Genomic DNA, 57,671 nt, shown 5'->3' with positions numbered 1-57,671 from the left:
GGGCTACCACAATCCCAAGCCTGTCATACACCCAAAGCGGATTTTTCTTAATAACCTTGAATGAATAATAAAGCGTAGTCAGGATGAGCGCAATCGTAGCTCCGTGGCTCGCTAATCCCGAAAATCCTGTAAATTCAAACTTCGGTTGGGTGCGTATAGGGAGGAATACTGCCCAAAAATCTTTCTTTACCAGCTCGGGTTCGTAAAAGTAAACATGCCCCAAACGAGCACCAAGTATCGTACCTACAATGGTTAATATAAACAGTGGCTCCAGATATTTAGCATCCACATTATCTATCTTAAACATTTTCTCCATTACCTTAAAACCAAGACCAAAGGCAAGAACGAACATCAAACTATAAAAATGAAGCATAAAACCGCCCAGCTGAATGCCTTTCACGGGGTTCCAAACAAAGAATGGAGTGTGAAGCACTACCTTTCCTCCTACGATTTCATCTTCTTTCTGCAATGGTTTGTAGAGGTATTTGTATCGATTGAGGTCATCGGTAGGGAGGAATTTCTTGTCCAGCGCCTGATAGCCCAATGAAGAGAATTTCGGATAGAGCATAGACGCATATTTATTCATATCTTCATTGAGAAAAATAAGGGTGCTCGCCTTTACATCCTTCTCACTGAACTCATCGAGTGTAGCGGGATTGGTCGTAGCAAATATCTTCACTGGAACATCTTTCCCATTGATGTTTAGCGTACCATTAGATAATCCATCGGGGTAATTTTCTGCCTTGATTCCTTGATTTATGAATGCAAAAAGGAGAATCAATATCTTTACTAAGTCTTTCATCTTGTTTAATTATAGAGAGGGTTGGGTTTAAAATTTTCTTTCAATAACATAGTCCAGCATCAGGAGGAGGGACTTCTTCGCATCGGAGTCTGGGAACTCATCGAGGATATTTTTCGCTTTCTGCTGGAAGTCTTTCATCACTCCGATGGCATAATCCAGCCCCCCAGATTTCTTTACAAAATCTATCAGTGCTTTCACTCGATTTTTATCGTTGTTATACCTTTTAATGGTGTTAAAATAGTACTTCCTGTCGCTCTCGCTGGCGTTTTTTAATGTATGGATGAGCGGCAGCGTCATCTTCTGTTCCTTAATATCTATCCCCACAGGCTTCCCAATGATATTTGAGCTCAAATAATCAAAAAGGTCATCCTTTATCTGAAAAGCCATACCTGTGTAAGTACCAAAATCCTGCATTTTCTTTGCTAAAACCTCATCGGCGCCGTTAGAAAGCACGCCTATTTCGCAGCAAGCGGCAATCAGAGTAGCGGTTTTCTGGCGAATGATTTCATAATAAACCTCTTCGGTAATGTCTAATTTCCTCGCTTTTTCTAACTGAAGAAGCTCTCCTTCGGACATTTCCCTGATGGTTCTAGAAATTACCGAAAGCAGGTCATAATCCTTATGGTCAGTAGAGAGAAGTACCGATTTGGAGAGCAGATAATCCCCTACCAGCACAGCGATTTTATTCTTCCAAAGGGCATTTATGGAGAAGAAGTTTCTCCTTTTAAAGCTCTCATCCACCACATCATCGTGTACAAGGGTAGCGGTGTGTATCAGCTCTATCATAGAGGCGCCGCGGTAGGTTTTGCTATTCACTTCTCCCAAGAGTTTTGCACAGAGGAAGATAAACATCGGGCGCATTTGCTTGCCCTTGGTGGTTACGATAAAGCGGGTTACTTTATCCAGCAGAGGTACGCTGCTCTTCATAGATTCATAGAACTTCTCCTCGAAGAGTTTCATTTCTATGGTTATCGGTCGCTTTATTTCTTCTATAATATTAGACACAAGTTTTAGATTTTGATGAATGGGGAATAAAACCCCACAAATATAATGTATTTATGAAAATCTGCTAATGGGATACTCGGGCTATACCGTCATAGAAAATATTCGGGTTTCGGGCTGGTTGCGCAACATTCTCAGGTCAAAAGCCATTGCTACATTTCGGGTAAATGCTCTGCCTTTTTCGGTTATTCTGATGCGGTTTCGGCTCAGCTCTACCAGCCCATCGCTCTGCATTTCTTGCAATCTTTCCATCGCATTGTCGAGCTCGGGGAGGTGGCTATCCTCATCCCAAGAGGTTTCTAATGTACACATCAGGTTCAGGATATGCTTCCGTATGATAAGGTCTTCTTCGGTGAGGATATGCCCTCGGAATACGGGGATGATCCCCTCCCCTACCTGCTCTTGATAGCTTTCTACCGATTTATCATTCTGAGCAAAAGCATACCACGAGTCTGATATTGCACTCATCCCCAAACCGATCATCAGCTGGGTTCTGCTCGATGAATAGCCCATAAAATTACGGTGTATCTTCCCCGTGAGCATTGATTGATAGAGGTCATCGCTCTCCAAAGAGAAGTGATCCATCCCCACTTCCTTATAGCCAAGCTGCTCGAGGAGTTTCTTCCCATTTTCGTAGAGTTTCCGTTTCTCTTCGCCGCTCGGTAGGTCATTTTCATCAAAGCCCCTCTGCCCTACTCCCTTTATCCAAGGTACATGGGCATACGAGTAGAATGCCAGCCTATCGGGTTTCAGCGCCATTGTTTGCCTTATCGTATCGTTCATAGACTCCCAAGTCTGGAAAGGCAGCCCAAAGACCAAATCGTGGGAAATACTCAGGTAGCCCACCTCCCGAGCCCATTCGGTAACCTTCTGAACATTAGCAAAGGGCTGTATCCTGTTGATGGCTTTCTGAACCTTCAAATCATAGTCCTGCACCCCGAAGCTGCACCGCCTAAATCCCAAATCATAGAGCGTTTGCAGGTGTTCTTTGGTGGTATTATTCGGGTGGCCTTCAAAGCTGAACTCTGGATTTCCGGCGATTTCCGACTGCTCAAAAATCCCCTCCAGTAATCTCCTCAGGTTTTCTGGCGAGAAGAAAGTCGGCGTCCCCCCTCCAAGGTGAAGCTCCTTGATTTTAGGTTTTTTGGTGAATAATTCAAGGTAAAGCGCCCATTCTCTAAGCACAGTGTCTATGTAGGGCTCCTCCACCGAATGCCTTTTCGTAATCCGTTTGTGGCAGGCGCAGAAAGTGCAGAGAACCTCGCAAAAAGGGAGGTGTATATAGAGGGAAATCCCCTCCGAGTCATTAGTTTCATTAAAGGAATGAACCACAGATTCCTTCCATTTCTCTGGCGAGAAGCCCCCCTCGTCCCAAAACGGAACCGTAGGATAAGAAGTATATCTGGGTCCAGGTATATTATACTTATCTATTAGCGAATTCATCCGGCAAAAGTACTAAAATTAAAACCTCCCACAGCGTAAGGCTGCTACTATAAAATAAAAATCTCATTACTTTTAATACTATGGAGGTTTTAAAAAAAATCTAAAACTCTGACTACTTTTAAATTTGATTGGAAAGTAATTTTCAAATTATCCACTATACTACGGCTGCTGCGAAGAAAAATCCCTCTCTGTCATTTCTACCTCTTGTAGCAGGGCTCCGTTCTCGTCTCGGTACTGGTATTTGAGGGTGGAGATATCGTAGGGCTTCATATCGGTGAGGATTTTTTTCAGTGCTGAGTTTTTAGACATATCTTCTTTTATGATGCTCTTTGCTTCGGGTCTTTTTACGGCTTGTTTTATCGAGTGGGGAACTATCGCGGTATAGATTAGGTCGTTCTGCACACCTACGGAAATCTGGGTAATCTTCACTCCTGAGGCGGAATCTACAATCGGGAGGTTGTTATTAAAGACTTCGAGCATCTGCTTCACCTCATTGTGTTTCTGGGTGGTTGGGTTGGTTCTCTCGTTTTGGATATTGGCTTTATTTATGAGTTCAGAGATAATGACTTTACCAGAATCATCTTTCACTTCAACCTTGAAATTAATGCCATCGTTTAGCATTTTGATATTTTGTTTATCAGACCAGATGATTTTCCCTACAAGGCTAAGGAGTGATTCTCTCATCACATCAGAATTGGCTTTATCGGCATTGATTTTAGATTGGAAGCGCATCAAAATCTCATTCTCGCCCACCCTCTTCACTTCTTGCAGGCTGAGTGTAGGGTCATTGAGCTTCTTTGCAGTAGCATTCATTATACTGATTGTAATATCTACCTCTGATTTCTTATCACTCTGACAGGAAATAAAAAGCAAGCCAGATAAAAACAAGAATACTAAAAAATTTCCTCTAAAAATTATCATTTCTTAATCATTAATGGGCAAATATACAGAGAGAAAATAAAAAATTCGCAACTTTTTTTGCTCATATCATAAAGAAATCTTTATCTTTGAAAGCAAAAAAAAGATGAAAAAAGTAGTATTTTCTGCATTAATTGCAATGGGAGCAGTAACACTTTCAAATGCTCAAATCAAGTTAGACAAAGTTATCAACACCGCTTCAAAAGGTGTAAAAGCTCTTAGCTTCTCCAACGAAGATGCAAAGAGACTTTCCAAAGAAGCAGTAGATTGGATGGATGAACACAACAAAGTAGCCAATGCAAAAAGCCCATACACCAAAAGGCTGAACAAACTCTTCGCAAAACACAAAAACGAGGACGGGCTTACGCTGAACTACAAAGTGTATTTGGTAACCGACATCAATGCTTTTGCGTGTGCAGACGGTAGCGTGAGGGTATTCTCTTCATTGATGGATATTATGACTGATGATGAACTATTGGCGATTATCGGGCACGAAATCGGGCATGTGAAGAATGAAGATACCAAAGATGCGATTAAGTCCGCTTATCTGAAAGCAGCAGCATTAGACGCTGCATCTATGGCATCCAGTACCGTACAGAAGCTCAACGATAGCCAGCTCGGTACTTTAGCAAGTGCAATGCTAGACTCTTCACACTCAAGAAAGCAGGAATCTCAAGCCGATGATTACAGCTACGAATTTATGAAGAAACACGGCTATAATGTAATGGGTGCCTATACCGCATTTAAGAAATTTGCATTACTCACCAAAGAAAAGCCTACTACATTCCAAAAAATGATGAGCTCCCACCCAGATAGTGAAAAAAGAGCCGAAGCAGTGAAGAAAAAAGCGAAAAAAGACGGACTTTGGAATGACCCAGGAGAGATTACCCTCCCTACAAAAAAGAAATAAACAACCCGCCAGAAGCTAACATCAGTTTCTGGCTGTTTTTTGTTCCACTCATTCAAAATCATTACATTTGTTCCCATTAAAAAATTAAGAATAATGGCTTATAACTTACTAAAAGGCAAAAAAGGAATTATCTTCGGAGCGCTAAACAACCAGTCTATCGCGTGGAAAGTAGCAGAAAAATGCTATGAAGAAGGAGCGGAGTTTATATTGTCTAATGCTCCAATAGCCCTGAGAATGGGAGAGCTGAACGAATTGGCAGAAAAGACAGGCGCAGAAGTCATAGGAGCCGATGCTACCTCAGTAGAAGACCTTGAAAAACTCTTTGATGCAGCTATTGCCAAGTTTGGAAAGATAGATTTCATCCTCCACTCCATCGGGATGTCTGTAAATGTGAGAAAAGGGAAAAAATACACAGAACTGAACTACGACTGGCTAGAAAAAGGCTGGGATGTATCTGCAGTTTCCTTCCACAAAGTGATGAAAGTAGCCTACGAGAAAGATTGTATGAATGAATGGGGCTCCATCCTCGCACTGACCTATATCGCAGCGCAGAGAACCTTCCCTGACTATAACGATATGGCGGATAATAAATCTTTTCTTGAAAGCATTGCGAGGAGTTTTGGATACTATTGGGGAGAGCGAAAGGTAAGGGTGAATACCATATCCCAATCCCCTACGATGACTACTGCCGGCAGTGGTATTAAGGGCTTTGGTGGCTTCTTCGGATATGCAGAAGATATGTCTCCACTCGGAAATGCAAGTGCAGAGGAGTGCGCCAACTACTGTATAGCGATGTTCTCTGACCTTACGAGGAAAGTAACGATGCAAAACCTCTTCCACGATGGTGGGTTTAGCAATACAGGCGTTTCTCAAAAGATTGTCGATAGATACAGCGAAAGAGAAGAATAATCTCAACCCTTTAATTCTAAAAAATACTTTATCCCAACTCAGTTTTGACCTCAAAAACTGAGTTTTTTAATGCGGAAATGAATAGAAATAATTATTTTCGCAAAATCTAAAAATAGAATTGATGAGTTCAGAGAAAGAAATGTCTTTTTGGGGGCATATAGGCGAGCTGAGGGGGCATCTCATCCGCAGTATTATAGCGATTGTTATCGGGGCAATCATCATAGGCTTTAATATAGAGTGGCTGATGGATAATGTATTCTTTGGCCCTACGAAGAATGACTTCCCTACCTTTCGTTTGATTAACTACCTCTCTCGCGAGCTTGTGGGGAGCGATAGCTTCCACCTGCCTGATGAATTCCGAGTACAGCAGAAGAAACTTTTCCAGCAATTTAATGTAATGATGGCGGTTTCTATCTTTGGTGGGATCGTAGCCGCATTCCCGTATATTGTCTGGGAAATATGGCGGTTTGTAAGCCCTGCTCTGCACCCAAACGAGAAGAAAAATTCTGCCTTTATGATTAATTTCATCTGGGTATTATTCATCATTGGAGTGCTTACGGGCTATTTTTTAATCCTCCCACTGGCGATTAATTTCGGATTGCTATTCAAAATCTCTGGCTCGATAGAGCAGCTGTTCGATTTATCTGATTATACTACCCTCTTCCTCCAAGTCGTACTCGGAATGGGTGTGCTTTTCCTCTTCCCTGTTATCGTTTATTTCCTTACCAACATCGGAATCCTCACCCCAATGTTCCTGCGAACTTACAGACGGCACGCCATCGTCCTCATAATGACGGTAGCGGCAATCGTAACCCCTGCTGATGTGCTAAGTATGCTGGCTGCGGCTTTCCCCCTGCTGATTCTCTATGAATTTAGCGTAATGCTATCGGCAAGAGTGTATAAACGGGTACAAAAACGAGGGTTAGGAGTCTAATTTTCCGCAATGATGAAGCGATGATTGTTGGATAAATCAGACAATAGATGAGCATTAAACCGATGAAAAAGCTCGAGGGTCTCCTGCCCGAGTTTTTGGTTTATTTCAAGAAAAATCAATCCCTCCTCACTGAGTATTTGAGTAGCATCTTGGGCAATTTTCCTGTAAAATACGAGCGGGTCTTCGGTAGGTGAGAAAAGAGCGAGCCGAGGCTCATAATTTTTAACCGAAGGAAGGATTTCTGCTGCCTCTTCTTTGGCGATATAGGGCGGATTGGAGATGATGACATCAAACTTTTCTGCAAAATCGGTAGAGAGGTAATCGGTTTGAATAAAATGGACTTCCACCTCGTTACTAAGGGCATTTTTTTGAGCAATCTGCAAGGCTTTTTCAGAAATATCAATAGAGAAAATCTCTGCATTTGGGAGGTTTTTCTTTAAACTAATGGGGATAATCCCACTTCCTGTGCCTATTTCCAATATCCTAAGGGGGCGACTGGCGAATTTTTCCTTTATCTTTTTTAAAGCGAGCTCTATGAGCTCTTCCGTTTCAGGACGAGGGATGAGGACGCCTTCTTCTACAAAGAATCTAAGCCCAAAGAAGTGGGTTTCACCTAAAACATACTGATATGGTCGGTGATTTTTGAGCTCATCAAGGTGGTTTTTGAGCTGAGAAGCTATTTCTTGCGGGAGCTCTTCATCGGAATGGAGGCGCTGCTCGTACCTCTGCCAATGCAATAGCTTTTCTACGAGAAGATACAGGATAAACGCGCTTTCGGTGGGAGTATAAAAAGGTAAAAGCTCGGTTTGATAACGATTTTTAAGGCTATTGAGCGTCATATTCTACCTTATAAAGACGAGTTTGGAATCGGTTGAGCGCTCATCATCTAAGAGATAGCCACCATCGTTAAAAGCCTTTACTTCCTCTAAGGTTTTTAGTTGGTTTTGGGCACAGAATCTTATCATCAGCCCTCTGGCGTGCTTGGTATAGACTACGATGGTTTTAGGTTTTCCTGAGCTCATTTCATAAAATTCAAAGTCTATCCATTTTCCTTTTAAATTCTTTCTGTTTAGTGCCTTGCTGTACTCTGCACTGGCTAAATTGAGGATAGCTTCGCCTTCTTCCAGCTCGGAATTGAAGTGATGGGTGAGCCTTTCGGACCAGAAATCATAGAGGTTTTTATAGCCTTCAAACTGGAAAGCCCTGCCCATTTCTAAGCGGTAGAGCATTATGCGGTCAGAGGGTCTTAGCAAGCCATAAAGCCCAGAGAGAATCCTGTAATTTTCCTGTAAATACTCCACCGCTTGTGGGGCGAGGCTATCTGCATCGAGGCCTTTATAGACTTCTCCCGTAAAGGTGTAGAGGGCAGAGCTGCTGTGCTCAGAATCTGGAGCTGGTGACCATTTTTGGTTTCTTTCCCAGTTTTCATCGGCGAGTTTTTGGGAGATTTCCATCAGTTCGGAAAGAAATTTAGGGCTTTTCTCCCTCAAATGAGATTGTATAAGCTCGGCTTCTTTTATGAAACTGGGCGTAGTAGGCGTAAGTATGCTCTGATGAGCGTTGAGCTTCATCAATTTGGCGGGTGAGGATATGATTTTCATTAAAAATAGTTTAAAAAATTAGAGAATTCCTTTTCCTTGTCGGATAATTTCGGGGTTTCCGGAAGTGAGATCGACAATTGTAGAGGCGATATTGCCGCCAAAGCCTGAGTCTATCACGATATCCACAAGATGGTCGTATTTCTCAGCGATGAGCTCGGGGTCTGTGGAGTATTCGAGCACCTCATCTTCATCCTTGATAGAAGTAGAGGCGATGGGATAGCCCATTTTCTCTACGATAAGCTGCGGTATGGGGTGGTCGGGCACCCTAATCCCAATAGTTTTCTTGCCTTTGTAGGCTAGGGGGAGGCTTTTATTCGCCTCCAAGATAAAGGTAAAGTTGCCCGGTATATGGCTTTTCAAAAACCTGAAAGTAGCGGTATCTATGGGTTTTGTGAACTCCGAAAGGTGGCTCAGATTATTGCAAATAATGGAAAAATGGGCTTTTTCGAGTTTTATTTTCTTGATTTGAGCCAATCTCTCCATCGCCTTGATATCAAAAATATTGCAGCCTAAGGCATAGACCGTATCCGATGGGTAAATGATGAGCTTGCCCTGCTGCAAAGCCTTTACGACCTCATCTATCAAGTGCTCCTGAGGGTTTTCTGGGTATATTTTAATGATTTTTGCCATAGTGCAAAGGTAATTAATCTGCTCAATTATTTTATTTTCCCTCCCGACCCGCTGGCGTGGGGAGCACACCGTAGCTGGTGAGGCCTTTTTTTCATTTTTCTTCCCAACAGCCCACTGGCGTGGGGAGCAATTATTTTTAAGTGCATCACCGGCTACGGTGCGTGGGGAGTACTTATTTCATTTTTGCTCCAAACGATAAGAAATAAGAAAACCCTCTTTTATTAAGAGGGCGAGAAAATCAGTTGATAAAATAAATCTAATTTTTAATTCTTATGCCTGCTTTTTTTTGCCTTTCGGCTCTTTTTTAGGGCTTTTTTGCAGTTATTTAGGTTAGACTTTTTAGGGTTAGAAGGGGATTGCGGGGCTATTCTATCATTGGAAGGGGAATGGTCATCAGACATCGTGGTGTAATAAATAGGCATTCCATTTGGGTCAAACCCCTGAAGCTCAAAATAGCTCCCATTCGCATTTCCAGAATAGGGAATCCCGAGCTCTTTTGCCTTTCTCTGGAGCTCCTCCTTGCTCATTTTATTCTTTTTTAGGTTTTCGGAAAGCTTTTTTAAAGCCGTAGTATCGGTTTTATTTTTCATATTGAGAATATCTTTTTCGGTTTGTGAAAATAAATAGGTAGTAAAGAGGCTTAGTGTGAGGATGAATATTCTACTTACTGTTTTCTTGCTTAGTGTTTTCATTTTTTTGATTTTGATAATATGCTGCGAAAATAATGCCAGTACTGGTAACAAAAAGGCTTACCAAAACCAGTAAGCCTTTCACATAAAATATTATGATATGAAAATTACACTCTATGCTTCTACAGAAAACTCTTTTTCTAACTCAATAGACTTAGGGAAAAGGATATTGTTTTCTATGTGGATGTGTCTGTGTAAGTCATCTTCAAACTCTTGGAGCATAGCAAATGCTACTCTGTAAGTATTGCAAGCATCGGCAGGTGGAGTATAATCATCAGTGATTTCAGCGATTTTTCTGAATCTTTCTCCCTCTACATTGTGCTCGTGCTTCATCATACTCACTGGGTTTTCTACTGAACCGAACTGAGGCTGCTTAAGAGGCTCACCTGTTTGCTTAGCTTTCACCATATTTTTAATGAATGGGAAAAGGATAAGCTCTTCTTTTTTAAGGTGAGCACCTAAATCCTGAGCAGATGCATCGAAGAGTTCTTTAATTTCAAATAGCTCTGGGTGTCTTCCTCCGTGTACTTTGCAAAGCTTATCGAGGAAAGCTTGGATAATAGGAGTTTTTTCCTCTACATACCTGTGGTGGATTCTCTCTACATAATCTGCCAAGAGATCCAGTGGCCAAGAGGAGAAGTCAATATCTCCACCATTTCCTTTTGGAAGCTCATCAATTGCTTTGTAGATAACGGCAGGGTCAATTTTCTTAGCAGTACAAGCTGCTTCAATTGTTCTACCGCCATTACAGCAAAAGTCAATTTTATGTCTCTTAAAAATTGCAGCTGTTCTGAAGTCTTCAGCTACAATATCTCCAATAAACGCATTTTGTAAGTCCATAATTTCACAAAAATTTAAATTAATATAATACTTTTTTATCCTTTATTTGATTAAAAAAATAGGCACTGCTCTATTTTTTACCTCGCAAAGGTATAATAAATTTAGCAATGCCCAAAACTGGTTTATTTTTTCAGGGAGAGAATGTACTGTACCATTAGTTTAGCATTCTCATCACTAAGACCGGCGTGTGGTGTCATTGGGATATCTCCCCAGCTACCGCTACCACCATCGATAATCTTTTTAGCCAGTTTATCAATATCTGCTTCGGTGTATTTATCTGCTACCTCTTGAAGAGATGGGCCTACTAGCTTAGCATCTACCTTATGGCAGCCCACACAGTCCATTCCCTCAAGGAGTTTCTGACCTTTTGCTTCTGGAGTATCTGCTGCACCTGAATCTCCAGCAGTAGAAGCAGTAGGCTCTTCAAGCATTACATTGGTTTCTGGCTCTGGCTGAGATGCCTCTTCTTTTTTAGAACAAGAAATCACAGCAATTGATAATACACAGATCGTTAAGAATAATCGTTTCATAATCTTTTTTAATTTTAAAGTTCCAAATTTAATTATTTTTTTGTTTGTTTTCGTACTTCTTTTACGGTGCCTTCTACATCAAGGCTTAGCCCTTCTTTCTGGAAAGCGAGGACACCATTTTTATCAAAAACGCTAATGATATTAGAGTGAGAGAAATCTATTGGAGAGATTTGTTTATACTTTACAGCAAGTACATTGGCAAGCTCTCGGGTTTCTTCAATGCTACTTCTGAGGAAGAGCCATTTCTCATTCTGAAATTTATTTCGTTTAAGATAGTCTTTCATTACTTCTGGAGTATCGTGCTCAGGGTCTATTGATACCAAAACATAGCGGATATCTTCTTGAGGTATATCGTCGGTTTCTCTTGCGATTTTTTCCATTTCTGCTGTAAGCTGAGGGCAAGCTGTTTTACAGGAGGTATAAATCATTACCATTACAACAACTTTACCTTTAAGGTCTGCGAGGTGGATTTTATCCGCATTTTGATTTTCCCATTCTGATGAGAGGTTATAGACGGAGCTTTGGGGCAGTGTTTCGGGTTTTGTCTGTTTGCAGGAAGACAGCCCGAGGACTAATATAAAAATAAAGAGGAATCTCATAATTAGTAATTATAATTCTATTTAACCTTAATCAATATCTTTTGCACATCTGAATCCGAGGTTGTTTATACAGTAATTTGCCTGTATACTCCCTCTCAGTGCAAAGCGCATAAAAGCAGCATAGTTTCTCAGGTCAGAAGAGGTAAGAGCCCCTGCCGCACAGTAGAGACCTTCGTTTTCTGATTTATCATTTCGGGATTCTCCAGTCATCATCACAGAGCTGAAGTCTTCTGTCCATTCCCATACTACGCCGTACATATCATACAGCCCATAATAATTAGGTCTGTTTTGTTTCACAGGCTTTTTGTACTTATACTTTTTCTGATAAGAATTAAGTATATAAGCCGTAAATTCTGGTTTTAATGAGGCATTAGCCGTATGCTCATCTGCAAGGGCAGCAAACTCCCATTCATCTACGGTAGGCAGGCGCTTTCCTACGCTTTTTGCATAGGCTACAGCGGCAAACCAAGAGACATTGGTTACGGGTGCATCTGGGCTCACACCTTCTGGAAATTCAAAATCAGATTTCCAGTTTTTAAGATAATTTTCATCTGCCTTCAGCCTTAATACATTATTTCTTGTCCATTGAGGATTAGCTTTTAGAAATTTCAGATACTCAGCATTTGTTACAGCGGTTTCATCCAGATAGAATGCTTTTACGCGCACTATATTTCCAGAATCTTTTCCGTAGAATGCCTGATAAGAGCCGCTATCTATCTTCACCATTTTCTTATTTGTACTAATGGCGTTGATGGAATCTCTTATTACAGAAATATCGACAGGCTGCTTCTTGTCTGAACAAGAAATAATGAATATTAAGACGGATATGAATAAATATCTTATCACTTAAATGGTGATTTAATTATCTCTTTTCTTGAATACCTTAGGGTTTTCTTCTCCTGTTACTACGATTTTCCCTAATGCACCTTTATTAAATGCTCTGAATATAGAGTGATCTACGATAACATAGCTTCCTGGTACGGTTGCTTTAAACTCTACTATTGCAGCGCCTCCGGCAGGGATTAGTGTAGTCTGTACATTTTCATTTACCTTGCTCGCGCCTTCCATATATACTCTATCGAAGATTTCGCCTATGATGTGGAAAGATGATACTAAGTTCGGACCGCCGTTTCCTACGAATATTCTCACGGTTTCTCCGGTTTTCACTTGTAGTTCTTTACCGTTGAGGAGTGAGCCTGTATTCCCGTTGAAGACCACATAATCTGGTTTTTCGGCAATTGCTTTATCCATATCAAAGTCTTGCAGGCCTTTCTCTCCGAATGCACCTTTGGTATAGAAGTCTCCTTGCATAATGTAGAATTCTTTATCCACTTTTGGGAGGCCTCCTTTAGGTTCTATGAGGATGAGCCCATACATACCATTTGCGATGTGCACACCTACTGGAGCCGTAGCGCAGTGATAAACATAAAGCCCAGGATTGGTCGCTTTAAAATTAAACACCGCTTCTTTCCCTGGTGGTACAAAGGTAGCCTCCGCTCCTCCTCCTGGCCCATTCACAGCGTGCAAGTCTATGTTGTGCGGAAAGTTTGAGTTCTCATTGTTTTTCAGGTGGAGCTCTATTTCATCTCCTACTCTTGCACGGATAAATGCTCCTGGCACTGTACCATTAAAAGTCCAGAAATTATACTGCGTACCATCTGCCAACTCGCCTATTTTCTCGATGGTTTCAAGTTTTACAATAAGTTTTTTAGCCTCTCTATCTCCTACTGGAGCTGGTACATTGGGCGGAGAGGTTACCTCTGCCTCCTCAAAGTTTCCTTTTGCTTCAATTTTCTGTCCTTCTTCGGAAGGGAAAGAAGTAGAATCACTCACTGTTTCCTGCTTGAAGGACTGCAATCCAAGTGCTACGCTTAGTAATGCTACCAAAAAAGTTTTTTGTTTCATAGTAACAATATATTATATAAATTTTACTCTCAAATAATCTTCTACGCATCACAATCCGCAACTTTCAGAAAGGTGAGATTAGAGTCTATACCCTCTGCCAGCATTTTAATTTTAAAGTTTTCCAGCATATTTTTCATATCCTGTTTTATATATTTAAACTGATTGTGTATCGGGCAGGGGTGGTCTTCTGAACATTCTTTAAGACCCAAGCCACAACTAGTAAATAGCTTATCTCCATCTATTTCCCTCACTATTTCTGCCAGAGACATTTCAAGGTTTTCCTTACTCATATAGAAGCCTCCATTAGGCCCTTTGACGGACTGCACATAGCCCTTTCTGCTGAGCTCTTGCAATATTTTAGCGATAAAATACTCTGGAGAGTCTATCCCCACAGCTATATCTTTTATCCCTACCTTTTCTCCATTCTTAGCTTTCTGAGCTATATATATCAAAGCCCTAATGGCGTATTCACAAGTCTTAGAAAACATTTATTTATTATCAATTTAATAGGCACAAAATTAGCAAAAAGACAAAAAGCTCCTTTATTTAATGTATGATACTTATCATACGACTGATATTTTTACAATTTCAAAACAATTTCAAAATAGAAAAAACTCAATACAAAAATATTTTCATCACTTAAAAAATATTTTATAGAATATGCTATATTAGCACCCTTAAAGATATACCGTCTTCTACAAGTCTGCTACAGGCTTTATATGGTATAATTTTTGGTAAAAAGAGAAGAATTTTAAAATTAAATACAATGAAAAAGTACTTTAGCTTAATGGTTTTGGGTATGCTGGCTTCATTCCTAATGTGGAGTTGCAGTACAAGAGACAATGACGACAGAATGGACAATGATACCTACTCGGTAGTCTATGATGTAAAAGGGAATTTTAAACTCACGGGGAAACTCTTCGTACTTGGAGGGACTTTCACAAGGGGAATCGCCAGCTCGGATGTAGTGCTCATCTACAAATTAGTAGAAGTGAGCAATGGTAAGAATATCTGGGAACCCTTGCCCGTTATCTACCACGCGAATGAATACAAAGAAATCCCCGCAGGTAAGCAACTGAAATATACATACGAGTTCAGTAGCTCAGGGTTTGATATTATAGCAGGAGGAGATTTTGACCTAAAAGGGCAATCCACCGCCTTTAATGATGGATACCTGAACGGACAAACCTTCAGAATAGTGGTAGTACCGGCAAGCGCTGGAAGGAGAGCAGTGGTAGATTACTCCAACTATGAGGAAGTCATTAAATACTTTAATATTGATGACTCCAAAACAGTGAGTTTATAATTTACTTTTGGCTTTTAGCCTACAGCCAGCAGCTAACAGCCAGTAGCCAATAGCAAAAAATAGTGTCTCTAATAAAGACACTATTTTATTTATAGATTATGGCTAGCAGCTAGTAGCTTACTGCTTAAAGCGATGCAGCGTGTACGAGCATATCTACAAGTTTGTTAGAATAGCCCATTTCGTTATCATACCAAGAAACGAGCTTCACGAAATTAGGAGAAAGCATAATACCTGCATCTTTATCAAAGATGGAAGTTCTCTTATCTCCTACGAAATCCTGAGAAACTACCAAGTCCTCCGTATAACCGAGGATACCTTTGAGTTCTCCTTCGGAAGCCTCTTTTATCGCTGCACAGATTTCATCATAAGTAGCGCCTTTCTCTATTCTCACGGTAAGGTCTACCACAGATACATCTGCTGTAGGAACGCGGAATGACATCCCTGTAAGCTTACCATTGAGAGAAGGGATTACTTTACCCACCGCCTTAGCTGCTCCCGTAGAGGAAGGGATAATGTTATTAAGCGCTGCTCTACCTCCTCTCCAGTCTTTATGAGAAGGACCATCTACGGTTTTCTGGGTAGCTGTAGTAGCGTGTACAGTAGTCATTAAGCCTTCTACGATACCAAATTTATCGTGGATTACTTTTGCTAATGGTGCTAAGCAGTTGGTCGTACAAGATGCATTGGAAAGAATCTTCACATCATCGGTGAGTTCTTTGTGATTTACTCCCATTACGAACATCGGTGTATCGTCTTTTGAAGGAGCAGAAAGAATTACTTTTTTAGCTCCTGCATTGATGTGCGCCTGTGCCAATTCCTTAGTAAGGAAAAGCCCAGTAGACTCTACGATGTAGTCTGCACCTACTTCGTTCCACTTAAGGTTGTTTGGGTCTTTCTCCGCCGTTACACGGATTTTCTTTCCATTCACTACAAGGTGCCCGCCATCTACGCTTACTTCACCTTTAAACTCTCCGTGTACAGAATCATATTTCAGCATATAAGCCATATAATCTGCACTGATAAGGTCATTGATACCTACGACTTCAATGTTACTTCTCTCGGTCATTGCTCGAAATACGAGACGACCAATTCTACCAAATCCGTTGATACCTACTTTGATTGTTGACATAGTGTTAAAAATTTAAAAATTAGAATTTATTTCAGTTTTACGATTATTTATTTCACGGTTTAATTAAATTGCCAGTATTTCAGAAATCGCGATGAGCTCTTCATCTATCGCATTATGTTTTCTAATGGCATCTACTATCGGGGTATAGACTAATTTATTCGAGCGCATCCCTGCCATTACTTTATTTTCTCCGTTCATCAGCCCTATTACGGCACCATAGCCTAATCTACTGGCAAGGACTCTATCGGCACAGCTCGGTGAGCCCCCTCTCTGTATATGCCCGAGCACGGTAACCCTTATATCAAAGTCTGGGAATTCTTTTTTTGTAGATTTTGCCAGCTCATAAATGCCGCCAAGCTCTTCCCCTTCAGCTACTACAACGATGCTTGAGGACTTACCCGATATTTCTGATTTTCTAAAATTATTAAAGAGGTCTTCCATGCTATCCTTTTGCTCGGGGATGAGAATATCTACCGCACCCGTAGCAATACCGCTATTTAATGCAATAAAACCTGCGTCTCTACCCATAACCTCTACAAAGAAAACCCTGTTGTGAGAGGTAGCCGTATCACGGATTTTATCTATGGCATCCATCGCAGTATTGAGGGCTGTATCATAGCCTATGGTATTATCCGTACCGAAGATATCATTATCAATAGTACCTGGTATGCCTATTACTTTGATGTCTGGATATTCATCACTAAAAATTTTTGCACCAGTGAAAGTTCCATCTCCACCAATGCAAACCAAACTGTCTATACCATATTTTTGGAGGTTATCGTAGGCTTTTTTTCTACCTTCTGAGGTTTTAAACTCCATAGAACGGGCAGATTTTAGAATCGTCCCCCCTTGATTGATGATATTCTTCACAGAACGCGGACCCATCTTCGTAAAATCATCATTAATGAGCCCATTATAGCCTTCTCTCACTCCATAGCACTCGATATTAAAGTGGTGTGCCGTTCTTACAACTGCCCTAAGGGCTGCGTTCATACCTGGGGAATCTCCTCCTGAAGTAAATACTGCAATCTTCTTAATCGCGCATTCTTTCATATAGAAAAATTTACCTCACAAAAGTACGAAATTAAGTCGTATGGGCAAGGCTTATCAGAAATCATTTATCTTTGCCCCGCCTTTATTAGAGATGATCTATCTACACATTCCTTTTTGCAAACAGAAATGCAGCTATTGCAATTTTCATTTTTCCACCTCTCTTAGGTTAAAAGACGAGATGCTCCAAGCCCTGGCAAAGGAAATCTCCCTTCGGAAAGATGAAATACCAAGCAAAACCTTAAAAACCCTCTACTTTGGTGGGGGTACTCCTTCTCTATTAAGCCCAAATGAAATCAACCAACTCTTAGATGAAGTTCTGAAATATTTCAGCTTTGATGAAGATATAGAAATCACCTTAGAAGCAAATCCTGATGACTTAAACGAAAACTTTCTGAAAGAGATTTATAAAGCGGGGATTAATCGTCTCTCTATCGGTACACAGAGCTTCTTTGATGCCGACCTCCAGCTGATGAACCGCGCACACAACTCACAGCAGGCAGAAGCATCTATCAAGCGTTCGCAAGATATCGGTATAGAGAACATCAGCATAGACCTCATCTACGGCTCCCCTACTTCCAACTTCCAGATATGGAAACAAAATCTCATTAAGAGTATAGAACTACAAGTGCCCCACATCTCTTCCTATGCGCTCACCATAGAGCCCAAAACCGCCCTTGAAAACTGGATTGGCAAAGGCAAAATACCTGCACCAAAAGAGAGACATCAAAATCAGGAATTCTACTATATGGTAGATTTCTTAAAGGAGCACGGCTTCCAGCACTATGAAATATCCAATTTTGCAAAACCCAACTACCATTCCAAGCACAACTCCGCTTATTGGAAATATGAGCCCTACCTCGGCATAGGTCCCTCTGCACACTCTTATAATGGTCGCGACATCCGTAGCTGGAATATTGCCAACAATCCGCTCTACATAAAGCATCTGAACCAAGGAAACCTCCCTCTCGAGAAAGAAGTCCTCTCCGAAAAAGACCGATACAATGAAATGCTAATGATTGGGCTAAGAACCATCTGGGGAGTAGATTTAGAACGGATAAAAGCTCAATTCTCCTCTGAAATTTATGAGCAATGCCTCAAAAGTCTCCAACCCAAAATTGATGAAGGTATGCTTATCATAGACCATCATCACCTAAAAATTCCCGAGCGGCATTGGTTCTTTGCTGATGGCATCGCTGCAGATTTATTCCTTATATAATTTGATTAGTAATATATCTTCCTGCAAAAGTCTATCCTACTATTTATAGCTACTTTAACTTATAATTAAAAGCAATGAAAAATACTATTAAAGCACTCATAATAGCATTGAGCATTATTTTCACCATTATAGCAAGTCTAAGATTTGCTAATGAATATTCATATAAAAACAGAGGTTCTGAATTAATAGAGCAGATAGAAACATTCAGAAATAAATATGGGAGACTCCCCAATACAATAACAGAAATGGGACTACAAGAGCCAATGAATGATGGTCCTTACTACAGAAAAGAAAACAGCAAACACTATATTATTTTCTTCAATATCGGCTTTGATGAGACAATAATCTACTCTTCCAGAACAAAAGAATGGCAAAATATCCCTTAATAAAATTACTATAAAAATCACCTTTTATTACGATTGTAATATTCTCATAAAAAAATATTTTTATTAATTTTCTTATTATGTTAATCTTTAGATTTAAAATAAGGAATTAGAGCAAAATGGGTATACCACAAAAGAGATCTAAAGAATTTATCTACCTAATAAATCATCCAAGACAATGAAATATACATATTTAAAAACTCATAACAACCCTCCTTTTTATAAGAAATTTCATATTTTTACAATGCATTGCACTGAATTTTTTCAATATAAAATTTATCCAGATATTATATTATTCATAAATTTGTTAGTGAAAAAGTAAAAAAAAGATATTATGAAAAAAGCATTATTATCTCTATTATTTATACCTGCTTTAGGTATTACTCAAAATATTCCTCAATATTATAATAGTATAGACTTCTCTCAACCAAAAAACATTGTAAAACAACAAGTAGAGTATGCCATTAAGAATGGGCATAAAGGAATTACATACAATGATGTCTGGAGTATTCTGCAAAGGGCCGACGAAGACCCTGAAAACAAAGACAATGTACTGCTAATCTATGGCTATACTACACCCAATAGTGATACCCGAACAGACCGCTCAAGAAGTAAAAAAGCATTAGGAAAAGGCGGAAGCCCAGAAGGAAAATGGAATCGTGAGCATGTTTTCGCAAAATCACTCGGAACACCTCCTTTACTAACAAAAAAAGGCGATGCAGGAACAGATGCTCACAACCTGAGAGCAGCCGATGTAAGATGGAACTCCAGAAGAAACAACAGAGCATTCACCAATGGAAGTGGAGAATCTGATATTATAGGTACAGACTGGTATCCTGGCGATGAATGGAAAGGAGATGTAGCCCGCATCATTATGTATATGTATGTTCGCTATGGAAACAGAACCCAGCCCAATAATATAGGTGCAGGGGGAAACTCTGATTTCAACATAAAAGATATGCCCGATATCTTCCTTAAATGGAATGTAGAAGACCCCGTTTCCGATTTTGAAAGAAAAAGAAACGAAGAAATCTTCCGTTCACAGAACAACAGAAATCCGTTTATCGACAACCCTTATCTCGCTACCCTTATCTGGGGAGGAAATAAAGCAGAAGACACTTGGGGAATAGATCCATTATCAACTAATGATGTTTTCGCATCAAAAGCTAATGAACTTCGTCTCTACCCAACCACCCCTTCTGCAAATGAAAATATCAAAGTTTCTGAAAAGGTAAATTCAGTGCATCTATTCAGTATAGATGGCAGATTGGTAAGTGCCCAGACGAAGGTTACTGATAACTTCAATGCCCCGGCACAGCAAGGTATTTATATCGTGAAAATGCTCTCTGCAGCGAATAACAAGGTGGTTTCTAAGAAAATCATTGTAAAATAAAAACTAATCTCCATTCTACTTATAATTACATATGAATAAAGAGCTCCCTAAACCGAGCTCTTTATTTTTTATATCTCCTATCTCTAAGAATACTTTTTATTTATTAGCTTTGCTTGTAAAAAAGATACTCGCTATGAAAAGAATTTTATTATCCATACTTCTCACCCCTGCATTGGGTATTGCTCAGAATATCCCTCAGTATTACACTAATATTGACTTCTCCCAGCCAAAAAATATTGTAAAGCAACAATTAACTTCCACGATTACCAATGGCTACAGAGGTCGCTCATATAATGATGTTTGGAATATCCTCAAAAGGGCAGATGAAGACCCGGAAAATAAACAAAATGTACTCCTCATCTATGGGCATAGTGGCAGTACGAATAACGGTAGCCAAACCGACCGCTCCCGAAAAAAGAATCTTAATGGAGGAGGCTCTGGTCAGTGGAACCGAGAGCATGTAGTTGCAAAAGCATTAGCAAACCCTAAGCTAACCACTGATACAGGGCAGGCAGGAACCGATGCCCACAACCTGAGAGCCTCCGATGTAGATTGGAATGCTTTGAGAAGTAATAAAAAGTTTGCTAATGGCTCAGGAAATTCGGGTGATGTAGGCTCCAACTGGTACCCAGGCGATGAATGGAAAGGAGATGTAGCCCGCATCATTATGTATATGTATCTCCGCTACGGAAACAGAACCCATCCTAATAATATAGGTGTAGGAGGAAATTCTGAATTCAACATAAAAGATATGCCTGATATCTTCCTCAAATGGAATGTAGAAGACCCCGTTTCCGAATTTGAAAGAAAAAGAAACGAAGAAATCTTCCGTTCACAGAACAACAGAAATCCGTTTATCGACAACCCTTATCTCGCTACCCTTATCTGGGGAGGAAATAAAGCAGAAGACACTTGGGGAATAGACCCATTATCAACTAATGATGTTTTTGCATCAAAAGCTAATGAACTTCGTCTCTATCCGACCACTCCTTCTACAAATGAGAATATCAAAGTTTCTGAAAAGGTAAACTCAGTGCATCTATTCAGTATAGATGGTAGATTGGTAAGCGCTCAAACGAAAATTACCGATAACTTCAATGCCCCGGCACAGCAAGGTATTTATATCGTGAAAATGCTCTCTGCAGCGAATAACAAAGCGGTTTCAAAGAAAATTATTGTGAAGTAACCTGAAAAACTTCATTGTATAATAAGTTTTAAAAATTTTAGAAAACTGAAAGTATAAAATTTTGGTGATTTTTAGTAAAACATACTTCGTGATTAATTTTTTATATAATTTTGCAAATGGAACTACACGAAATAAATGAGATTATTAAATCTTTACCTGAAAAGCATAAAGATGCAATTTTGAAATTAATAGACATTAAAACAAATGAAGATATGAAAGAAGTAATTCAAACTATCAAACATTTAGAGAATAGAGTAGATAGCCAAATCAAAATCATACTTTGGGTATTAGGGATTATTATCACTCTAATAGTCTCTGTAATTCTTAAAATGTTTTTATAGAAGATTTTTAATCCCCTCTAAAAAAAAGAGCCTGAATCTTCAAGCTCTTTTTTTGTGTATATTTATTTTTACTGCTGTTTTATGACAATTGTCCAAATTTCCCTGCTTGGAAATCATCCCACGCTTCTACCAGTTCTTTTCTGGTATTCATTACAAAAGGTCCGTGTGCAGCGATAGGCTCGTTGATAGGCTCACCACTTAGGACGAGCACAATTGCATCCTCTGATGCCTCAATGCTGAATACTTCACCATCATTTGCCATTAAAACGAAGTGGTCGGTAGGTGCTTTTTCAGTACCATTTATGCTAATGCTCCCTTCTATTACGAGCAAGCCTGTATTATAATTTTCTGGAAAGCAGAACTCCAGCTTTGCCCCTTTTTTTATCTTTGAGTTGAGCATATATATAGGTGTAAAGGTACTCGCTGCTCCTTTTGCGCCGTTATATTCTCCTGCGATTACTTCCACTTCGCCGCCGTCAAAAGTATAGCGCCCCAAGTCCGCATTTTTTATCGCCTGATATTTGGGAGCAGACATCTTGTCTTTCTCTGGGAGATTTACCCAAAGCTGCACCATCTGAAACTCCCCTCCTGTTTTGCTCCATTCGGTTTCGTGGAATTCTTTGTGCAATACACCGCTCGCTGCCGTCATCCACTGTACATCGCCTTCGCCTATTACACCGCCGCCGCCATTGCTATCATTGTGCTCTACCCTACCTTTATAAGCTATAGTTACGGTTTCAAAGCCCCTATGCGGGTGCACATCTACCCCTTTTGGTATTTCGCTCGGTGGGAAATGATACTTAGAGTTATAATCCAAAAGGATAAAAGGCGTCATCCTTTCCATATCCAAATGATACCCACTGGGGATGAAGTTATGCACTCTAAAACCATCGCCTACAAAGTGGGGTTCTCTCGGCATTGCCACTAATTCTACTGTTCTTGTTTTCATCTTTTCTTAAATTTTAATTATCTATTCAGTGAAATTTTCTGTGGCAAAAGTAGTTCGTATTTCTCCCTCAAAACATTAATCTAGATTAAAAAAATTGATGAATCTAGATTAAGATTTCCCTATCAGGAGGATGATTTCTAAGCTAAGAACACTCACCAATATCCAGATTATCACCGAGAAAATAAGGGGTTTCAGCCCAATGGTTTTTAAGGTCTCTCGAGACAGCGTGCAGCCTATGAGGAAGAGCGTAAGGTGCAGACCCGCCTTAGAAACCTCGGTGATGTACAGACTAATATCCGCGACCAACGGTACATAAGTGCCCACCAAAATCGCAAGGACAAACCCACCGATAAACCAAGGGATTTTCACTTTCGCTTGGCTATTTTTCACAAAAAACAGGGTGAGTAGCGAGAGCGGGATGATCCACAGTGCGCGTGCCAATTTCACCGTTGTGGCTACCCTCAGTGCCTCATCGCCAAACTTACTCGCCGCCCCTACCACCGAGCTCGTATCGTGTATCCCTATCGCGCACCAAAGCCCAAACTGCCCCTGCGAAAGCCCTAACCAATGCCCCACTGTGGGGTAGATAAACAGCGCAATGGAGTTCAGCAGAAAAACCACCGCAAGCGCTACCGAAATTTGCCTCCCCGATGCCTTTATAATCGGTGAAATCGCAGCAATCGCGCTCCCCCCGCAAATCGCCGTACCCACCGAAATAAGGTAAGAAAGCACCCCCTCCTGCTTCATCAGCCTGCCGAGCACAAAGCCCACCACCAGCACAAACGAAATACTCCCCACCGTAAAAAAGAACCCCTCTTTCCCCGCTTTTAATGCCTCATTCAGCTCTAATCCGAAGCCCAAACCGATGATACAAACCTTCAAAAGCTGATGAATAATCGGGCTAATCTTGCCCGAAGAAAAAGGCGTCTGAATAGCGATAGAAACAAAAAAACCTAAGGCTAATGCCACTGGTGATGATACCCAAGGCGTAAGGCAGAGCACTGCCAAAGCAAAAAACACCACCTTCCTCACGCCCTGCCTGCTGTCTGATTTCTCCATTTGATTACGATTTATTTTCCGCACAAAAGTCCATAAGTTTTTATTATAAAACCAATCGTTTTTTGTTTTGATTAATAACTTTAAGTTATACAAACCCTCTACACCTCCCCCTCCAACTTTCGGATGGCTTCTATCCAATGGACTTAACCGTAGTACGGTAATTTTTTTTCCCAAACCAACAGGATTGGCGCCGTCCAAAAGTTGGAAAGCCCCAAGACAACGGGATTATTAAAATCCGAAATTCGGAAAGTCCCAAGACAACGGGTTTGGCGTTTTCCAAAAATTGGAAAACGCCAAGACTGAAGGATTGATAAAATCCAAAAATTGGACAGTAGTAGGAAACAAGTCTTGGCTCTTTCCCACGATTTTTTAGCAATAATCCCACAGTTTTATTGAAAACTCCATAATTAGCATAATAAAAACCCATTGCAGAATAGATTCCCCCTATACTTTTGGGGCTTGCTATGGGCGTGTGCTCTTTTTAGGCGAGGAGAGGTGCTCGCCAGAAGGGAGCTGGAAATTGAGGAAAAGTTTAATGAGGGGGGACTGCTCGCCTTTGGAGAGAATGCAGTGAAACTGCCTTTTGATACTGAAATCTCGGATATCTACGATGCTTAGGCTATTGCTCCTAAGCTCTTGGAGCACGGTGTGGATGGAGAGAAAAGCGAGCGAGGAGGAGTGCTGGAGGTAGTTTTTGATGCTCTCGCTGCTCCCGAGCCGCATACAGATATTGAGCTTTTGGAGGCTCACGGAATGCGCCTCGAGGGTGTTTTGTATAAATTCTTGCGTACCCGAGCCCTCCTCCCTCATCACAAAACTGAGGTTGTAGAGGTCGGCAAGGGCTATCGTACTCCCCGCAAGGGGATGGGAAGATTTGCAGATGAGCACGATTTCATCGGTTTTGAATGGGTAATAATCAAATAAGGGCAGGCGGGAAGCGCCTTCTATCAGCCCTAAATCAATCTGATGATGGGCGAGCCAGCTGGAAACTTTCTCGGTATTCTCGGTGAGGAGCTCTATGCGGATGTCTGGGTATCGTGCGTGGAATTTTGCGAGCATCTCGGGGAGGATGTATTGGGCTACGGTGGTGCTGGCACCAATTTTTAGCTTGCCTTTGAGGTGAGCATTGGTTTGGCTCATTTCAAACTCGAGGTCGCGATAGATATTTCGGATTTTCTCGGCATAGCGGTAGAGGAGCGCTCCGCTCTCGGTAAGGCTAATGTTGAGCCCTTTTCTCTCGAAAAGTTTGGTGTTAAACTGCTGCTCGAGCTCCTTGATGTGCTTGGTAACGGCAGGCTGGGAAATGCTGAGCTCCTGCGCTGCCTTAGTAAAACTGAGACGAGTAGCCACCGTGTGGAAGACTTTTAAACGATAATCAGACATAGGATTCTTGTACTAAAAAGGGCTAAAAACAAGTGCCACAAAAGTATAAAATTAAATACAGAAGCAGTAGAAATGCCCCATTTTTAAACCGAAAACAGTATTTTTACCCCCATAAAAAGATGTAAGAAAATGGTAGAAAGTGTAGCTTTATTCTTAGGACTGCTCCTCGTGATAATGGGAGCGATTATGATTGCTAATAAGCTGAAAATAGCATATCCTATACTCTTGGTCATCCTCGGGCTTATCCTGAGCCTTATCCCAGATGTACCGAATATCACGATAGATCCGCAACTGATTTTTATTATCTTCCTCCCGCCGTTGCTCTACGAAGCAGCGTGGTCTAACTCGTGGAAAGAACTCTGGAAATGGAGAAGAATTATTACCAGCTTTGCCTTTCTCCTCGTGTTTATTACTTCTGCGGTAGTAGCCGTAGTAGCGAACTCGATTATTCCGGGCTTTCCGCTTGCGTTAGGCTTTTTGCTTGGGGGCATCGTCTCCCCTCCCGATGCGGTGAGTGCAGCAGCAATTCTCAAATTCGTAAAAGTTCCCAAAAGAGTAGCCACCATACTCGAAGGAGAAAGCCTTTTGAATGATGCTTCCTCGCTTATTGTGTTCAGATTTGCTGTGCTTACGGTAACTACCGGGCAGTTTGTCTGGTATCAGGCTGCAGGGAGTTTCGTCTGGATGGTTGTAGGCGGGCTTGGCATCGGTTTGGCGATTGCGTGGGTCATTTCCAAACTGCATAAAATCCTCCCTACTGATAGCAATATGGATATCATCATTACTCTCATCAGTCCTTATCTAATGTATATCGCAGCTGAGGAGGTGCATTCATCCGGGGTACTCGCTACGGTAGCGGGTGGGCTCTTCCTCTCAAATGTGAGATACAATATATTTAATGCCTCTACCCGTACGCGAGGAATTACCGTCTGGGAAAGTTATGTTTTTGTGCTGAATGGGCTTGTATTTACACTGATTGGGATGGATTTGCCACAGATTTTAGAGGGAATGATAGAAGAAGGCGTGGATCTCTCCGATGCTACGATATATGCGCTCATCATCACTGCTACGCTGATGGCAGTCCGAATAATTGCGGCTTATGGCTCGGTGGTCATCACTCAAATAATGAAAAGATTCATCACCGTAGCAGATGAGAAAAAACCTGGCAAAGTAGCTCCCCTCGTTATCGGTTGGGCAGGTATGCGCGGTGTGGTATCTCTTGCGGCAGCACTGTCTATCCCCCTCGTAGGGAATGGCGAGCCCTTCCCACACAGAAACCTGATTCTCTATATTACTTTCGTGGTTATCCTTCTTACTTTAATTATTCAAGGGCTTACATTGCCTATCCTCATCAAGAAAATACCACTACCTAAATTTGATGACCATCTGCCAAAAGAAGAAGCTCTGAAAGTAATCGGTAATGCCCTCTCCCAATCATCAGATCGGTATATTAATTATAATTCGGATGACGAACTGGGGACTTCCTTAGCAAAAAACCGAACCGAGTTCTGGAATATCCTCGCAGATAAAAATGATTTCAGAATCTGCGATAGCAAGCGAGAGAAGTACCTTTCTATGCTTGATGAGCAACGAGAAATCCTGATTGAGCTCAACAAAAACCCAAAAATAGACGAGGAAATCATTCGCAAACATATCCAGAGAATAGACCTGGAAGAAGAAAAGTGGCAACACCACTAAACCTTATTTCAATTGCATGAGTGCTTGGGCTATCTCGTGCAATTCTTTTTCATCCTTAAAAACCTACTTACTGCATTATGCCGAAAAAGAACTTACCCCCACCCGATATACAGCGCCTTATCCAATATTTTAACCGTCAGGCTCCCCTTAGCGAAGAAGAGGAAAATCTTATTTCTGAGCTTTTCAGCCCCAAAACTTATAGAAAACGCCAATATCTGCTGCAAGAAGGTGATGTAGCGAAATATTTCAACTTTGTAGAGACAGGCTGCCTTAGGCTTTATAAAATAGATGAAAAGGGAGTGCCTCATATCTTACAGTTTGCCACAGAAGACGGTTGGATTACCGATATACAGAGCTTCCAGAAGCAAATCCCTTCTGAACTTTCCATAGATGCTATAGAAGACACTGCTGTTTTTCAGATTTCACTTGAAAAACTCAACACCCTCTACGAAAAAGCCCCAAAATTTAACCTTATCTTCAGACGGCTCTCGGAAAAAAATCAGCAACTCCTGCAAGCCAGAATCCTCCAAATGCTCAGCGGAGACTCACGAGACTGCTATCTGTCTTTCACAGAAACCTATCCGCACTTGCTCAATAGACTTCCACAAGTACAAATAGCCTCATTTATCGGCATTACGCCAGAATTTCTAAGCAAAATGCGAGGGAAAATGGCGAGGGAGTGAGGAGAAGAGTAAAACTATACCCACTAGAAAAAAGTACTCATAATCATTAAATTCAAAAGACTTTAAGGGGAAATATCAAGCAATGCTTGTAGGAAAGAACAGGAACCCCTATATTTGCACCGCTAAAAGCAATGGTTTCTTAGCTCAGTTGGTAGAGCAACGGACTGAAAATCCGTGTGTCCCTGGTTCGATTCCTGGAGAAACCACTGAAAACGCCCCAAATACGGGGCGTTTTTCTTTTATAATTCAATATATTTGTGCCCATTAATTTCAGAAAATGAAAAGACTCATCTCCCTCTTCTCTTTATTTCTCTCTCTTATTTGCTTTTCTCAAGATGGAGAACTTCCATCTATAAAAACACAGTCTACCTATATAAAAGGTAATGCTCTATTCCTTCCAGCACTTATTTTCAATGCAGGAGTAGAACATCAGCTCAATGACAGATATACCCTCCAAGGGGATTTCTTTATCTCCCCCTGGAAGTCTTTCGCAGGCAAACACGCACAAGTTTATATGGCAGGAATAGAAGGGCGATACTATTTTAACAATGCTTTTTCTAAATTTTATATAGGAGCAAACTTTTCCTTTGCAGCCTTTAATATCCAGAAATGGACATATTGGAATAATCCTGACTATAAAAACCCAGCTGATGAAACTCAGGTTTTTGACTCAAAAAAGTATTATCAGAAAGGATTTACCTTTATTTTTGGTGGTACAGTGGGCTATCAGTTCCACTGGAAAGAGCGGTGGAATGTAGATCTATACCTCAGTGTAGGCTCTTCTCAAGCGCTGTATAGAGGTTATGACGAAGATACGGGCATTAGAACCGATGAATTCTACTCTGATATAAAACGAAATTGGAACAAAAGCGGTGAACTCATCCCCTACCGAGGAGGTGTAATGATTTCCTACAAAATAAAATAGGCAATGAAACTTTTTGGCAAGCGACATATCACACTCTCCATAGCTACTTTCATTATTATATTCCTGATGAATAAGCTGGGCAATGAAAGAACCGACAGCTTAGAAATAGCATTTATGAATGCCTTAGCAGGAGTTGTAGGGCTAAGTATTGGGATTTTCATTCTCTATAAAACGAAGGATAAAGACAAACACGATAATCATTTTGACTAATATTTGAGCATACTTTATAAAGAATACTTTTCCCATCTCCCTCTAAAACAGCTATTAGCTGAAACCTCCTCCCCTTACAAAAATCCCCTGCTTTTGTACAAAAAAGAACCTCTTGCAATTCTAGTCTCAAGCCTTTTTTATCCTGTTTTTTACGCTTAGCTATCATAATTTTTTTCTTCTGCTAACTCATTTTTAATTTCGTACTGTCATAATTTTTTTTCATCACTACGAAATAGAAATTTCATCACTATGAAATTATATTTTCATCACTACAAAATTTGAATTTCATCAGCATAAAATTCCCTACTCCCCTCTTTCCTATTAAAAAAATAGGAAGAGAAAATATTCATCAGCCCTCTTATTAATAAATATTAACCATTGGAAATCAACAAACTATAAACATTATTCCCTCAAATTAAAACCAGTAAAAAAAATCATAAAAAAGTCTATATTTGTTAGCCTAAAAAGAAAGATAAAATGACAAATACACAGAAAAGCTACACGCTACCCATCACGATGATGTTTGCTTTATTCTTTATGATTGCATTCGTTACGGGACTTCAAAACCCAATGGGGGTTATTGTAAAAAATCAGTTCCAATCGTCTAACTTCCTTGCCCAGTTGGGAAACTTTGCCAATTTCATCGCTTATGCTTTTATGGGCATACCTGCGGGGCTTATGCTACAAAAAATAGGTTATAAGAAGACCGCTCTATCAGCAGTTTTTGTTGGTTTCTTAGGTGTTGGCATTACATTCCTTGCGGGGAATATGGGGAGCTTTCCTGTATATCTGCTCGGGGCTTTCATCTCTGGGTTCTCTATGTGTATGCTCAATACGGTGGTAAATCCTATGCTCAATACCCTTGGTGGAGAAGGCAGAAAGGGAAATCAGCTGCTACAGTTCGGTGGAGCACTCAATTCGGTAGGGGCAACTATAGTCCCTGTGCTCGTAGGCTATCTAATGGGTGAGGTAAGCAAAGCCTCTATCTCCGATGCCAATCCTGCACTTTTTCTCGCAATGGGGATTTTCGTACTGGCATTTTTAGTTCTTTCATTAATGGACATTCCTGAGCCGCATATCGCTAAAGTCGATACTCATTCCGAAGGAAAATCAGCAAAGACCAATACCCATAGTCCACTTTCTTTCAGACATTTTATCTTGGGAGCAGTAGCTATTTTTGTATATGTAGGTGTAGAAGTTGGGATTCCAAATATTGGAAATCTCTATATGACCGAAGAGCTGAAAATAAATACCACAATAGCAGGCTCAGTAGTAGGCACTTACTGGTTTCTGATGCTTATAGGAAGGCTTGTAGGCGGTGCTTTAGGAGCTAAATTTTCTAGCAAGGCAATGCTTTCTTTTGTAGCATTTCTGGGGTTAATCTTTGTATCATTAGCCATCATTCTCCCTAAGGAGCAGATGATTGATATGCCTGTATTTCAGTCAGACATCTCCTTTGGGCTGGCAAAGGTACCTGTAAGTATTATGCTTCTTGTACTTTGCGGCCTCTGTACTTCGGTGATGTGGGGAGGGATTTTCAACCTTGCAACTGAAGGACTTGGAAAATATACTGCAGCGGCTTCAGGGATATTTATGGTAATGGTCTGTGGTGGAGGCATACTCCCTGCCGTTCAAGGTTTTGTAGCCGATGCTTTTGGCTATGTAGAAAGCTATTGGGTAGTGGCTCTTGGCTTTGCTTATATGATTTTCTATGCCTTTATAGGAAGTAAAAATGTGAATAAAGATATCGAAGTTTAAATCTGATAAAGTAATAATAAAAAGTAATATTATGAGCAATACATTAGCAATAGGTATAGATGTAGGCGGTACAAATACCAAATTCGGGATAGTAAATAAACAGGGGCAAATCCTGATGCAGGACAGAATAAAAACCAACGAAAGAGAAAATGCCGAAGGTTTTATAGAAGTTCTTGCTGAAAAGCTCCTCCCTATGATTGAGCAAAATGGAGGAGTAGAAAACTTCATTGGTATAGGAATGGGCGCACCCAATGCCAACTACTACAAAGGAACGATAGAATATGCTGCCAACCTCAAATGGAAAGGGGTAATACCAATGGCAGAACTCATCGAGAAGCGCTTCGGCCTCCCCGTAAAGATGACCAATGATGCCAATGCTGCTGCTGTAGGCGAGCAAATGTATGGCGTTGCAAAAGGCTTAAAACATTTTATCACCATTACCCTTGGCACAGGCGTAGGCGCTGGGGTAATTATAGACGGAAAAATCGTAGTAGGGCACAATGGCTTTGCTGGAGAGCTTGGGCATATAGTGGTAAGACACGGAGGCAGACTGCACAAGAATACAGGAATCAGAGGTTCATTGGAGTCTTATGCTTCAGCAACAGGGCTAAGAGATACTGCGATAGAATTTCTGCAACGCGACCACGATAGGCCAAGCCTGCTGAGAGATTATACCATAAATGAGCTCACAAGCGAGACCGTCTTCAACTGTGCCGAGCAGGGAGACAGCCTCTCCAACGAGATATTTGAATACACAGGACAGATTCTCGGTGAAGCACTTGCTACATTCGTGCATTTCTCTGCTCCCGAAGCTATCGTACTCTTTGGCGGACTTACCAAAGCGGGCGACCTTCTGATGAAGCCTACTCGCCAGGCAATGGAGGACAACCTGCTCGAAGTATTCAAAAACCAAGTAAAAATCCTATATAGCGACCTGAAAGAAGCCGATGCTGCCATACTCGGAGCAAGTGCTTTGGTTTGGTAGGTTATACAATATCATTTTATTAAAATTCATTTAAAACTGCTTGGAAAATCCCCCAAGCAGTTTCTTTTAAAAAGAAAAAAGTGGCTTAAATAAAGCCACTTCTCACTCAAAAAATTATTAAATCGTTGTAAGATTACCGAAGCCTGTCTACAGATTTTACGAGCCTTTCATCTTTCCTGATGTATATATTTGCAAGAAACAAACATACCACAGCAATAGATGGAAATGCGGGCTCAATACCCTTCTCAGGAAAAGAAATTCCTCCGGATAAAGTTTGTAGCCAGTACACCAATAATGCTATCAACACAGCGTTTATAGCGATACTGAAAGTATTCAGTAAGAGCTGTCTCTTTCTATTTTTATAACTAAAAATACTTAGCAAACCTATTAATACAAGAATGATACAGATAATATTCATCAAACCCGAAAGGTTAAAAACCTCTACATCTTGCCCCGTGAAGAATAAGGACACCGCAGAAAGTACGGACAGAAGCATAAATACAGTTTGAACTCTTTGTATCATAACGCGGGCAAAAATAATGTAAATTTTGCATATTTCAAAAATAAGTGTAGATTTGCCTCTCAAAATTCACATTTCAGATGAAGTCGCCCGACTTCAATTTTAATTACATAAAAATACATCAACAATTTATATGTTTAATATCGAACTACTAAGGTCAAAGTCTAATGAAGAATTGACCAATATCATCAATGCTTTGGGCATTAAAGTAGCAAAAAACAGTACTGAAAATGATAAGGTTTTTGCTATTTTAGACTTCCAAGCAGTAAACAGACAGGCTGTAAAAGAATTTTACAATGCCAACGAAGCGCCAGTAAAAACTGAGAAACCAGAAGAAACTACCGAACAAAAACCTAAAAAAAGAGGTAGAAAACCAAAATCTGAAACTCAGCTAAAAACAGAGGCTCAGCCAAAAGTGGAAACTCCAACCGAAGAAACACCAAAGCCAGCAGGTAAAAAAAGAGGAAGAAAACCCAAAACTACAGCTGAGCAAACACAAGAGAAATCAGTAGAAGCTCAGCAGGTAAACTCAACATCACAAGAAAATATACGCACACCTGAAATAAAACCAGAGCGTACCAAAAGAAAAAGAATCCCTACCTCAGCAGAAAACATTTCTGAAACTCCACAAGAAAGCAAAACAGAAACGGAAACTCCATCTACAGAAACTCCACCTGCACCACAAGAACCAAAAGCTAAAAACCCCAATAAAAACGGCAACCACCAGCACAAAAAACAGCAAAACAATCACCAAAACGAGCAGCCTCAGACAGAACCACAGGAAGAGAAAAAAGAATTCAATTTTGATGGTATGGTAACCATAGAGGGCGTTTTGGAGATACTCCCAGACAACTATGGCTTCCTCCGCTCACCAGATTTCTCTTACATCTCTTCACCAGACGATGTTTATGTATCCACAGCTCAAATCCGAAACTATGGACTCAAAACAGGGGATATGGTAAAAGGCATTGTAAGGCTGCCAAAAGAAGGAGAGAAATACTTCTCACTTCTAAAACCTACAGAAGTAAACGGGCGCGACCTCGCTTTCATCAAAGACAGAGTAGCATTCGAGTACCTTACCCCCCTCTTCCCAGAAGAGAAATTCAACCTCGGAGCAAAGAACTCTACCATTTCCACAAGGATTGTAGACCTCTTCGCACCTATCGGCAAAGGGCAAAGAGCAATGATTGTAGCCCAACCAAAAACAGGGAAAACAATGCTCCTAAAAGACATCGCCAATGCCATCTCTGCCAACCATCCAGAGGCGTATATGATGGTTCTCCTCATCGATGAAAGACCAGAGGAAGTTACCGATATGGAGAGAAGCGTAAATGCAGAAGTCATCTCCTCTACCTTCGACGAATCTGCTGAAAAGCATGTAAAAGTGGCCAATCTCGTTCTTGCCAAAGCGCAAAGAATGGTAGAATGCGGGCACGATGTCGTTATCCTGCTCGATTCCATCACCCGACTGGCTCGTGCCTACAACACCGTAACCCCCGCTTCTGGGAAAATACTCTCCGGCGGTGTAGATGCCAATGCCCTGCACAGACCTAAAAGATTCTTCGGTGCAGCGAGAAATATCGAGGGTGGCGGTTCGCTTACCATTATTGCCACTGCGCTCATAGACACTGGCTCTAAAATGGACGAAGTTATCTTCGAAGAGTTTAAAGGTACCGGAAATATGGAGCTCCAGCTGGACAGGAAAATTGCCAACAAACGCATCTACCCAGCGATTGATTTAGTGGCTTCCAGCACCCGAAGAGATGAGCTCCTCCACGACGAACTCACCCAACAAAGAATGTGGATTCTCCGAAAGCACCTCGCTAATATGACTCCCGTAGAAGCAATAGAATTTGTACAAAAGCACATAGAAGGCACTCTAAACAACGAGGAATTCCTTATGTCTATGAATAAATAAAGTGGCTTTTAGCTAAAAATTTCATAATATGTATTTAAAAGGGGGGGCTTTGTGATATCACAAAGCTCCCCCTTTTTTTATAATGTTTTGTAAGGAGTAGTTTTCCCCACCCTCCCCTACTGCCTGTGAACTACCACCTAATCCACAGGGTCAAGGAAAATGAACTTCGGGTCAAAGAAAATGAAAAAAAGTGCTTGCCACGCTGTGGCTGCCTACAGCTTACTGCCTTAATTTTATTCTAAGGTTTTTAATCATATCCTCGGTCATTTCTTGGATACCAAATTTATAGTTGAGGCCCCAGTCGGCTTTGGCTACGGAATCATCTATTGAAGCAGGCCAAGAGTCTGCAATTGCCTGTCGGAAGTCGGGCTCATAGCTCACTTCAAAATCTGGAATATGTTTTTTTATTTCGTCTGCGAGCTCTTTTGGGGTAAAGCTCATCCCTCCGAGGTTATAAGAAGAGCGTACGCTAATACTCTCTTTTGGGGCTTGCATCAGTTGCAGGGTAGCATCTATGGCATCGTCCATATAGAGCATTGGCATTGCCGTATTTTCTGTGATGAAGCTCTTGTATTTCCCCTCTTCTATGGCTTCGTAGAATATTTCTACGGCATAGTCGGTAGTACCTCCACCTGCTGGGGTTTTCCAAGAAATCAAGCCTGGGTAGCGAATGCTCCTTATATCTACGCCGTATTTTTCGTGGTAATATTCGCACCATTTTTCGCCTGCCATTTTAGAAATTCCATAGACGGTTGTGGGGTTTAGAACCACTTCCTGACCTACACTATGCTTAGGAATCCCTTTTCCAAACACCGCGATTGAGCTCGGCCAAAAGATTTTTTGGATTAATCCTTCCTTAGCCATTTCCAAAAAGTTGAGCAATGGCTCTACATTCAGTCGCCACGCGAAGAGCGGTTGCCTCTCCGATGTCCCCGAAAGCAAAGAAGCAAGGTGATAAACCGTGGTGATTTCATACTCTTGTATAATTTGGCGTACGAGCTGCGTATTGGTTACATCCATCCTCTCGTAATAGCCCGCTTGGGTAAGGGTCTTATCCCACCTGTCCAGCCCCGATGCTATTACATTTTCCTTCCCGTGGATTTCTACTAATTTTGCCGTGAGTTCTGTACCGATTTGCCCTAAAGCACCTGTAATAAGTATTCTTTCCGTTGAGTTTTTCATATTGTATAATTTGCCCAAATGTAATGAAATTCATCCACACTAAGCAATAATTCTGGCTTAGCCAATGATGAAATCTTAGTTTTAAATCCATATTTTTTCAATTTTAATTATTTTTGCGAGCAAATTCATTCTCCCATTGAAAAAGAAAACAGCTGATTATTCCCACCTCAAACCTGAGCAACCTATCGGAATCTTTGATTCTGGCGTGGGCGGACTTACCGTAGCAAAAGAGATAAAAAGGCTTTTGCCCAATGAAAACCTCATCTATTTCGGAGATACCAAACACTTGCCTTATGGCGATAAATCTAAGGAGGCGATTATAGAATACTCCACCAAAATCACTGATTTTTTATTGAAAAATAACTGCAAGGCAATCGTAATAGCCTGCAATACCGCCACTGCAAATGCTTTAAAGGAAGTACAGCATTTGGTCAGTGGAGCAGTACCCATCATTGATGTCATCAACCCCGTAGCTGAGAAAGTCGCTTATGAAATTCATAATAATATAGGTGTAATCGCTACGAAAGCTACGGTAAGTTCTGGGCTTTATAAGAAATCCATTAGAAAACACAATAAATTCATTAAAGTAGATGAACTGGCAACTCCTCTCCTCGTCCCTGCGATAGAAGAGGGCTTTAAAAACCATCCCATCACCCACGCGATTATATACAATTACCTGAGCAACCATAGGCTGAAGAACATAGAAACCCTTATTTTGGGTTGTACGCACTATCCGCTCCTCATAGAGGAAATAAAGCAATACTATGGCAACAGGGTACGGGTAATAGACTCTCCCAATATCGTTGCGAGCCAGCTTAAAATGATAATGGACAAGCATCATCTGCTCAATACGAATAATCCGAATCCGAACTATCATTTCTACCTCTCAGATATCACGAAAAACTTTGAGAAAATCTCCAAAAAATTCTTTGGAAAAGCGATAGACTTAGAGTTAAAAGTCCTCTAAGAAAGGACTGTTTTAGTTGGTATCTTTAAGCATTGGGACGAATTTATAGAGCCCAAATTCCTCTCTCTCAAAACGGTCTTCTTCTATTTTCGTAAATCGGTAAAGGATATGCTCCGAACCTTGCGCGATGGGGATTACGAGCTTCCCACCGATGTTCAGTTGTCTCAGCAGTGGTTTGGGCAATACTTCTGCACCACAGGTTACGATGATTTTATCAAAGGGAGCGGAGGAGGGCAATCCCTCAAAGCCATCTCCAAAGCTTTGGAAGAGGGGGAAGAGCCGAAGCTTCTTAAACATTTTTTTAGAAAAGTCGTAGAGTTCTTTTTGTCTCTCTATGGTGTATACTTTGGCTTTCAGGGTCATTAGTACGGCAGTTTGATAGCCACAGCCTGTACCGATTTCAAGGATTTTATCACCTGGTGCTATTTGGAGGAGTTCGGTTTGCTCAGCAACGGTAGAGGGGTGCGAAATCGTTTGCCCAGAAGCTATCGGGAAGGCACGGTCTTCATACGCATAATCCTCAAAAATACTCTCTATAAAGAGGTGTCTCGGTACGGTATTGATTGCGTGGAGCACGGCTTCATCGGTAATACCCACACTGTCCCTAAGGTATTCTACCAATATTCTGCGCTTGCCTTTTTGCAGATAAGTATCTCGTTTGTCCTCCATTTTTTAGTTAAAAGTTGATTACAATTCCACCAAAAGTTTATGGGTTACAATAGGGCTCAGCACCTCCTTCCTATCGAGATAAGCTACGGTGAGGCTCTTATCAAAGTCTTCTCTGTGGAGGATTTCTATTTCGGTACCGAGAGAAATCCCTTTCTGGTTGAGGTAGTTAAGGAACTCTTTTGAGGAATCCATCAGTGCTTTAAAGATTACTTTCTCGCCCACTTTGCATTCGCTGAGCTTGCGATAGTGGTGGGTTATCGTATTCCCTTCCTTATCGGGTATGGGCGAGCCGTGGGGGTCTATCTTGGGGTAGTTGAGGAGCTCATCTATTTTATCAAAGAAAATATCGGAGTCTATATGCTCGATTTGCTCTGCGATTTCGTGCACTTGCTCCCATCCGAAGCCCATTTTCTCGGCGAGAAACATCTCGGTGAGGCGATGCTTTCGCACGACCAATGCGGCTTCTTTCATCCCAACAGCCGTAACGATGAGCGGTTTATAGCTCTCATAAATCACCCATTTGCGCTCGGCAAATTTCTTCATCATATTATTAACGCTCGGCATTTTTATGTTCAGAAACTTGCTGATTTCATTGATTCCCACTTGATTTTTCTCATTGGCAAGGTGGAATATCGCTTTTAAATAATTTTCTTCGGACAGTGTTATCATTCGACAAATATATAAAAAAGAGTGGAGTAGCGGCTTCTAACATCAGGGAGAATAGGGCTAAATTCACTCTTTATCATTAATCTTTAAACGATAGATAATGAGTCGTTTATTAAAAGACGCTAAACTTCCATAGAAAAGATGCGGATGTTTTACCAAAAACACTGGGAAGAATTAACTAAAACACTGGGAAGAATTAACCAAAACACTGGGAAGAATTGAACAAAAGATGCGGATGTTTTTTAAGGTTGATGCAGATGAATAGATAAACTGCTCATTAACAACGATAAAGACAAGGCTGAAAAATCATTAAAAATCTGACGGAGAGGGAAGGTGGAGAGGCGGAGGTTTTCCGTTTGGGAGGCTGTCTTGAAATCTCTATTTTTGTGGCAATTTCAGCTTATGAATACGGACTTAATTCTAAAATACTTCCCTGAAATATCGGAAAGGCAAAAGGAGCAGTTTGAGAAGCTCGGCGCGCTCTACCTCGATTGGAATGAGAAAATCAATGTTATCTCCCGAAAAGACACCGAATTCCTTTATGAAAGGCACATTCTCCACTCTCTGGGGATTGCCAAAGTGATGGCATTCTCGGCGGGAACCAAAGTGCTGGATGTAGGCACAGGAGGGGGCTTCCCGGGCATTCCGCTCGCGATACTCTTCCCAGAGGTGCAGTTCACCCTCATCGATTCCATCGGCAAGAAAATCAAAGTAGTGGAAGGCGTAGCGGAAGCCATCGGACTCGAGAACCTAACCGCCCTGCACGGGAGGGCTGAAAAGCTAAAAGAGAAATTCCACTTCATCGTAAGCCGTGCCGTAACCCAAATGCCAGAATTTCTCAGATGGCTAAAAGGGAAGTTTGAAAAAGAGCAGCTGAACCCTAAGCACAACGGGGTTCTCTACCTGAAAGGAGGCGACCTGGCGGAGGAGCTCGCAGGCTTAAAATGCGAAATCTTCCCGCTGAAAAACTACTTTTCTGAAGATTTTTTCGAGACCAAAAAGGTAGTCTATCTCTCCAAAGGAAACTTTAATTCGTAATCCTCATCATCAATTCTCACCCAATGAAATTTCTAAACAAACTCATCTCCGAAGTCCTCAGCACGAGCCAAGAGCTGTCTAACCACAGCTTTATCCTCCCAGGCAAAAGACCCGCAATATTCATCAAAAAGATACTCACCGAACAAGGATATGAAGGGATACTGCCAAACTTCCAAACGATAGAGGAGATGATTGAGGAAATCTCGGGCAAAACACTTATTCCCAACCTCCCACTTTGGCTTTTCGCCTATGAAATCTACCGAAAAAAGATAGAGGAAGAGCCGTTTGACGCCTTTATCAAATGGTTTCCTACACTGCTGAAAGACTGGGACGATATAATGAAATTCGCCCCAAACGACACTAAAGTTTTGGAGTATATGCTGGATGAAGAGCGGATAAAAAACTGGGGAGAAAGCCTGGGCGATGATACCGCACGGAGGAAAAACCTGAACTTTTGGAAGAAAATGAACCAATTCCTCCCCAAACTGAAGCAGGCACTACTGAAAGAAAACCTCGCCACCTCTGGGATGATTCACCAATTGGCAACCCAAAACATCAGCAGTTTTGCAGAAAAAACCGCCAAAAGATTTGTGTTTATCGGCTTTAATGCCTTTACTCCCGTAGAGGAGCTTTTGGTGAAATCTCTGCTTAGAGAAGACAAAGCCCTTTGCTTCTTCCAAGCCGATGACTACTATATGAATGATGAAAAACAGGAGGCTGGAGCCTTCCTCCGCAGGCATAAGCAATGGAAAGAATTTAATGACTATCGCCCCTTCCGCTGGGTAGAAAATGACTTCATCAAACAGAAAAAAATCAAAGTCTATGAAGCGCCAGGGAACATCAGCCAGACAAAAGCCCTGCCCCTTATATTCAATGAGATAGAAGATAAAGACCAAACGGCACTCATACTATTGGATGAGAACTTGCTGCCCGCAACCTTAGACTCGCTTAGCAGTATTGAGAGGATAAATATCACGATGGGTTTTCCATTAAAAAACCTTGAGTTTAGCAATGCGATAAGGCAGATTTTCTACATCCAGAAACAGCTAGCTAAAAACCCAAAAAGCTACTATTATAATGATATAGTCTCGGTTTTGGAAAATTTGCCCAGCACCGATGCCGATAAAGATACGGCTGACCGCTTCATCCGCGAACTGAAAGAGAAGAATATGGTCTATATCTCCGAAGCTAAACTCAGGGAGAGTCTCTCGGGATTGTCCTATTTCAGCCTCTTTGAAAAGACGGAGAATGCTAAAGATTTGCTCGATAAACTCTCGAATTTCTGCTTCCAGCTGAAGTTTAATATTACGGATGATATCGTCTTTGAAAACATCTCTCACTTTGAAAAATCCTTTAAAATCATCAGAAACCTGATAGATGATTATCATTTTGAAATACGGACAGAATCATTAGAGGTGCTCATCAATCAAGTGATTGCTAATGAGTCACTGGACTTCCAAGGCGAGCCTCTGGGCGGACTGCAAATAATGGGGCTACTTGAAACACGGTTGCTGAACTTTAAAAACATCATTCTCCTCTCAGTAAATGAAGGCAAACTCCCACTGGGAAATACTCAGAATACTTATATCCCGTATGATATCAGAAAGAAATTCGGTATGCATACTTTTCTTGAAAATGACAGTATCTATGCTTATCATTTCTATCGGCTTTTGCAGGATTCGGAGCGGGTATTCCTGCTCTACAACGGTTTGAGCTCAGGAATTAATACTGGAGAAAAAAGTAGATTTATTACTCAGATTGAGCTGGAAAGCCCTCACGAAATAGAGGAGGTGATTATAGAAAATCAGTCGGCCCCCATTATCGAAAAGCCCATTCGTATAGAGAAAACGGCTAAGGTATTAGAGACTTTAGAAGCGTGGAAGAGCAAGGTTTCGCCGACTCATCTCACCTCTTACCTCTACGACCCCGTACAGTTTTACCTTAACTATGTATTAAAAACCAGAGAAACTGCCGAGATTGAGGAGGAACTCTCCCAAAGAAATTATGGAAACATCATCCATAAATCCCTTGAATATCTGTACAAGCCCATTGTCGGGAAGCTGCTCTCTACACAAGATTTGGAAGCAATGCTGGCAAAAACTGAGGAGGCTTTGGAGCATACGATTACACAAGAGCTGAAACACCAGCCAGAGTATTATCAAAAAGGGATGAATTATATCCATAAATCCCTTGCTCAAAAGGTGATAAAGAAAGTTATTCATTATGACCTCTCCCTTGTAGAGGCGGGGAATTCATTAGAAATTATAGATATAGAGACACGGATAGAGAATATAAATTTTCCTATTAATGATGAGGGAGATAGCATTAGTTTCTTTGGATTTATTGATAGGCTCGACAGGCTTAATGGGAGCATTCGCCTCATTGATTACAAAACCGCGAAGCCCCAAAACCTGAATATTACCTTTAAAGACAATAGAGAAACCCTACTGATGGAGGATAAATACAAGCAAACGATACAGCTATGTGTTTATCTTTACTACCTCCGCCAATCGGAATTTTCTGGGCAACCCGCCCAAGCAGGGATATGGAGCTTCGCGGAAGTAGGTAAGGGAGTGCATCCTTTGAGTTTTCAAGATGGGGATTTGGATACGGCAATGATATCCATCCGAACGCTGATAAATGAGATTTTAAATCCTGAAATTCCTTTCATAGAAACTGAAAAACAGAAGTGGTAAGCTATAAACTTTCTATCGTCTCTACTAATTTTTGAGTAAGCCTCTCCCTTGAAAACTGGCTGATAGTATTGGTATTTCTGAGGAGGTTCCCATCTTTCCAAAGGCGATATAATGAGAGGATATAATCTTTTACCCTGTCTTTTTCATCATACAAAAAGTGCTCTCCTGTGGAAGTCTCTTTTAAAATCGTGGAGACATCAGCATCTTTCACCCCAAAGGATATGACCTTATTTCCTGTAGCTATATATTCAAAGATTTTACCTGGTATAATTCCTCTGGAAGCCTCCTCTGGGAAGTTGGTAAGGAGTAGCACATCTGAGCCCATCATCTCACCTACCGCTATGCTATGGCTTTGGTAGCCCAAGTACAAGACATTATCTTTTAATATCGTATTTTCTATTTGAGCTGAGATTTTTTCATCTACTCTCCCTACAAATTTCATCAGGAAATCTCGTTTGAAATCCTCATTAGATGCTGCTAATTCTGCCAATGCCTCCCAGAGCACTTCTGGATTTCTCAGCTGTTCCAATACACCTACATAACTCAAGCAAAACTTCTCTCCTTTTTGTAAATCAGTGGTTTGTTCTTCATCAAAACCATTGGTTATACATATGGCTCTTGCTCCCTTTTCACTAAAATGCTGTGCATCGGTATAGCTTGTAGCGAGGGTTAAATCCGCTTTTCTAAATACTGCAAGTTCTAATCGTTTATGTTTTTTATCAGCATATCTGGAGAGTTTCAGATGTTTATAATAGGATATTTCCGTCCACGGGTCTCGGAAGTCAGCAATCCATTTCAGATGAGGTTGATTTTCTTTCAGTCTAAGACCGATAAGGTGCATAGAATGCGGAGGACCTGTAGTAATTACGGTATCTATTCCCTCTTCACGAATATACTTTTTCAGGTATTTAACCGAAGGCTTCACCCAAAATACCCGTGCATCTGGGATAAAGAAATTCCCACGAATCCAGATAGAGAGCCTGGATTTCCAGCTTTGATTTTTACCTATATCAAACTGTCCACCTTTATATTTCTTATTCTTTTTACTGAGCTTTTCAGCGATATGATAAGGCTCCCAAATCTTTCGTTTCACAACTTTAATTCCTTTGGGAATATCATCTATGAGGCTTTCATCCAAAAGAGGATAGCTCGGATTCTCTGGAGTATAAATAATCGGGGAATAACCAAAATTGGGGAGATATTTTGCAAACTTCAACCATCTCTGAACTCCTGGTCCGCCAGCGGGAGGCCAATAGTAAGTTATAATCAGAATTTTCTTTGTTGGAGTACTCATTTTAGTAGCCACAAATTTAGTTTTTAATACTTTCATATACCAAAAAAAATCACCATATTTGTCAATCTTTTTGGAGATGAATCAGGGCTTAGACAAGCCTTTTAATTTTTAATTTAACATTAATTATAATATGAGCGAGAAACAATATACAGCCAGTAGTATTCAGTCCCTTGAGGGAATAGAGCATGTGCGTCTAAGACCGTCTATGTACATTGGAGATGTAGGTACAAGAGGATTGCACCACCTCGTTTATGAAGTGGTAGATAACTCCATAGATGAAGCATTAGCAGGCTATTGTGATACGATTAAAGTAACCATACATCAGGGGAATGCCATCTCTGTATCCGATAACGGTAGGGGTATCCCTGTGGATTTCCACGAGAAAGAACAGAAATCTGCCCTCGAAGTTGTAATGACGAAAATAGGCGCAGGAGGTAAGTTTGATAAAGACTCCTATAAAGTCTCTGGGGGGCTACACGGAGTGGGGGTTTCCTGTGTGAATGCCCTCTCTACCGATATGGTTACCACTGTATATAGAGACGGCAAAGTCTATCAGCAGAAATACCAAAAAGGGAGAGCGGTAACCCAAGTGGAAGAAATCGGTACCAGTGATAAAAAAGGTACAGAGCAGTTCTTCCAGCCAGATGATACCATCTTCAGCGAGCTGGTATATAACTATGATACTTTGGCGAACAGACTTCGTGAGCTTTCTTTCCTTAATAAAGGGATTACCATTACCCTCACCGATGAGAGAGAAAAAGATGAGCAAGGCAACTTTAAAACCGAGGTTTTCTTCTCCGAAGGCGGGCTTAAAGAGTTTGTAGAATATATAGATGGCAACAGGGAAGGCATTATGCAGAATGTAGTCTTTATGGAAGGCGAAAGAGATAACATCCCTGTAGAGGTAGCGATGAGGTATAATACTTCATTCAACGAAAACCTTCACTCTTATGTAAATAACATCAATACTCACGAGGGTGGGACACACCTCGCAGGTTTCAGAAGGGCACTTACCAGAACTTTAAAGAAATATGCCGATGAGCTCGGTCTCCCTCAAAAGGAGAAAGTAGAAATTACAGGTGATGACTTCCGTGAGGGGCTTACTGCCATTATTTCCGTAAAGGTAATGGAGCCTCAGTTTGAAGGTCAAACCAAAACCAAACTCGGAAACTCCGAAGTGTCTGGAGCCGTAGATAAAATCGTAGGCGAGATGCTGACCAACTTCCTTGAAGAAAACCCTAACGAAGCTAAACTCATCGTTCAGAAAGTAGTACTCGCCGCTAAGGCAAGACAGGCAGCCAAGAAAGCGAGGGAAATGGTACAGCGCAAATCTCCAATGGGAGGCAGTGGCTTACCTGGAAAACTCGCTGACTGCTCATCAAAAGACCCGGCAGAATCCGAAATATTCCTCGTGGAGGGAGACTCCGCAGGGGGCTCTGCAAAACAAGGACGAGACAGACACTTCCAAGCAATCCTCCCCCTCAAAGGTAAAATTCTCAATGTAGAAAAATCTATGCTCCACAAAGTGTATGATAACGATGAGATTAAAAATATCTATACCGCTCTCGGTGTAAGTGTAGGAACGGAGGAAGACAGCAAAGCCCTCAACCTATCAAAACTCAGATATCACAAAATCGTGATTATGACCGATGCCGATGTAGATGGCTCACACATCTCTACCCTTATCCTCACCTTCTTCTTCCGATATATGAAGGAGCTGATAGAGAACGGCTATGTCTATATCGCCTCTCCACCGCTCTACCTCCTCAAAAGAGGAAATAAAAAAGTCTATGCGTGGAATGACCAAGAGAGAAAAGAGAGAACCCTCGAGCTCTCAGCAGACGGCAGAGGCGTAGAAGTACAGCGATACAAAGGTCTCGGTGAGATGGATCCCGAGCAGCTTTGGGAAACTACCCTAAACCCTGAAAACAGAATCCTAAAACAGGTAACCATAGAAAATGCTGGCGAAGCCGATCGCATCTTCTCTATGCTAATGGGCGATGAAGTACCTCCAAGACGAGAGTTTATAGAACAAAATGCTAAATACGCCCGAATAGATGCTTAGCCGTAGCACGGCAGGCTATTACCCACTAGCGTGGGGAGTACTTAACTTATCCCCATAGCTATTAGCTAAAAGCCAGTTGCCAGCAGCTAATTAAAAGTCGCATTTTTTAAAAACGCAGTCAGTTTCTGAAAAATCACAGTCAGTTTCCGAAAAATCGCAGTCAGTTTCCGAAAAATCGCAGTCAGTTTTTCTAAAAACTGACTGCTTTTTTTATCTCCTCTGTGAGTTTTGGAAATCAACAACTTACAAAGGTAAAATTTTGCACTTTTGGAAGTGTATTTATATTTGATTTTAAAGTCTATTCAAATAGGGTTATTGTACTTTTAGCGCTGTATAATCGCTTTCATTGGAGAGGCGATCAACGGATTGCAGGGCAATTACACTCAGGAGTTTAGAATTTTTCACCCGTTCTACTGCTTTTGAAGTCTCAGATTGGTTTAAAATCATCGTTTCCCAGCTGTCGCCATATTTAAGGTAGAGCACCCACTTAAAGACTTTTGCAGGTTGAGAAGTTTTCCAGTTTATCGTTACGCTTTGTGGGTTTAGAGTATAATTAAGCTCTGGTCGAGGTGCTTTTTCGGACTTTATCCAAGGGGATTTTGGGGCGAGAGCCTCCTCTTTGTAGGAATCTTTGGCAAGTGTGGAGAGCATATCATACTTTTTAATGAGCCCTGCAACGCTCCAATGCAGTGCCCCTGCATCATCGCCCAGAATTTCTCTGGTGAGGCGTATCTGATTGGCAATCTCAGTAGGGCGATGAGAAGCCTTAATTTCAACAGTATTGAGACCTGGCCAGAGGTGTCTCTTATGGGTGTTTTCTGCTTTCCACCAGAGGAGGAGCTCCCTAAAACTCTGCCCTTTGGAGTCTATCGCCCAGTAGAGCTGCGGAGAGAAGTAATCTACCCAGCCTTTATTAAGCCAGAGCTTTGCATCGGCATAGAGTTCATCGTATTGAGAAAGCCCTTTTGCCGACGCTGGATAGCCAGGTTTCCAAATTCCGAAAGGGCTGATACCAAACTTCACATAGGGTTTTTCTGCCTTGATTTCCTTATAGATTCGCTCCACAAACTTATTTACATTCTCCCGTCTCCAATCGGCTTTTGAGAGCTGACCACCTTTGGCTATGTACTCATTCCAAGTTCGCTGATCGGGGAAGTCCGCGCCATTATTATAGGAGGAATAAGGATAGAAATAATCATCAAAATGTACCGCATCTATATCATACCTTTGGACAAGGTCTCTTACCACTGCGGAGGTATGATTCTGGGTTTTAGGGTCGGAAGGGTCAAACCAATACATCCCATTCTTTAGGCGAACGACATTTGCATCGGTTGTATTGACCATAGATTTTGGGGTGATTTTCCCACCATTGGAGTGATGTGCTCGATACGGATTTAGCCAGATATGAAGCTCCATTCCGAGCTTATGAGCTTCCTCTATCCAGAATTCCAATGGGTCGTAATAAGGTTCTGGAGCTCTGCCCACCTCCCCTGTCAAGAAGTAGGACCAAGGCTCCAAATCACTTTTGTAGAGGGCATCTGCTGAAGGTCTTACCTGGAAAATCACCGCATTGAAATGATGATTTTTGAGGAGTTCCAATATAAAAAGAGCCTCATTTTTTTGCTCCTGCACACTAAGATTTTTCTTAGACGGCCAGTTGATATTCGCTACCGACGCCACCCACGCTGCTCGGAACTCCCTTTTTACCTCTGGGAGCTGTACGCGCAAGGCATCTTCCTTTTTCACTGGGGGCTGAGGCTTCTGATGTGGCTGTTGCTCAGGTTTTGCAGGCGTTTTCTTTGCTTTTGCTACTGTTTTTGTTGTCTTTATGGATCTTTTTACGGTTTTCCTTTTTTGGCTACCACAAGCATTAATGACGAATGCGAGCAGAATAAGTAGAGGAAAATACTTTAATTTCATCTGTTCTTGATTTAAAGCCCCAAAAATAGGGGTTAATGATGAAATCTAAAACTCTAAACTGCAATCAAAAGCTTTAAATAACAAAAAAAACAGTGATAAGTATTAGCACTCGCCACTGTTTTTAATAAAATAATCCTTTTCTTTTTAAAAGTAGAGTTTAGTCTATCCTTCCAATTCTGCTAAATACCGCTCGGCATCTATTGCTGCCATACAGCCACTGCCCGCTGCGGTTATCGCCTGCCTGTAGACAGGATCTTTTACATCACCAGCGGCAAATACGCCAGGTATGTTGGTATGCGAACTGCCTTTTTCTGTGAGGATATAGCCGTTCTCATCCAAATTTATCTGACCTTTGAAAATATCCGTATTCGGCTTATGACCAATGGCGATAAAAATACCGTGAACCTCTATTTTGGCAGTCTCCTTCGTTTGATTATTAATAACTACCGCACGCTCTACCAAGTTGTTTTCCCCCTCAATCCCGATGAGCTCGTGGTGGAATTTCACTTCTATATTTTCGGTATTCATCACTCGGTGTACCATTGCTTTTGAAGCCCTAAACTCACCCTTTCTCACGAGCAGAGTAACCTTTGAGCAGAGTTTAGCAAGATAAGTAGCTTCTTCGGCAGCGGTATCCCCCCCTCCTACTACGATGACCTCTCTCCCTTTGTAGAAAAATCCGTCGCAAGTAGCACAAGCAGAGACTCCCCCACCCGCATATTTCTGCTCATCATCGAGTCCCAAATACTTGGCAGAAGCTCCAGTGGAAATGATAACGGTACGGGCTAAAATCTCCTTATCACCTGCCCAAAGCGTATGAACTCTACCCTTTTGAGTGGCAAATTCTGCCTTAGTAATGGTCTCAAAATGTACTTTTGTATCAAATCGTTCGGCTTGTTTCTGCAAATCCATCATCAGCTGGGTACCTGTAACCCCGTCTGGATAACCAGGGAAGTTATCTACTTCAGTAGTGGTGGTCAGCTGCCCGCCTGCTTGTAATCCTGTGTATAATTCTGGCTTTAAATCTGCCCTTGCAGCATAGATAGCTGCTGTGTAACCCGAAGGGCCAGAGCCGATAATAACGCAATCTAAAATATTCTTTTCCATAATATCTGAAATTTATTTGGCCTAAAGTCTCAGCCTGTGATTAAAAATAAAATCACCATAGAGTATCTCCACAGTGATTAATTTGTATCTGTTTTCTTATTTTGTAGCGTCTGAATCCTGTGCAGGAGTGGTAGCAGGAGCAGAAGTATCTTTCTTAGCGGGAGTGCTCGCTTCCCTTTGCGCTGGAGCTACCGATGTAGAAGGCGTAGGATTCGCTGTGAGTACTACACTGAGGATAATCAGCACTACGATGGTGATGCCCAAAGTCCAAGTAGCTTTCTCCATAAAGTCATTGGTTCTCTGTACCCCAAACTGAGCGGAGGAAGCACCTCCAAAAGTACCAGAAAGCCCTCCTCCCTTAGGGTTTTGAGCTAAAATGATAATGATTAATAAAACGGCTGCTATGACGATTAACACCATTAGCAATGTAAATATTGTACTCATTAGTTTTCTAAATTTAGTGGGCAAATGTAGCCCTTTTTTATTTAATGGACAAATAAAATAGAGCTACCCCAAGAGGTAGCCCTATTCGAATGAATGTTTACTTAAAAGTGGCTTCTGTCGCCTTATTGATTTCGTAGGAATTTACATTAAAGATCATCTCCATACCATTGATATTCTGGGTAATCTTGAATGGAAGCTTCAGACCCTGTACTTCCTTATAGTCGGAATAATAAGTCGGAATGCTCATCTCCTGCCCATTGGCTTTTTGTAGTTTCAATTCGCCTAATATAAGCCCAGACTTTACGCTATAATAATAAGTAGTACTCCCCTGCTTGAGTGCATAGGCATCTTCACCATTAATAGTTTCAATGCCTTTAAGTTCTACTTTATCTTTGGTAAAATTTGCCTCTGGGAAGAGCCCTGCCTCTGCTTTCATCTCAGTTTTTGCTTCTTCTGGCATTGGGATTTTATTTCCCTGCGCTACGATATAGCCGTCTTTACCATTAAACACTATTTTTTTTACGGTATTACCCATCATTTTTATCTCCATAAGGAATTCCCCTTTCTTCCCTTTGATAGTGGAGAGCTCAAGTGCCATTCCCTGTACCGTTCCCGAAGCATTAGTAGTAAGGTATTTCACTTTTTCTATTGCGGCTTTACTTCCAGTAGCACTTATGAACTTCTGTGCTATGGATTCTACGGTTACATTAGCATCAATTTTCTTAGTTGCTGGCTTTTGGGTTGGGTTTGCATAGGCATCAAAGTATTTTACTGGGTAGCCGAGTTTCTCTACACTGTCTGCAATCTCACTCGCCTTTCCTGCAATGAAAATTCGGCTTTGGTTAGGAAGGATGTTAGCTTTTGCAGCGTTTTCTGTATCGGCAATCGTTACTTTATCAATAGATTTGAGATAGTTATTATAAAAACCTTCTGGGAGGTTTTCTAATTTCTCACTCAGAGCAAATTCTGCAATCGTTTCTGGCTTCTCCAGAGACATAATAAACTGACCTTTTAGTTTGGCTTTTGCGTTTTCTAACTCGTCTAATTTGATGGTGGAAATTCCTTTTAATTCGTTCATAAATTCTTGAACTGCTTTATCAGTAACCTCATTTCTCACACTAGCATTTGCTGTGAATTTTGGGCTGTATTTACCTGTGGAGAGATTAGAATACGCACCATAAGTGAATCCGTTTTTCTCACGGAGGTTCATAAAGAGCCTTGCTTCCCCACCACCTCCAAGGATGTAGTTGGCAAGCACTCCGCTGAAATACTGAGGGTCTTTCTTCTTGAGGGTAGAGATATTCCCAATATAGATAACGGATTGAACCGCCGTAGGAACATCCACGATATTGACTTCAGTTGCTACATTTTGAGCAAGTTCTAAAGCAGTGAATTTAGCTTTTGATTTCTTCCACTTTCCAAATTCTTTTTTTATGAGATTCTTGATATCATCGGTTTTTACATCACCTACGATAACGAGGTAAGCATTGTTTGGTGTGTAATATTTCTCATAAAAATCCTGAACATCTTTTAGCTGGATTTTATTGATGCTCTCCTCTGTTTCAAACTCCCCACGAGGGGTGTTTTTACCATAAGTTAAAGCCCTTTGAACTCTTCTGGCAATGGCTTCTGCACTCTTTTCTTCAGATCTTAATCCCTCAATGGCTCTCTCCTTAGATTTATTTACCTCTTCTACTGAGAATTTAGGGTTTGCGATAGCATCTGCCATTAGGCTAATGACTTGCTTGGAGTATTTTGAAAGGGTATTGGCAACAGCGCCAGATTCACCAAATCCTATTTTTGCTCCATAGAAGTCTACTTTCTTGTTATATTCATCTTTGCTAAGGCTAGTTGTCCCAGTACCCAGCTGGCTGGATAAAATCCCACCTACACCTGCTATCTCGCCTTCGTATAAAGGTGGTCTATCGATGGTAAGCTCAATATTTACCCTTGGGAGCTTGTGGTTTTCTACAACGAGGACGGTAAGCCCGTTTTTCAGTTGGAAAGTCTTTGGTTTTGCAATGTTGATGACCGGTGTAGCGGCTGGTTTCGGCATTGCATTGATGTCTATATTCTGTGCAGAGAGCATTCCAGAGATGAGGAAAGCGGCTGCTATGTATTTTATGTTTTTCATTTCTGTTGCGGTTTATTTTTTTTCTGGTAGATAGTTGATGATTGCTCTTTGGTTGCTGTTCAAATACTTTTTAGCAACCTCTCTTAGCTCCTCTCTTGTAATGGAGCGGTAGATTTCTATTTCCTTGTTGATGATGTCTGTATTCCCTTTTAGCATATATCTGTCTGCCAACGAGTGCGCAATGCTCTCTACCGAAGTATTGGAATTGACAAAATTATTCTCCATTTGGTTTAAGAGTTTCTGATAATCTTCTTCGGAGATGAGCTCGGTTTGTACTTTCCTTATCTCTGCATCTATATCGTTCTGCAAAGTAGCCTTAGAGGTTTCTCCCATCGGAAGGGCAAGGCAAGCAAAGATGCTGTAATCTTCCATACCAAGGTTAAAAGCACCGATTTCTAATGCTTTTTTCTCCTTATCTACTAATTTTTTATAGAGCACGGAGGATTTACCATCGCTCAAATAAGTGCTGAGCATATCAAGCGCATAGGCGTCTCTGTCTTTATAGCCCGGTGTTCTGTAAGCGAAGATATAAGCTGGGATTTGGATATTCTTATCATAATAAGTCTCCTCATAAGCGGTGGTAATGGGAGTTTCCTTCGCGAAGTTTCTGGTGATAGCTGCTCCTCTTGGGATGGAGCCGTAGTATTGATTAATCCAGTTTTTGGTTTGCTCTGGCTTAATGTCTCCCGCCACTACAAGCACGGCATTATTAGGCACATAGTACTTCTTGAAGAAGTTTTTAAACTCATCTAATGTAGCAGCATTAAGGTCTTCCATAGAGCCGATTACCGTACCTTTATACGGGTGTTTTTTAAATACTGTTTTGAGAAGCGCCGTCATAAAATTACCATACGGTTGGTTGTCCATTCTCAATCTCTTTTCCTCTTTTACTACTTCTCTTTGGGTATCTACACCGATTTGGTTGATGATAGGATTTCTCATCCGCTCGGCTTCCATCCAGAGCCCAAGCTGCTCGTTATTCGATGGGAAAACCTCGTAGTAATAGGTTCTATCGCCTGTAGTATTGGCATTATTTGAGCCTCCATTAGCAGAAACGATCTTAAACCAATCGCCTCTCTTAATGTTTTGAGTTCCCTCAAAGAGCAAATGCTCAAAGAAGTGTGCAAAGCCCGTTCTGCCCTCTATTTCGTCTTTTGCACCCACATGGTACATTACAGAAGTAGTAACGACAGGAGCGGAATTATCCTGATGAAGAATCACATGTAGCCCATTTGGCAAATCATACTCCTCGAATTTGATTTGCTGTGCATTAGCGAGCATCCCGAAAAGAACTGCTGCTGCCACTGATAAAAGTCTTTTTTTCATTATTAGAAAACTATTTTTATTAAAATCGATTGATGAGTAGCAAAAGTACTTAAATTGTTACAATGAAGAGCGTTTTTTTCAGAAATATTATAAGCAACCAATACACTTATCCTCATAAATAAGGCAAAGAGCTTAAAAGAATGATTTTTATTATTAAATCAAGCAGATAAAGTATAATAAGCCTCATCATTGCATTAATTTATTAAAGCAAATAGTTTTTATCAATCATTGTAATACAATAAAAATAATAGAGTTTTTAATAAAAATTTTCATTTATAGTTTTTTATTGTTACTTTTGGTCTGCCTCAATTATAGCATATTACCAAATGGATACAACAAAAATTGACTTACTGAAAGAATTAAAAAAATATTTCGGCTTTTCCCAGTTTAAGGGACAGCAGGAAGAAATCATCAGGACACTTCTTAGCAATAAAGATGTGTTCGTTTTAATGCCTACAGGCGGGGGCAAGTCGCTCTGCTATCAGCTACCAGCACTAATCTCAGAAGGTACGGCAATCGTAGTCTCTCCCCTTATTGCACTGATGAAAAACCAAGTGGATGCAGTGAATGGGCTTTCATCCGAAGAGGGAACAGCTCATGTGCTCAACTCCTCTCTAAATAAACAGCAGACCAATCAGGTTTTCTCAGATATTAAAAGCGGAAAAACAAAGTTGCTCTATGTAGCTCCAGAGAGTTTGATAAAAGAAGACTATCTGGAAATTCTTCGTACGGTAAAAATCTCCTTTTTCGCGATAGATGAAGCACACTGTATCTCTGAATGGGGGCACGATTTCCGACCAGAATACCGAAATCTGAAACTCATCATAGACAAAATAGCCGATGTACCTATAATAGCTCTAACCGCAACGGCAACACCTAAGGTGCAGGAAGATATACAAAAGACCTTAGGAATGAACAATGCAACGGTATTTAAAGATAGCTTCAACCGAGCAAACCTTTTCTATGAAATACGCCCAAAAGTAAATGTAGACAAGGAAATCATTAAGTTTATCAATCAAAACAAAGGAAAATCGGGAATTGTATATTGCCTCAGCCGTAAGAAGGTGGAGGAATTCGCTCAATTGCTACAAGTAAATGGTATTAATGCACTGCCTTATCACGCAGGTCTTGACCAAAAAACAAGAGTAGCCAATCAGGACAAATTCCTAATGGAAGAATGTGATGTAATTGTGGCAACTATAGCTTTCGGGATGGGAATAGATAAGCCTGATGTACGATTTGTAATCCATTACGACATTCCTAAATCTCTTGAAAGCTATTACCAGGAAACAGGAAGAGCGGGGAGAGACGGCGGTGAAGGCTATTGCGTAGCTTTCTATGACCCAAAAGATATTGAGAAACTTGAAAAATTCCTCGCTCAAAAGCCTGTCTCTGAAAGAGAGATTGGACTTCAGTTATTAAATGAAGTGGTAGGATACGCAGAAACCTCTATGAGCAGGAGACAATACCTTCTCTACTACTTCGGTGAAGAATTTGACCCTGTAAACGGCAATGGTGCTAAAATGGATGATAATTCCATAAACCCACCAACGATGAAAGATGCAACCAAAGATTTTGAAATACTACTGGAAATCATCAAAAAACTTGATGAAAAATTCAGAACCAAAGACCTCATCAACATCATTACAGGTAAAGAATCCGCAGTTACCAAGTCCTATAAACTCGAAGACCACAGGTTTTTTGGTATTGGGAAACACGAAACTGAAAACTATTGGAAAACCATTATACGACAAGCTACAGTACAGGGATTCTTGCAAAAGGATATCGAAACCTATGGAGTACTAAGCCTTACTGACAAAGGTAGAGCTGTCCTAAATAAAGAGCTCAATACTCCTTTCTACATCGCAGAAGATCGTACCTTTGATCTCTCGCAAGCGAAATCTGAATCGGATAGTGTTTCTGTACAATCGGGTGGAGGTTTAGATGAAGTGCTTTTTAGCCAACTGAAAGAATTAAGAAAGAAAATCGCCAAGAAACTCGGCATTCCTCCATACACAGTGTTTATGGATCCAAGCCTTGAAGATATGACGGTTCAATATCCCATAACCGTAGAAGAAATTGCAAAAATATATGGTGTAGGCGAAGGGAAAGCACGGAAATACGGTAAGGAATTCGCTGAATTTATTGCGAAATATGTAGAGGCAAATAATATTGAGCGGATGCAGGATATGGTGATTAAACAAGTGGCTAATAAATCCAGCCATAAGGTATTCATCATCCAAAGTACAGACAAAAAATTAGACTTTGAAGACATTGCCAAAGCAAAAAACCTTACAATGGATGAGCTTCTCAAAGAGATGGAAGGTATCGTATACCAAGGCACAAAGCTCAATATAGACTACTACATCAGTGCAAATATAGATGAAGATATAGTAGAGGAGTTTATGGAATTTATGCACGAAAGCGAAAGTGATTCTATGAAAGTACTCTTGGATGAATTCGGCGATGACCTCAGCGATGAAGAAGTCCGAATGCTAAGAATAAAATTTATTAGTGATGTAGCAAATTAGCAGGAAGCGATAGGTTTTAGGGTTTAAACAATAGGTAATAAAATAGTCGTCAATGGATAAAATCTATTGGCGACTGCCTTTTGGAGGATATGCTATAGTACAGCTGATACTTACTTAAACTAAGGAAAAGAGGCTATAATATTTTTGTGCTCGGACAGCCTTTCATATAAAAATGCCTCACCAGCTACGATGTAAAAACTCTCCATACTAGTAGGCTCACCTGCTACGGTGCGAGGTAATAATATTTGTGTATTTTTGCCCCCTATATTGAAATGCGGAAAGATAGTACAGAAACTTAGTATTCTGATGGCTATTTATTTGAAAATAAAAATTAGTAACGAATGAAAGAGCCCTTAGTAAGTGTAGTTACGATTACTTACGGACACGAAAAATACATCGGAGAGACAATAAATGGAGTCTTCTCCCAAAAGACAAACTTCCCGATAGAATTTATTATTGCGAATGACTGCTCGCCCGATAATTCGGATAAAATCATCAGAGAATTAATACAAAATGCGCCTGAACATATCACCGTAAAATATACTCGGCATACGGAGAATAAGGGAATGATAAGGAACTCCGTTTGGGCTATGAGCCAAGCAAGAGGAAAATATATAGCCCTTTGTGAGGGTGATGACTATTGGACGGATGAAAACAAACTCCAAAAGCAAGTAGATTTCTTAGAAAATAATAATGACTTCGCTATTTGTTGCCATAATGTAAAATTCCTGGATGGAGATACATTCACTTCTGAGGATTATGATCATTTAAATTCCAAAAGTGAATATACTTTGGAGGAACTTAGCCAAGTAAACTTACTCCCCACCCTATCTGCTGTGTTTCGTAATATAAAGATTGATTTCCCAGACTGGTATTATGATGCCCCTATGGGTGATTACCCCCTTATGATGTGGATAGCAAGGTATGGAAAGATAAAATACTTTAGTGAAAAAATGGGCGTGTATAGGCTTAATGTAGGAGTATGGCAACATAATAAAAACAATTATGAAAATATACTTCTCCTATATAAACACTTGGAAAACGATTTTGAAGAAAATGATATCGTTAGAAAAAATATGATTCAATATAAGAGGAAGTATATTAAAGCCCATCTAAAGACACTCCTTATTTTTCAAATAATTAGAAATAAATACTTAAAAGAATTATCTTTTTATGAGAGGCTTAAACTCATCGTAAAAAAAATATTTAGTACTTCTCGCAATTAATTATATAATATTTAGTGATAATGGACATCCTCATCAAGTCTTTTAACCGACCTTTTTATCTCGACAGATGCTTAAACAGTATTCATTCGTTTGTATCTGGAGATTATCGCGTGAGTATTTTGGATGATGGTACTCCTCAAAAATACTTGGATAAAATCCAAGAGAAATATCCAAGCGTTAAGATTTTTAAATCTGAAAATCACTCAAAGAAAGTACAGGCAATAAAGGAAAATTTAGAAAGTGGAAAAGAGATTAATGGCTTCCAAATCCCTACCCAGCTTTGGTATAATGCTGCAAAAAATGCCTCCGACTACTTTATAATGACGGAAGATGATGTATGGTTTAGCAGAAAAATTAATACCGATGAGCTCTCAAAAGAGGTGCAGGAGTATAACATCAATCTACTGAAATTAGGCTGGCTTGGGAGTAGTAAAGACGAGCAATGGCAGGAAGTGAAAGAGATTAACCACGCCATCAATGCTATTAAGCCCAAAGATTTATTCCTCTCTCATCCTTTAATAATGGATTGGTTCTTTTATAACAGGCTTAAATTTTTCAGTATTTTATACAAATTGGGAAAGGTAGATAACCAAACCAAACTGAGATACTGGACGCTGAATTCTATTTTAATGGGGCTTTGGAAAAAGGAATACTGGCTCTATATCTGGAAAGATGCCAAGGGGAAAGTAGATGAAAAGCAACAGCTCCGTAATGCAGCAGTCTATTACAATAGATTTGGAAAAGAAAATCCGAACTTTACGGCACAATTAAAGAATGAAGCAATGCTGACGACCTTTCAGTCTTCTGCCACAAATTCCTATCATAAGTACTCCTCAGATTTTGATGTAAATATTTTTAATCATATCATCAATGAAGCCTGGTACAATGGTGATTTTGATGCTATGGAGAATTTCCCTAATGATTTTTCAATGGATTATTTCATCCATTTTATAAAGGATAAAATGAATATTGAGGCGTTTAAAGACTGGGTAGAGCAGTTTAAAGAACAGTATAGAAAACAAGGTTGCAAGGTTGATTAACAATAAATTTAGCAATGAATAGAAAAATACATTTAGTTTTTCATATTCGGTCAATGGAAATCGGCGGAATTCAAAAAGTCCTTTTGGAGTATTTAGCCAATTTACCGAGAGAGGAGTTTGAAATATCACTTATAACGAGCCTTTATCAAGGAGAATTAATTAATGAAATCCCAAAAGATATCCGCACCTATTTTATAGGAAATGGAAAAGAATTTCTTTCCAAAAATAAATACATTCAGAAATTACAGCTTGTTATCAGAAGGATTAAATTGGCTTTTTATCAAAGGTTTCCTAATCTGCTTTACAGAAAACTACACAGAAAACCCAATATTGAAATAGCTTTTGATATTCCTACTTTTCAATGGGTTGCAAACAGTCCTGTAAAAGATTCTAAAAAAATATCTTGGCTTCATAATGATTTAAAAAACACCCATGCAAATGAAAATATAACTCTACATATCATAGCTCTGATGAAGAAGTTTGATGCTTGTATTATGGTTTCTGATTTTGCAAAAAACAACATAAAGAAATACTATAATACGGAGTTCAAAAGCAGCTTTGTAGTGAATAATCCTGTCAATACTAAGGACATTCAGAAGAAATCTAATGAGTTTAATACAGTCCTCCCCCACCCTTGTTTTATCGGAGCAGGGCGGCTCACTAAAAGTAAGGCTTATGATCTGCTTTTAGTAGCTCATCATCGCCTAATACAAGAGGGACACCAGCATTATATCGCTATCTTAGGTGATGGCCCAGAGAGGAATAAACTCTCAGAAGAAATCAGTCGACTTGGTGTAGAAAAAACATTCTTACTTTTAGGGAACAAGACCAATCCTTATCCTTATTTCAAAGAGGCGGATTTCTTTATACATCCATCGCTTAGAGAGTCTTACCCTATGGTTATTTTAGAAAATCTACTACTAAACAAGCCCATTATTTCTACTAATGTGGGAGGCATTCCAGAGATTATTGATAATGGTATTAATGGAGTTCTTATCAATCCTAATGAAGATGAAATTTATAATGCGATGAAAGATTTCCTTACTCAGCCTGAATGGGTGAATAAAATAAAAGAGGGAACAAAAAATTCATCTGAAAGATTTAATGAAAACAAAATTTATCAGCAGGTAATTGATATTTTTAAATCTATATTAAAATAATGAAACCAGAAATCACCATAATTACCCCAACCTACAATCGTACTCATACGCTCCACAGAGTATATGAGTCCTTAAAAAATCAGACCTTTAAAAACTTTAAATGGTTGATAATGGATGATGGTTCAACTGATGATACAGAGGAGGTTGTAAAAAAATTAATTTCAAAAAATGAAATAGAAATAGAATATCACCATCATACCAATGTACATAAAGTTGTTACAATGCATAGAGGATTTAAGCTCATTAAAACTCCTTATCTGATGAGGATAGATTCTGATGATTATTTGCCTCAAAATGCTCTTCAGATACTTTATGATAATATGCAAATAATAAAAGATGATGATAACATATCCTCTGTTATAGGTAGAGTAGGATATTCCACAAATAAAGAATTAGGAG

Annotated in this window: 53 protein-coding genes, 1 tRNA gene and 1 pseudogene (2 of these 55 running past the window's edge); 26 read left to right on the top strand and 29 right to left on the bottom strand. The window is 40.5% G+C overall.

The annotated features are described in order from the left end of the window. The 4 genes from lgt to D8991_RS03475 all read right to left on the bottom strand — a co-directional run. Window positions 1-433, bottom strand: partial view of a prolipoprotein diacylglyceryl transferase gene (gene lgt, locus D8991_RS08990; protein ID WP_260392852.1) — the 5' portion only. It extends 419 nt beyond the left edge of the window; only the first 433 of its 852 coding nucleotides appear in the window; the start codon lies at window positions 431-433; its stop codon lies off the left edge, out of view. Window positions 434-829: 396 nt separating this feature from the next. Then, window positions 830-1,807: a polyprenyl synthetase family protein gene (locus D8991_RS03485; RefSeq protein ID WP_120488798.1), complete on the bottom strand. Its 978-nt coding sequence runs from the start codon at window positions 1,805-1,807 to the stop codon at window positions 830-832. 81 nt (window positions 1,808-1,888) lie between these two features. Further along, the gene (gene hemN / locus D8991_RS03480; protein ID WP_120488797.1) at window positions 1,889-3,247 is read right to left on the bottom strand and encodes an oxygen-independent coproporphyrinogen III oxidase; all 1,359 of its coding nucleotides are present in this window, start codon (window positions 3,245-3,247) and stop codon (window positions 1,889-1,891) included. 159 nt (window positions 3,248-3,406) lie between these two features. Then, complete coding sequence (locus D8991_RS03475) at window positions 3,407-4,168, bottom strand: hypothetical protein (RefSeq protein WP_120488796.1); 762 nt, start codon at window positions 4,166-4,168, stop codon at window positions 3,407-3,409. Between the two features lie 103 nt (window positions 4,169-4,271). Here D8991_RS03475 and D8991_RS03470 point away from each other — a divergent pair, with 103 nt between their 5' ends. The 3 genes from D8991_RS03470 to tatC all read left to right on the top strand — a co-directional run bounded on the left by D8991_RS03470 (window position 4,272) and on the right by tatC (window position 6,918). Continuing rightward, window positions 4,272-5,075 carry a M48 family metalloprotease gene (locus tag D8991_RS03470; protein WP_120488795.1) on the top strand — a complete coding sequence of 268 codons (804 nt, stop codon included), beginning with the start codon at window positions 4,272-4,274 and terminating at the stop codon, window positions 5,073-5,075. A gap of 93 nt (window positions 5,076-5,168) precedes the next feature. Then, window positions 5,169-5,984, top strand: coding sequence for an enoyl-ACP reductase FabI (locus tag D8991_RS03465; protein ID WP_120488794.1), 816 nt, complete (start codon window positions 5,169-5,171; stop codon window positions 5,982-5,984). 121 nt (window positions 5,985-6,105) lie between these two features. Then, window positions 6,106-6,918, top strand: coding sequence for a twin-arginine translocase subunit TatC (gene tatC, locus D8991_RS03460; RefSeq protein ID WP_120488793.1), 813 nt, complete (start codon window positions 6,106-6,108; stop codon window positions 6,916-6,918). On the opposite strand, the gene prmC is transcribed toward tatC, so the two are convergent. The 10 genes and pseudogenes from prmC to D8991_RS03410 all read right to left on the bottom strand — a co-directional run bounded on the left by prmC (window position 6,915) and on the right by D8991_RS03410 (window position 14,200). Beyond that, the gene (prmC, locus tag D8991_RS03455) at window positions 6,915-7,757 is read right to left on the bottom strand and encodes a peptide chain release factor N(5)-glutamine methyltransferase (protein ID WP_120488792.1); all 843 of its coding nucleotides are present in this window, start codon (window positions 7,755-7,757) and stop codon (window positions 6,915-6,917) included. The genes tatC and prmC overlap by 4 nt on opposite strands. A gap of 3 nt (window positions 7,758-7,760) precedes the next feature. Further along, window positions 7,761-8,519, bottom strand: a complete 759-nt coding sequence (locus D8991_RS03450) for a YaaA family protein (RefSeq protein ID WP_120488791.1) — start codon at window positions 8,517-8,519, stop codon at window positions 7,761-7,763. A gap of 18 nt (window positions 8,520-8,537) precedes the next feature. After that, a complete protein-coding gene (locus D8991_RS03445) occupies window positions 8,538-9,149 on the bottom strand; it encodes an L-threonylcarbamoyladenylate synthase (protein WP_120488790.1) in 612 nt (203 codons plus the stop codon). Between the two features lie 263 nt (window positions 9,150-9,412). Next, complete coding sequence (locus D8991_RS03440) at window positions 9,413-9,841, bottom strand: hypothetical protein (RefSeq protein ID WP_120488789.1); 429 nt, start codon at window positions 9,839-9,841, stop codon at window positions 9,413-9,415. A 111-nt stretch (window positions 9,842-9,952) separates the two neighbouring features. Beyond that, entirely contained in the window at window positions 9,953-10,678 is a 726-nt protein-coding gene (gene ric / locus D8991_RS03435) for an iron-sulfur cluster repair di-iron protein (protein WP_120488788.1), read from the bottom strand. A 122-nt stretch (window positions 10,679-10,800) separates the two neighbouring features. Next, window positions 10,801-11,208: a c-type cytochrome gene (locus D8991_RS03430; RefSeq protein ID WP_120488787.1), complete on the bottom strand. Its 408-nt coding sequence runs from the start codon at window positions 11,206-11,208 to the stop codon at window positions 10,801-10,803. Window positions 11,209-11,240: 32 nt separating this feature from the next. Further along, window positions 11,241-11,807, bottom strand: a complete 567-nt coding sequence (locus D8991_RS03425; protein WP_120488786.1) for an SCO family protein — start codon at window positions 11,805-11,807, stop codon at window positions 11,241-11,243. A 27-nt stretch (window positions 11,808-11,834) separates the two neighbouring features. After that, window positions 11,835-12,653, bottom strand: a complete 819-nt coding sequence (locus D8991_RS03420) for a formylglycine-generating enzyme family protein (RefSeq protein ID WP_120488785.1) — start codon at window positions 12,651-12,653, stop codon at window positions 11,835-11,837. Between the two features lie 30 nt (window positions 12,654-12,683). Continuing rightward, window positions 12,684-13,712, bottom strand: a pseudogene (gene nirK, locus D8991_RS03415) (copper-containing nitrite reductase); the annotation flags it as partial. A 41-nt stretch (window positions 13,713-13,753) separates the two neighbouring features. Next, entirely contained in the window at window positions 13,754-14,200 is a 447-nt protein-coding gene (locus D8991_RS03410; RefSeq protein ID WP_120488783.1) for an RrF2 family transcriptional regulator, read from the bottom strand. 278 nt (window positions 14,201-14,478) lie between these two features. Between D8991_RS03410 and D8991_RS03405 the strand changes: the two genes are divergently transcribed. Beyond that, complete coding sequence (locus D8991_RS03405; protein WP_120488782.1) at window positions 14,479-15,018, top strand: hypothetical protein; 540 nt, start codon at window positions 14,479-14,481, stop codon at window positions 15,016-15,018. Window positions 15,019-15,142: 124 nt separating this feature from the next. On the opposite strand, the gene gap is transcribed toward D8991_RS03405, so the two are convergent. Then, on the bottom strand, window positions 15,143-16,147 hold the full coding sequence (gap, locus tag D8991_RS03400; protein ID WP_120488781.1) for a type I glyceraldehyde-3-phosphate dehydrogenase: 1,005 nt from the start codon (window positions 16,145-16,147) through the stop codon (window positions 15,143-15,145). A gap of 63 nt (window positions 16,148-16,210) precedes the next feature. Further along, window positions 16,211-17,200, bottom strand: a complete 990-nt coding sequence (gene pfkA, locus D8991_RS03395; RefSeq protein ID WP_120488780.1) for a 6-phosphofructokinase — start codon at window positions 17,198-17,200, stop codon at window positions 16,211-16,213. Window positions 17,201-17,291: 91 nt separating this feature from the next. On the opposite strand from pfkA, the gene hemW reads away from it, so the two are divergent. The 5 genes from hemW to D8991_RS03370 all read left to right on the top strand — a co-directional run bounded on the left by hemW (window position 17,292) and on the right by D8991_RS03370 (window position 21,719). Continuing rightward, a complete protein-coding gene (hemW, locus tag D8991_RS03390) occupies window positions 17,292-18,416 on the top strand; it encodes a radical SAM family heme chaperone HemW (RefSeq protein WP_120489681.1) in 1,125 nt (374 codons plus the stop codon). A 74-nt stretch (window positions 18,417-18,490) separates the two neighbouring features. After that, window positions 18,491-18,802: a hypothetical protein gene (locus tag D8991_RS03385; RefSeq protein WP_120488779.1), complete on the top strand. Its 312-nt coding sequence runs from the start codon at window positions 18,491-18,493 to the stop codon at window positions 18,800-18,802. Between the two features lie 331 nt (window positions 18,803-19,133). Further along, entirely contained in the window at window positions 19,134-20,192 is a 1,059-nt protein-coding gene (locus D8991_RS03380) for an endonuclease (RefSeq protein ID WP_120488778.1), read from the top strand. Between the two features lie 133 nt (window positions 20,193-20,325). Then, window positions 20,326-21,378 carry an endonuclease gene (locus tag D8991_RS03375; RefSeq protein WP_160223661.1) on the top strand — a complete coding sequence of 351 codons (1,053 nt, stop codon included), beginning with the start codon at window positions 20,326-20,328 and terminating at the stop codon, window positions 21,376-21,378. 116 nt (window positions 21,379-21,494) lie between these two features. Further along, window positions 21,495-21,719 carry a hypothetical protein gene (locus D8991_RS03370; protein ID WP_120488776.1) on the top strand — a complete coding sequence of 75 codons (225 nt, stop codon included), beginning with the start codon at window positions 21,495-21,497 and terminating at the stop codon, window positions 21,717-21,719. A 79-nt stretch (window positions 21,720-21,798) separates the two neighbouring features. On the opposite strand, the gene D8991_RS03365 is transcribed toward D8991_RS03370, so the two are convergent. The 3 genes from D8991_RS03365 to D8991_RS03355 all read right to left on the bottom strand — a co-directional run bounded on the left by D8991_RS03365 (window position 21,799) and on the right by D8991_RS03355 (window position 25,110). Then, on the bottom strand, window positions 21,799-22,668 hold the full coding sequence (locus D8991_RS03365) for a pirin family protein (RefSeq protein WP_120488775.1): 870 nt from the start codon (window positions 22,666-22,668) through the stop codon (window positions 21,799-21,801). 108 nt (window positions 22,669-22,776) lie between these two features. Beyond that, window positions 22,777-23,727, bottom strand: coding sequence for a YeiH family protein (locus D8991_RS03360; RefSeq protein WP_120488774.1), 951 nt, complete (start codon window positions 23,725-23,727; stop codon window positions 22,777-22,779). A gap of 462 nt (window positions 23,728-24,189) precedes the next feature. After that, window positions 24,190-25,110 (bottom strand): LysR family transcriptional regulator, encoded by a 921-nt coding sequence (locus D8991_RS03355; RefSeq protein WP_120488773.1) that lies wholly within the window; start codon window positions 25,108-25,110, stop codon window positions 24,190-24,192. Between the two features lie 129 nt (window positions 25,111-25,239). On the opposite strand from D8991_RS03355, the gene D8991_RS03350 reads away from it, so the two are divergent. From D8991_RS03350 to D8991_RS03320, 7 genes are all read left to right on the top strand, one after another. Continuing rightward, complete coding sequence (locus D8991_RS03350; protein WP_120488772.1) at window positions 25,240-26,808, top strand: Na+/H+ antiporter; 1,569 nt, start codon at window positions 25,240-25,242, stop codon at window positions 26,806-26,808. A 77-nt stretch (window positions 26,809-26,885) separates the two neighbouring features. Continuing rightward, complete coding sequence (locus tag D8991_RS03345; RefSeq protein ID WP_120488771.1) at window positions 26,886-27,491, top strand: Crp/Fnr family transcriptional regulator; 606 nt, start codon at window positions 26,886-26,888, stop codon at window positions 27,489-27,491. 133 nt (window positions 27,492-27,624) lie between these two features. Beyond that, window positions 27,625-27,697: transfer RNA gene (locus D8991_RS03340), tRNA-Phe, on the top strand. 71 nt (window positions 27,698-27,768) lie between these two features. After that, window positions 27,769-28,416, top strand: a complete 648-nt coding sequence (locus tag D8991_RS03335; RefSeq protein WP_120488770.1) for a DUF3575 domain-containing protein — start codon at window positions 27,769-27,771, stop codon at window positions 28,414-28,416. 3 nt (window positions 28,417-28,419) lie between these two features. Further along, window positions 28,420-28,626, top strand: coding sequence for a hypothetical protein (locus tag D8991_RS03330; protein ID WP_120488769.1), 207 nt, complete (start codon window positions 28,420-28,422; stop codon window positions 28,624-28,626). Window positions 28,627-29,103: 477 nt separating this feature from the next. Further along, a complete protein-coding gene (locus D8991_RS03325) occupies window positions 29,104-30,384 on the top strand; it encodes an MFS transporter (RefSeq protein ID WP_120488768.1) in 1,281 nt (426 codons plus the stop codon). Between the two features lie 31 nt (window positions 30,385-30,415). After that, window positions 30,416-31,369, top strand: a complete 954-nt coding sequence (locus tag D8991_RS03320) for an ROK family protein (protein ID WP_120488767.1) — start codon at window positions 30,416-30,418, stop codon at window positions 31,367-31,369. 133 nt (window positions 31,370-31,502) lie between these two features. Here the strand turns inward: D8991_RS03320 and D8991_RS03315 are convergent, their stop codons facing one another. Beyond that, window positions 31,503-31,892 carry a DUF4293 domain-containing protein gene (locus tag D8991_RS03315; protein WP_120488766.1) on the bottom strand — a complete coding sequence of 130 codons (390 nt, stop codon included), beginning with the start codon at window positions 31,890-31,892 and terminating at the stop codon, window positions 31,503-31,505. A gap of 130 nt (window positions 31,893-32,022) precedes the next feature. Between D8991_RS03315 and rho the strand changes: the two genes are divergently transcribed. Beyond that, window positions 32,023-33,807 carry a transcription termination factor Rho gene (rho, locus tag D8991_RS03310; protein WP_120488765.1) on the top strand — a complete coding sequence of 595 codons (1,785 nt, stop codon included), beginning with the start codon at window positions 32,023-32,025 and terminating at the stop codon, window positions 33,805-33,807. 219 nt (window positions 33,808-34,026) lie between these two features. Here the strand turns inward: rho and D8991_RS03305 are convergent, their stop codons facing one another. Then, complete coding sequence (locus D8991_RS03305; protein ID WP_120488764.1) at window positions 34,027-34,989, bottom strand: NAD-dependent epimerase/dehydratase family protein; 963 nt, start codon at window positions 34,987-34,989, stop codon at window positions 34,027-34,029. Window positions 34,990-35,125: 136 nt separating this feature from the next. Between D8991_RS03305 and murI the strand changes: the two genes are divergently transcribed. Next, on the top strand, window positions 35,126-35,956 hold the full coding sequence (gene murI / locus D8991_RS03300; protein WP_120488763.1) for a glutamate racemase: 831 nt from the start codon (window positions 35,126-35,128) through the stop codon (window positions 35,954-35,956). Window positions 35,957-35,968: 12 nt separating this feature from the next. On the opposite strand, the gene D8991_RS03295 is transcribed toward murI, so the two are convergent. Then, window positions 35,969-36,625: a protein-L-isoaspartate(D-aspartate) O-methyltransferase gene (locus tag D8991_RS03295; RefSeq protein ID WP_120488762.1), complete on the bottom strand. Its 657-nt coding sequence runs from the start codon at window positions 36,623-36,625 to the stop codon at window positions 35,969-35,971. Window positions 36,626-36,643: 18 nt separating this feature from the next. After that, a complete protein-coding gene (locus D8991_RS03290) occupies window positions 36,644-37,294 on the bottom strand; it encodes a metal-dependent transcriptional regulator (protein ID WP_120488761.1) in 651 nt (216 codons plus the stop codon). A 399-nt stretch (window positions 37,295-37,693) separates the two neighbouring features. Here D8991_RS03290 and rsmG point away from each other — a divergent pair, with 399 nt between their 5' ends. Both rsmG and D8991_RS03280 read left to right on the top strand, forming a co-directional pair. Then, window positions 37,694-38,329, top strand: a complete 636-nt coding sequence (gene rsmG, locus D8991_RS03285; RefSeq protein WP_120488760.1) for a 16S rRNA (guanine(527)-N(7))-methyltransferase RsmG — start codon at window positions 37,694-37,696, stop codon at window positions 38,327-38,329. A gap of 23 nt (window positions 38,330-38,352) precedes the next feature. After that, a complete protein-coding gene (locus tag D8991_RS03280; RefSeq protein WP_120488759.1) occupies window positions 38,353-41,025 on the top strand; it encodes a PD-(D/E)XK nuclease family protein in 2,673 nt (890 codons plus the stop codon). Between the two features lies 1 nt (window position 41,026). Here D8991_RS03280 and D8991_RS03275 read toward each other — a convergent pair whose 3' ends face one another. Then, window positions 41,027-42,319, bottom strand: coding sequence for a glycosyltransferase family protein (locus tag D8991_RS03275; protein WP_120489680.1), 1,293 nt, complete (start codon window positions 42,317-42,319; stop codon window positions 41,027-41,029). A 130-nt stretch (window positions 42,320-42,449) separates the two neighbouring features. Between D8991_RS03275 and gyrB the strand changes: the two genes are divergently transcribed. Beyond that, window positions 42,450-44,384, top strand: coding sequence for a DNA topoisomerase (ATP-hydrolyzing) subunit B (gene gyrB / locus D8991_RS03270; RefSeq protein WP_120488758.1), 1,935 nt, complete (start codon window positions 42,450-42,452; stop codon window positions 44,382-44,384). A gap of 312 nt (window positions 44,385-44,696) precedes the next feature. Here gyrB and D8991_RS03265 read toward each other — a convergent pair whose 3' ends face one another. The 5 genes from D8991_RS03265 to D8991_RS03245 all read right to left on the bottom strand — a co-directional run bounded on the left by D8991_RS03265 (window position 44,697) and on the right by D8991_RS03245 (window position 51,315). Continuing rightward, window positions 44,697-46,304, bottom strand: coding sequence for a glycoside hydrolase family 10 protein (locus tag D8991_RS03265; protein WP_120488757.1), 1,608 nt, complete (start codon window positions 46,302-46,304; stop codon window positions 44,697-44,699). A gap of 162 nt (window positions 46,305-46,466) precedes the next feature. Beyond that, the gene (trxB, locus tag D8991_RS03260) at window positions 46,467-47,411 is read right to left on the bottom strand and encodes a thioredoxin-disulfide reductase (protein WP_120488756.1); all 945 of its coding nucleotides are present in this window, start codon (window positions 47,409-47,411) and stop codon (window positions 46,467-46,469) included. A 96-nt stretch (window positions 47,412-47,507) separates the two neighbouring features. Then, the gene (gene secG / locus D8991_RS03255) at window positions 47,508-47,855 is read right to left on the bottom strand and encodes a preprotein translocase subunit SecG (protein WP_120488755.1); all 348 of its coding nucleotides are present in this window, start codon (window positions 47,853-47,855) and stop codon (window positions 47,508-47,510) included. Window positions 47,856-47,952: 97 nt separating this feature from the next. Continuing rightward, window positions 47,953-49,989 carry a M16 family metallopeptidase gene (locus tag D8991_RS03250; protein WP_120488754.1) on the bottom strand — a complete coding sequence of 679 codons (2,037 nt, stop codon included), beginning with the start codon at window positions 49,987-49,989 and terminating at the stop codon, window positions 47,953-47,955. A 12-nt stretch (window positions 49,990-50,001) separates the two neighbouring features. Then, a complete protein-coding gene (locus tag D8991_RS03245; RefSeq protein ID WP_120488753.1) occupies window positions 50,002-51,315 on the bottom strand; it encodes a M16 family metallopeptidase in 1,314 nt (437 codons plus the stop codon). A gap of 326 nt (window positions 51,316-51,641) precedes the next feature. Between D8991_RS03245 and recQ the strand changes: the two genes are divergently transcribed. The 5 genes from recQ to D8991_RS03220 all read left to right on the top strand — a co-directional run. Beyond that, on the top strand, window positions 51,642-53,846 hold the full coding sequence (recQ, locus tag D8991_RS03240; RefSeq protein ID WP_120488752.1) for a DNA helicase RecQ: 2,205 nt from the start codon (window positions 51,642-51,644) through the stop codon (window positions 53,844-53,846). Window positions 53,847-54,187: 341 nt separating this feature from the next. Beyond that, complete coding sequence (locus D8991_RS03235; RefSeq protein WP_120488751.1) at window positions 54,188-55,072, top strand: glycosyltransferase family 2 protein; 885 nt, start codon at window positions 54,188-54,190, stop codon at window positions 55,070-55,072. A gap of 20 nt (window positions 55,073-55,092) precedes the next feature. Beyond that, window positions 55,093-56,112, top strand: a complete 1,020-nt coding sequence (locus tag D8991_RS03230; RefSeq protein ID WP_245957171.1) for a glycosyltransferase family 2 protein — start codon at window positions 55,093-55,095, stop codon at window positions 56,110-56,112. Between the two features lie 14 nt (window positions 56,113-56,126). Next, window positions 56,127-57,272: a glycosyltransferase gene (locus D8991_RS03225; RefSeq protein ID WP_120488750.1), complete on the top strand. Its 1,146-nt coding sequence runs from the start codon at window positions 56,127-56,129 to the stop codon at window positions 57,270-57,272. Then, window positions 57,272-57,671: the 5' portion of a glycosyltransferase family A protein gene (locus D8991_RS03220; RefSeq protein WP_120488749.1), read on the top strand. It continues 527 nt past the right edge of the window; the window shows 400 of its 927 coding nt (coding positions 1-400); it begins with the start codon at window positions 57,272-57,274; its stop codon lies beyond the right edge, outside the window. The genes D8991_RS03225 and D8991_RS03220 overlap by 1 nt, the downstream gene beginning before the upstream one ends.

This window comes from Bergeyella cardium (assembly GCF_003614945.1).
Taxonomy (GTDB): Bacteria; Bacteroidota; Bacteroidia; order Flavobacteriales; family Weeksellaceae; genus Bergeyella_A; species Bergeyella_A cardium.
This window is presented reverse-complemented; position numbering and strand designations above follow the sequence as displayed.

Coding starts and splice junctions, on each gene's coding strand:
- D8991_RS03440 (WP_120488789.1), bottom strand. CDS start 9,841: ATGAAAACACTAAGCAAGAAAACAGTAAGTAGAATATTCATCCTCACA.
- D8991_RS03425 (WP_120488786.1), bottom strand. CDS start 11,807: ATGAGATTCCTCTTTATTTTTATATTAGTCCTCGGGCTGTCTTCCTGC.
- D8991_RS03465 (WP_120488794.1), top strand. CDS start 5,169: ATGGCTTATAACTTACTAAAAGGCAAAAAAGGAATTATCTTCGGAGCG.
- D8991_RS03470 (WP_120488795.1), top strand. CDS start 4,272: ATGAAAAAAGTAGTATTTTCTGCATTAATTGCAATGGGAGCAGTAACA.
- D8991_RS03365 (WP_120488775.1), bottom strand. CDS start 22,668: ATGAAAACAAGAACAGTAGAATTAGTGGCAATGCCGAGAGAACCCCAC.
- D8991_RS03445 (WP_120488790.1), bottom strand. CDS start 9,149: ATGGCAAAAATCATTAAAATATACCCAGAAAACCCTCAGGAGCACTTG.
- D8991_RS03265 (WP_120488757.1), bottom strand. CDS start 46,304: ATGAAATTAAAGTATTTTCCTCTACTTATTCTGCTCGCATTCGTCATT.
- trxB (WP_120488756.1), bottom strand. CDS start 47,411: ATGGAAAAGAATATTTTAGATTGCGTTATTATCGGCTCTGGCCCTTCG.
- D8991_RS03430 (WP_120488787.1), bottom strand. CDS start 11,208: ATGAAACGATTATTCTTAACGATCTGTGTATTATCAATTGCTGTGATT.
- D8991_RS03280 (WP_120488759.1), top strand. CDS start 38,353: ATGAAATTTCTAAACAAACTCATCTCCGAAGTCCTCAGCACGAGCCAA.
- secG (WP_120488755.1), bottom strand. CDS start 47,855: ATGAGTACAATATTTACATTGCTAATGGTGTTAATCGTCATAGCAGCC.
- D8991_RS03370 (WP_120488776.1), top strand. CDS start 21,495: ATGGAACTACACGAAATAAATGAGATTATTAAATCTTTACCTGAAAAG.
- rsmG (WP_120488760.1), top strand. CDS start 37,694: ATGAATACGGACTTAATTCTAAAATACTTCCCTGAAATATCGGAAAGG.
- D8991_RS03405 (WP_120488782.1), top strand. CDS start 14,479: ATGAAAAAGTACTTTAGCTTAATGGTTTTGGGTATGCTGGCTTCATTC.
- ric (WP_120488788.1), bottom strand. CDS start 10,678: ATGGACTTACAAAATGCGTTTATTGGAGATATTGTAGCTGAAGACTTC.
- gap (WP_120488781.1), bottom strand. CDS start 16,147: ATGTCAACAATCAAAGTAGGTATCAACGGATTTGGTAGAATTGGTCGT.
- gyrB (WP_120488758.1), top strand. CDS start 42,450: ATGAGCGAGAAACAATATACAGCCAGTAGTATTCAGTCCCTTGAGGGA.
- D8991_RS03355 (WP_120488773.1), bottom strand. CDS start 25,110: ATGTCTGATTATCGTTTAAAAGTCTTCCACACGGTGGCTACTCGTCTC.
- D8991_RS03360 (WP_120488774.1), bottom strand. CDS start 23,727: ATGGAGAAATCAGACAGCAGGCAGGGCGTGAGGAAGGTGGTGTTTTTT.
- D8991_RS03245 (WP_120488753.1), bottom strand. CDS start 51,315: ATGAAAAAAAGACTTTTATCAGTGGCAGCAGCAGTTCTTTTCGGGATG.
- prmC (WP_120488792.1), bottom strand. CDS start 7,757: ATGACGCTCAATAGCCTTAAAAATCGTTATCAAACCGAGCTTTTACCT.
- hemW (WP_120489681.1), top strand. CDS start 17,292: ATGATCTATCTACACATTCCTTTTTGCAAACAGAAATGCAGCTATTGC.
- D8991_RS03410 (WP_120488783.1), bottom strand. CDS start 14,200: ATGTTTTCTAAGACTTGTGAATACGCCATTAGGGCTTTGATATATATA.
- recQ (WP_120488752.1), top strand. CDS start 51,642: ATGGATACAACAAAAATTGACTTACTGAAAGAATTAAAAAAATATTTC.
- D8991_RS03230 (WP_245957171.1), top strand. CDS start 55,093: ATGGACATCCTCATCAAGTCTTTTAACCGACCTTTTTATCTCGACAGA.
- D8991_RS03475 (WP_120488796.1), bottom strand. CDS start 4,168: ATGATAATTTTTAGAGGAAATTTTTTAGTATTCTTGTTTTTATCTGGC.
- D8991_RS03305 (WP_120488764.1), bottom strand. CDS start 34,989: ATGAAAAACTCAACGGAAAGAATACTTATTACAGGTGCTTTAGGGCAA.
- D8991_RS03345 (WP_120488771.1), top strand. CDS start 26,886: ATGCCGAAAAAGAACTTACCCCCACCCGATATACAGCGCCTTATCCAA.
- D8991_RS03225 (WP_120488750.1), top strand. CDS start 56,127: ATGAATAGAAAAATACATTTAGTTTTTCATATTCGGTCAATGGAAATC.
- D8991_RS03295 (WP_120488762.1), bottom strand. CDS start 36,625: ATGGAGGACAAACGAGATACTTATCTGCAAAAAGGCAAGCGCAGAATA.
- D8991_RS03325 (WP_120488768.1), top strand. CDS start 29,104: ATGACAAATACACAGAAAAGCTACACGCTACCCATCACGATGATGTTT.
- D8991_RS03350 (WP_120488772.1), top strand. CDS start 25,240: ATGGTAGAAAGTGTAGCTTTATTCTTAGGACTGCTCCTCGTGATAATG.
- D8991_RS03275 (WP_120489680.1), bottom strand. CDS start 42,319: ATGAGTACTCCAACAAAGAAAATTCTGATTATAACTTACTATTGGCCT.
- D8991_RS03450 (WP_120488791.1), bottom strand. CDS start 8,519: ATGAAAATCATATCCTCACCCGCCAAATTGATGAAGCTCAACGCTCAT.
- D8991_RS03335 (WP_120488770.1), top strand. CDS start 27,769: ATGAAAAGACTCATCTCCCTCTTCTCTTTATTTCTCTCTCTTATTTGC.
- D8991_RS03385 (WP_120488779.1), top strand. CDS start 18,491: ATGAAAAATACTATTAAAGCACTCATAATAGCATTGAGCATTATTTTC.
- hemN (WP_120488797.1), bottom strand. CDS start 3,247: ATGAATTCGCTAATAGATAAGTATAATATACCTGGACCCAGATATACT.
- pfkA (WP_120488780.1), bottom strand. CDS start 17,200: ATGAAAGAATGCGCGATTAAGAAGATTGCAGTATTTACTTCAGGAGGA.
- D8991_RS03320 (WP_120488767.1), top strand. CDS start 30,416: ATGAGCAATACATTAGCAATAGGTATAGATGTAGGCGGTACAAATACC.
- D8991_RS03290 (WP_120488761.1), bottom strand. CDS start 37,294: ATGATAACACTGTCCGAAGAAAATTATTTAAAAGCGATATTCCACCTT.
- D8991_RS03375 (WP_160223661.1), top strand. CDS start 20,326: ATGAAAAGAATTTTATTATCCATACTTCTCACCCCTGCATTGGGTATT.
- D8991_RS03330 (WP_120488769.1), top strand. CDS start 28,420: ATGAAACTTTTTGGCAAGCGACATATCACACTCTCCATAGCTACTTTC.
- D8991_RS03250 (WP_120488754.1), bottom strand. CDS start 49,989: ATGAAAAACATAAAATACATAGCAGCCGCTTTCCTCATCTCTGGAATG.
- D8991_RS03380 (WP_120488778.1), top strand. CDS start 19,134: ATGAAAAAAGCATTATTATCTCTATTATTTATACCTGCTTTAGGTATT.
- D8991_RS03315 (WP_120488766.1), bottom strand. CDS start 31,892: ATGATACAAAGAGTTCAAACTGTATTTATGCTTCTGTCCGTACTTTCT.
- tatC (WP_120488793.1), top strand. CDS start 6,106: ATGAGTTCAGAGAAAGAAATGTCTTTTTGGGGGCATATAGGCGAGCTG.
- rho (WP_120488765.1), top strand. CDS start 32,023: ATGTTTAATATCGAACTACTAAGGTCAAAGTCTAATGAAGAATTGACC.
- D8991_RS03235 (WP_120488751.1), top strand. CDS start 54,188: ATGAAAGAGCCCTTAGTAAGTGTAGTTACGATTACTTACGGACACGAA.